This is a genomic window from Bradyrhizobium sp. JR4.3 (assembly GCF_040547695.1).
Taxonomy (GTDB): Bacteria; Pseudomonadota; Alphaproteobacteria; order Rhizobiales; family Xanthobacteraceae; genus Bradyrhizobium; species Bradyrhizobium canariense.
Genome location: NZ_JBEPQF010000044.1, coordinates 1 through 55720 on the forward strand (window position 1 = coordinate 1; position 55720 = coordinate 55720).

Below are 55720 nucleotides of genomic sequence, written 5' to 3' on the forward strand. Positions count from 1 at the left end.
CTGCTTCATAGCGCTGCTCCCTTTCGATAATCCGCTAAGGCCGATCCTAACAACCCTCGTGTCCTCAAGAAGACGTCAGCCGCGATTACGCCATGTGAAAAATTCCCAAAGTCGTTGATTTAGAATCCGGAAACTGCCCACTGAGGCAATCGAGTTTGCCGGAAATCGGGTGTGCGGGAGGGGATTGAACGAAGCCGCTACCGCGGCGCACGACAAAGATCATGAAGCTCAAGGCCGACGAGTTCATCCGCCGCTTCCTTCTTCACACGCTGCCCGAGGGCTTCCATCGCATCCGCCACTTCGGCTTCATGGCCAACAGCCATCGCGCTGCCAAACTCGCCCTTTGCCGCAAACTTCTCGATCGTGAGCGGACAGCGCCAAACGATGCTGAGCCGTCGCCTGCGGAGTCGGACGCTCTGATGTGGCCCAAGGCTCCCGCCTGTCCTGAGTGTGGTGGCGTCATGCGCATCGTCGAGCGCTTTCGACACAGCTTCAACCGCTCCAGTCCTCAAACATCCCCGTTCCGGTGCGATACATCGTGAGCCAAGTCATGCCGTGCACAACATCGCCATTCGTCATTCCGCTCCCAGCGTCTCGATCATCGCGGACGCTGTCGAATCCGTGCTGTCACACGGCGCGACAACAACCGTCCGATGCAGCAAAACGCCTGTCGCGATCTCCGACAATGCGCGCCTGATCTCAATTCTTCGCCAATACACACATCTCGCAGCTCTGCCTCACGTGCCGAGCCGGCAGACCGGGCCTTGCGATCTCCAACAATCCCCACAGCTGCAAAACCGCGCATACCTGCCCGCGCCTTCGTTCAATCCGGCTTCAATGAGGTCGCGTAACTGCGCATGCCGCGCCAGCGCGTGAGCGCGACCTCACAGAACCCTCCAGATTCCTTGCAAACTTGATCTGTGATTCACTCGCCTTTGGATGTTTTTGGCGGGGACCAGATGCGGCCACCGGAACGGCGGGAGACGGGAGAGCAGGATCTGTTTCGCTCTCGGCTCGATCAGATCATCGACCTGAAGCATCCGCTGGTGGCGCTGGGGCGCACGGTGGATTGGGAGTTCCTGGAGCGGGAGTTTGGGGCGGTCTACACCGATGATCCGGGCCGCCCACCACTGCCGACGCGATTGATGGCGGGGCTTTCGATCCTCAAGCACACCTACGACCTCTCCGACGAGGTGCTGTGCGAGCGCTGGATCGAGAACCCCTATTACCAATACTTCTGCGGCGAGGAGTTCTTCCAGCATCGGCTGGTGATCGATCGCTCGTCGCTGACGCGCTGCCGCAACCGGATGGGCGAGGCGCGGCTGCAAGCGTTGCTGCAGGAGAGCCTGTCGGTTGCCACCAGGACCAAGGCACTCAAGCCATCCGAGCTATCACGGGTAATTGTCGACACCACGGAGGCCCAAGAACGTGACGTTCCCCAATGATGCCAAGCTTCTGAACCGGGCGCGAGAAGGTGGTGCGGCTGGAACGGGGCTGCGCCAATCTTATGCGAGGGTGGGCAAGTTCGCCCTGGGCATCAGCGCTATGCCCACGCCAAGCAGTTCAAGCGTGCCAACCGGATGCTGAAGAAGCTGCGCACCTATCTCGGCCGCGTCATCCGCGACATCGGCCGCAAGATCGAGGGCAACAGCGGGCTCGAAGTGGCGCTCGCAAAGCTGCTGCCGCTGGCGCGGCGCGTGCGCTAGCAGCAGCAACGTCAACGCGGGCCGAAGGTCTATTCCCTGCACGCGCCGGAAGTCGAATGCATCGGCAAGGGCAAGGCCCATCGGCCTTACAAGTTTGGCGTGTAAGTCTCCGTTGCATCCAAGATAAGCCGCGCGAAGGGCGGCCAGTTCGTCACCCACGTGAAGGCGCTGCCCGGCAACCCCTATGACGGTCACACGCTGGCCACCGTGATTCCGGACATGGAGGCGCTGGTCGGCAGCACGATCGCGCGCATCCTCGCCGACAAGGGATACCGCGGCCACAACGCGCCGCCCGATTACAAGTTCAGGGTCTTCCTCTCCGGCCAGAAGCGAGGGGTGCCCCCTCGGCGACGCTATCCTGGACCGCCTCGTTCATAACGCTCACCGTCTGCAACTCTGAGGAGAAAGCATGCGAAAGCAGAACGCCCGCAATCAAAGTCTTCGCCAACTCAAACCCCTGAACCAATCACCATGTCGGTCAAAGCCGCTGCTCATCATCGCGCGAAACAGTTGCTCACGATCGCCTGAAATTGCCGCTCACCATCAGCGAAATGCGCAGCCTGCTCGATGAGCTCGTCGCAATCGTCAACAAAATCGACTGAGTGATTCCAAATCGTATTGCATCTCCACTTTTGAGACAAAGGACTGGGTTTGGGCGCGATTCAACGGCTGATTCAATTACTGCGGCCTCGCCGATCGACTTGTTCCTCGCCAGCTTGCGAATGGCTTGGAAAGAGGGCGCATCTCACTTGTCGGTCAGCGGGCACCATCCGGCTTCTCGCGTACCTCCTACTGGCGCAGCGCGGCTCGCAATGCGCATTCGCAAGACGATCTTCTGACGGCACGAAGGTCGCGATGCGTGCCCGAAATCTGACGCCGACGCAAAGCATGTCAGGTTTCATACAAGGACCTACTGGGCGTGTGATGTTTTTCAAATCTTTGTCATGTAGCTTAGCGCGCGTGGACAGCGTGGCAGGTGATTGCTATTCGGGTGACGCGACAAGGTCGCGCAACAGGTCACTTCGGAGACAATCATGGCGCTATGCATCGAGTCCGCGGCTCCTTCGCTCAAAGTCGAGAACTGGCTGCGTGGCGAGCGCCTCACGAACTTCGAGCCAGGGAAAGTGTACATCGTCGAATTTTGGGCAACTTGGTGCGACGCATGTGTGGAGGCGATGCCCCGTCTGATAGAGCTGCAAGCAAAATACAAAGACGAGGGGCTTGAGGTCGTCGGAGTCGCAGCTTATGAAAAAGCACCAACGGCGGATGAGGCTCGCGCCAAGTTGGACGCATGGTTGACCGAAAAGTTCTCAAATCTGAACTATCGAATCGGGTTCGACAGTACCGGCGCAATGAACAAGCTTTGGATGGATGCCAGCTCTTCTCTTGGGATTCCGAGATCGTTCGTCGTCGACCGCGACGGCCACATTGCCTTTATCGGTGATCCGATCGACATCGACCACGTCTTGCCGAAAATTATCAACGGCACTTGGCGCAGCAGCGATGACGCTAAAGCCGCTGATGCGAAACGGATTGCGGAAGACCAACGCCTAGTGCGCGTATCCTCAATCCAACGGACAATTCGATCGGCGATGGAAGCAAAGGATTGGCCGGCAGCGCTCTCAGCGGCCGAAGAGGGCATTGCCATGATGCCGGACGATCGACACTTCCGCGAGATTCAGGCGGGTCTGTTGCTTCAAATGCGCGACACGGCGACCGGGTTCCAGGTCTTGCGCCAACTGGTTCGAGATGCGATTGAGAAACGGTCAGACGCTGTGCGTGGGCTGATTGCCGTGATGAAGCAACTCTTTGATCCGGAGAACGATAAGGCCCACCTTCCGCGTGCCGAGCGCTTTGCGATCGGCAGGGAGGTGTCGGAACATATCCTCAATTCAGTGCAAGACAGCGGCGGCCCCACCCTTACTTCTTATAGAGTGGTCGCTCAGTATTACTACGAGAGTGGTGACAAGCAACGCGCAATCGAGCTGATCGAGCGGGCAATGACATGGCTAGACGATCCGGAAATCGTGCCGGAAGATACAAAACAGTATTATATGCCGCGGCTGCTCCAAACCTTGGCCACCTACAGGGGCGAGTAGGTTTGTTGCAGCGGGTCTTATTCGATTTCGCAGGAAAAGTCTCCTGGAGCTCCCAAAGTGCAGCCGCAGGAGGAGACATGAAGAGAGATGTTAGTCGGAAATGCACGATCGGGGTTATGTAAGTGCCTTCGAAGTGCTCGCGACCAGCAGAATCATTCAGGGCGATTGCAACACGCAAGTCACAAGGAAGGCCTAGCCCACAACGAGCGATGCGACGCCCTGCGGCCCGTCTTTGCTGGGTGTCTAGTTAGTCGTTCGTGAAGAACTATCCAAGCGGTTGATCAAGAATCGATTTTCCGGGTCAGATTGGCTTTGAGATTGCAAGCTTTCGGGCTTTGACTGCCCAGAAGCTTGCAACATCGGCCAAGCACCAGCGCTACGCCCACGCCAAACAGTTCAAGCGCGCCAACCGGGCCTCGAAGAAACTCAAGACCTATCTCGGCCGCATCATCCGCGACATAGACCGCAAACTGGGCGGCAACGCCGACTTGCTCGGTGGGATCGTGTTGGAGCGCAGACAATGATCGACAGCGGCGCCAGGCCGTCGGTGTCGTCGATAAATTCGAGATCACGATGGCGCTTTGCGATCTGCACGGTCCGGCGCAAGAGGCCCTTCAGCTTCATTTGCTCGGGATAGGGCTCTACCGAGTCCTTCGCGATGGTGCTGGCGAGGGTCCATCCGAAGGCGGAGCGGATGCGGGCACGCAGCTTGGCGCGACGCTCGAACTTCGCGCGGCACCCCATGGGATTGGATGCCTTCCAGGACTTCAATGTCTTGTCGGGGACGAGTTCGCCACCGAGCGTACAGCCGGGGTTGGGGATGCTGGGGGTGATGTCCAGGTGGAATTCGTTGGCATAGTTGAGCCGCCAGCAGCGGGGCATCTCCAGCAGCAGGGGGGCGTAGTGGCCGTTCGCCCGAAGACGGTCCCCAATGCGCGCCTTAAGCATCGCGGGCGAGATGGCGGTGTCGATATCCGGCACGTGCGCCACCAGATCGACGTCGTACTCGGCGATGCCAATCGGCTTGACCGTCGTGCCGATCGCCACGGAGCCCTGAAGCCGGATGGCGATTTCGGCCGGCAGCGGTCGTCGTACTGGGAGAGCCAGTCGCCGACGCCTTCATAGCGCTGCTGCGCGACCTCGCGCTGATAGGACGACGGCTCGAGATGCTGGCAGGCCTCCTCGATGAGGTCTGCCAGCTGCGATTGGCGCAGCTGCGCCCGTTCTGTTATGTAATTCATTGTTTCATCACCGGTTCGAATGGTTGCCCCCCGGTTCCCATCGAAACCGGTCGCCTCTACACCTGCATGCCGGCCAGCTGCGCGTTTCGGACTCGAGTTTTTTTGTCCGAAAGAGATTTTTGGCCGGCATAGGATGCGTGAAGCTATGGACGACATCAGCGTGCCGCCTCCCGAAGTATCGGCCTCCGCGACCGAGCACCTCACATACGATAAGGTGGCGTCGGCGCTGGACGGGCTGACACCGCTCGACCTCGCTCGTCTGGACGCCGTCGAACGCCGTTACCTTGGTGGGACCGACTTCGCCGAGGGCGACCTATTGCAGGAGGCGATGTGTTCCGCGCTCTTCGAGGAGAAGCGCTGCCCGCGGATCACCAGGTTCATAGCCTTCCTGGTCCAGTCGATGCGGAACATCGCCGGCCACCGGCGTGATCGTCTGCAGCAGCAGGTTCCGATAGAGGACGTGACGACCGGCGAGCGCAAGCCGAAGTTCGAATTGAAAGCGTCGGGACCGAGCCCGGAGGACGCGGCGATCCGGGCGGAACAGGATCGGGGGGCATCGGAGGTCTGTGCGGCACTGAACGTGCACTACGGCGCCGACGAGGAGATGAGCATGGTGCTACTCGGCTGGGACAATGACATGAGGGGCGAGACGCTGCGGGATTTTCTTGGCGTCGACCAGGCGCGCCTGGACCACGTGATCAAGAAAATCCGGCGCATCGCCCGTCGGGAGTATCCGAAGGGATGGCGGCGATGAGCAGAGATCCGACAGACCGCGAGAAATTGTCGAAGCTCGACCGGGCCATCGACGACAGCATACTGGAAGCCTCGGAAGCCGATCTGCGCGAAGACTTCAAGGAAGCGGGTGACGATTTCGAGAAGGCGGTGGCCCGCGCCGGCCGCGCTTTGGAGCAGGCGAAGGCGCGTGCCGCTCGGATGCGTTTCGAGCGGGCTCAGGATGAATCGAAGGCATACCGTGAGCAGGAGAACGTCAAGAGCTTCGACCTTGCGAAAGCGCGTCGTCGTTTCGATGGGATGCGATCCGGTGAGGTCGCTGATTCAATAATGGCCGCGCGCAAGGGTGGCAAACTTTCTGAGCGCGATGAGGAAAACCTGTTGAAGGATCTGGCGCAGCTCGAGGCGCTTGAAAACGAGGACAAGGAAGAATGGGAAGAATGACCCCGGCAGAGCGCCTGCTTGTCGGGCTCGGGATCGCGGAGCCCAAGGATATCGACCTCGATGCCATCGCATGGACGCAGGGCGCAGCGGTCCATTACAGGCCGATCGACAACTGCGAAGCCACGATCTTGGGATCGAAGAAGCGCGCCGTCATCTCAGTCAATAGCCTCAGCATGCGACAGCGTCGCCGCTTCTCCCTTGGACACGAGCTTGGGCATTGGCACTACGATCGCGGAAAGGTTCTCTTCTGCGGCAAGAACGACGTCTGCAATTTCAGGCATGACGCGCTCAGTCCGGAGCGGCGTGCCGACGACTTCGCCTCCGATCTGATTCTTCCTAATTTTATGGTTCTTCCGCGACTTCGGAAGATGAAGCGCCTCACTTTGGCGGCGTCCAGGGAGTTGGCCGATGAGTTCGACGTCAGTCTCACGGCCACGCTCGTGAAGATGATCGCGTTGAACCATTTCCCCATGGTCATTGTTTGCCACAACAGGCGGGATCGCGTCTGGTACAAAACGTCACCGATGATCGCGGAATGGTGGCGGCCCGTCAGGGCACTGGACGATCAGACGTTCGCCGCCGACATGCTGCTCCGAGGCGCCGACGAACAAAACTTCCCCCGAAAGAATCCGGCCGATGCCTGGTTCGATTTCAAGGGATGCGATCGGTACGAGGTAGAAGAGCAGTCGTTCCTTCTGCCGGACGAGGAGATCCTCACGGTGCTCACGCTGCCACGGCAGGCGATCGCGTAGATTTTGGCCTGAGTCACCACGCCGCAACAAACGATCTGAAGCGGAGGCGGGTGGATCTGGACGCGCAGCAAAACACAGCCGCTCAGGCTCGTGAGCCGGCTGTTTTCAAGGATGGACGCAGGTTACAATGGTCTCGCAGGCCAACTGGCAGAAACGCGACCGTGTCGCATGAAATGGAAGAAAACAAGATAGAGACGGCCTATCACGAAGCGGGACATGCGGTTATGGGCTGCTTGCTTGAACGTCTTCCGATTTCGGTATCGATCGTGGCGGACGTCAAGGGCGCCGTGGGCAAGACGGAATTTGAGCAGGATGCCCCTCCGGGCGGTTTTCGCCATTTCGATGGGTCCGAGCGAAAGAAGAAATATATTCGGACGCTTGTTTTGATCGAGGTCGCGGGCACGATCCCGTACGACATCGAATTTCCGGGGCGCGCTCATGATCAGGGCGATGCTCATGATGACTACACGACCATTGGGCAAAGGAACTCGTCAGGGAAGGCGTCCACTTCGAAGATGACAGGGACGGCTACTTGGCTTCCGCAAGACAAGACGCGGAGGGGGGGCTCCCACTGGGAGACTCACTCTAAGCAACGAGGTGGGCGGCCCGGATCATCGGTGTAGACCGCCCCAAACTCCGCGCGCGCCTGGACCTGGATGCGCGATGATCTGCAAGGACAAGCCAACAGTGACGGCTTCTTTGCCCTTAAATTCGCACATGTGCGGCTCAACCGAGCGGAACTAAAGCGAGCGATGGACAAGACCCTGGAGAGACGTGACAAGACGTTTCTCGATCACGACATCGTGGAAGGCATCAGGCCTTGGGCGAAAGCGGCCAGCCCTATCTAATCAATCCACAAATGTGATAGCCAATCACGGCCTTTGGCAATCGAATCTCGCGCGGTTTGGGCGACTCATGCTACCCATCATTCTCAATCACATCACTGCACAATGGGAATGAAATGGTTGCTGCCACCCGTGAATTGCCGGCCTCTGGTTACGCGCTTGAAGTGGACGGCCTGCTCAAAGCCGAATTTGCAACCAGAGACGGCGCCAGGGCAGGTGGCGAAGAACTAAAGAAGCGTTTTCCCATGCTTCAGATCAGGATCTATGACGCGCAGACGCATGCGCGCGAGAAAGTCTAGATCCTCTCACTCAAGCCTTAGCGGAGTTCTTCCACTTGCGCGCGTGCGGCTGCCGCCGCACCGGGTTCTCGAACCGAGCCGCTTTGCGTCTCGGCCGTGCGGCGTCAATCCCTCGCGCCAAGGGATGCGGAGCTCCTCGCCGGGGGCACTCGGGAAAGGGGCTCGCCTGCGGCGATCGCTATCACTGCCCCGTTCCCGGGTGCCGCTATTGAACCGGTCTCGTCGCTGCACTCGGACCCGCGTGCCCCTTCGGGTCGCTATGCTCACGCTCTCCGGGTGCCATTTTCCGTTGAGGCGATGCGCCCCTGGCGCACGCCTGGTCGGGCCTGCGGCCCCAGGTAGCTCAACGCAATTCCCATGAACATCCGATGGAAGGGCGGCACAGATTTCGCATTCTCTCAGGTAGAGGCGAGAGTCAGAGTGTCGCGCGGTTTTGCCGTGACGGGTTACAGGCTGCGAGAGAGGCTCGCGGCGCCCGTCGCGGAGACCCGCGATGTCCAGACATTATCCTCGGGCGCGCACCGGTGAGGACCGGGCAAACCTTTATGACGACATCACCAACAAGATCATCGCCGAGCTGGAGGCTGGCCGCGTGCCGTGGGTTCAGCCTTGGGGCACCATGGCGGCGAAGTCGCCTTTGGCCTTGCCGAAGAGCGCGGCGTCCGGCCGCCAATACAGCGGCATAAACATTTTAGTTCTATGGGGTGCCGCGACCGAACATGGATTTACAGGGCAGAGCTGGCTTACCTTCCGCCAAGCGCTATCACTCGGTGGTCACGTCCGCAAGGGCGAGCGCGGCACGACCGTCGTCTACGCCGACCGCTTCGTGCCCGTCGACGAAAAGCGCCGCGCACATGAGACCGGCGAGGAGGCACAAGCTGTTCCGTTCCTCAAGCGCTTCACGGTCTTCAACAGCGATCAATGCGACGGCTTGCCTCCAGAGATCGCAACTACGGCGCCGCCTCCGCCGCCAGGCCTGATCGAGCCGCGGGTCGAATACCTGATCAAGGCGACCGGGATCGACTTCCGCATCGGCGGCAACCGCGCCTTTTATGCGCCGACGGAAGACTATGTACAGGTGCCCCCACCCCAAGCCTATTTCGAACCGATCAATTGGCATCGAACGGCCCTGCATGAATTGGCACATAATGCCGCGATCCAGATTATGCCGCATGGCCTCTGTTGGAGGCTGGATATCCCGGTGTTGGCCATGCGGCTGTTCGGCATAATCAGAGCCCTTCAAGGAACGCGAGCAGTTTGTCGTCCGGCCGGAACCGACCCGGCGGCGCGGATGGTGCGGCGACGAGAGCGAGCGCCTTTTCCTTCATCCGCATATCGGCGTGGATGTAGATCTGGGTGGTCTCGACGTTCTCGTGACCAAGCCAGAGCGCGATCACCGCAGGATCGACGCCATGATGGAGCAGGTCCATCGCCGTGCTGTGGCGCAGCGTATGCGGTGTGACCCGCTTGGTGCCGATGCTCGGGCACGCGCGCGACGCCGTGAGGCAGTGCTTGCGGACCAGATGCTCAAGAGCGTCACGGCTCAGCCGTTCGCCCCGGATCGACGGGAACAGCGGCTTGCTCTGGTCTTTGTCGTTGCCGATCCACGTCGCCAGCAGCTTGGCTGTCTCGCGGCGAAGTGGGGTGGCGCGCTCCTTGCGGCCCTTGCCCATGCAACGGATGTGAGCGCCGGTTCCAAGCGCGACATCGCCCCGGGTAAGGCCGACCAGTTCGGAAGCTCGCAGGCCTGTCTGGATTGCGAGCAACAGCAGAGCATGATCGCGCCGGCCCGCCCATGTGGTGCGATCCGGAGCCGCCAGCAATGCCGCCATCTCTTCGGCATCGAGGAACGTAACTGCACGCTTCACATAGCGCTTGTTGGGCATGGCCAGGATACGCTGGCAGTGTAGTAGCCAGGTCGGATCGGTCATCGCGACGAAGCGGAAGAACGATCGGATCGCCGCGAGCCGGGTGTTGCGGCTGCGGGCGCTATTGCCCCGCGTGGTCTCGGTATGGGCGAGGAAGTCCGCGACCAGATCGGCGTCGATATCTTCGACCGTCAGGTTGACTGGCGGCTTGTTGCGGCGAGTGCTCGCGTACCTGAGCAGTAGCCGGAACGTATCGCGATAGCCAGCGACCGTATGTCGGCTCGCCTCCAGTTGCGTGCAAAGCCGCTCGGTGAAGAAGCGCTGGATCAGCGCAGGTAAGGCGATGGTGCTCATTGTGCCATCTCCCCGCCGCTCGCGGTGGCGCGGCCCATCGCTAGATCGAGCAGCTCCGGGACCGCCTCCAGATACCAATATGTTCCAGAAGGGTTGCTATGACCCAGATAGGTCGTCAGCCGGATCATCTCGCGCGCCGGGTCCTTGCCAGTCCGGTACCAGTTGATCATCGTACGCACGGCGAAGGTGTGGCGCAGGTCGTGGATGCGCGGTCCCCGGCCGTGCCGCTGGTACTGCTGCTCGGATCGCAATCCGATCTGCTGGCATGCTTGCGCAAAGTTGTAGCGGGCCCCACAGTCGGTGAGCCGAGTCGCCTTGTCAGTTATGAACATCGGCTTCGCCGGATGACCGATCAACCGGTCGCGTTTGACGCGATAGTCTAGCAGTCGCTCGACGGCGCTGGGGTCGAGCGGCAGCAGTCGCTCCTTACCGTTCTTACCTTGTCGGACGCGTAACGCACCATTATCGGCATCGAGGTCGTCTCCATCGAGCGCGAGCGCCTCGCTGACGCGCAGGCCCGTGATCGCGATGAGTGCGAACAGCGTCGAGCAGGTCAGCCCGCGCAATCCGCAAATCGACGGAAGTGCCATTGCGGCCGCGATGATCGAAGCGACTTCCGCGTCGCTGTAGATATACGGTCGGGAGCGCATCACGGTATTCGGCAACAATCCCCGGGGCGGGGCTTCATGCGCCAGATCGAAGCTACTTAGCCACTGCGCGAAGAGGCGCACGACGGTAAGCCGCGCCGCTCGCGTCCTGCCGTTGGCCTCGTCGAGCGTAGCATGCCAGCGCAGGAACAGCGCCGTGTCGATATGCGTCGCACGCTCGCGGTCGGCAAACCGCGTGAAGCGGCGGAGGATGCGCTCGCTGGTGCTCAGGTCGTAGCCGAGGCTGCGCCGCACGGCCAGATAGCGATCGAGTTGGGAGGTGAGGCTCATTGCGCGCCTCCCACTACGGGCCAGGGCATTGCTATCGATCGCAGCCCATCTATGTCGAGACGGGCATATATCATGGTCGATGTGCGTGAGCGATGCCGCAGCACGTCGCCCACCTCGTCGAGCGATGCACCCGAGTTCACCAACTGGACCGCAAGGCTATGACGCAGCAGGTGCGATCCCACATAGGGCGTCACCGGTTTCTGGCCGGTCGCCTTCAGGGCATCCTTTAGGACGGCGTTGACGATTTGGCCGTCATTGAACGGACGATGTGGCGCGCGATGGGTAACGAACATCATGCGGCAGGACGTGGGGCCGCGCTCCTCGCGCAGATAGCGGCTCAGCGCATCGCCAACCTCCGAGCTGATCGGCACGCGATCGTGGAGTTTGCCCTTGCCACGAACCAAGAGTTCGCCCGCGCGCCAGTCGACGTCGTCCAACCGGATCGCGATGACCTCGGCAGCACGCAAGCCAAGCCGGGCCATGATGAGCAGCATCGCATAGTCCCGAGCCCCGTGCCGCGGGTTGTGGCGCACGCAGGCGAGCACCGCCTCAACGCCCTCGGGCACCAGATGGCGCGGCAGTCGTGCTCCCCAGCGTTTCGCCGTTCTAGGCAGACTCAGAGCTAGATTGGTCGCTGTCGCGCCACTGCCGAACAGATATTGCAGGAAGATACGAACATGCGTCGCTACCGTCTTGTCGCGCCGCGCACTTGCCATTACGTGCTCAAGGAAGCTGATCACGTCGGCGGGCCGCAACCGCCCCGGATCAACCATCGCATCGCCAAAGCGATGATCGAGGAACCGGTTGGCGAACCGCAGCGTGTGATAGATCGTCCGCGGGCTAAGGCCGCGATGCTTGACCAAATAGGTCTCGAAGTCCGCCAGTAGGGCCGCACGCGCTTGCTGCGCCTCGCTCAACGGCACTGGATGCGTCACGCCGATATCGAGGAGATGCTGCGCGAACCGGCGGGCCAACCTATACGGCCATATCGTGCCGGTTTTCTTACGCGGCACCTTGCGTCCCAGATGCTCGGCCATATCGAGCGTCAACGCTGAAGGACCGATGCCCTGGACATCCATCGCGTGACCCACCTTTCGTAGGATCGATAGGTAGGTCTTGACCGTGCCGGCGCTGTAATTCTCCGCCGCAAAACTCGCTGCGAACGAGCCAAGATGCGGCTCGATGCAGGTCTGCAAATATTGAGACATGATCTTCGTGCTCCTTGTTGTTGGAGCGACGAAGATTATGCCGAATGGGATTGGCGGGATCATGCCGCCAACCGGGCCCAGCCGAGCAGATGCGGCATAATCTGGATCGCGGCATTATGCACGTTATGCCGATATCGGCATAAGGCGCATGCCAGCGGCCATCCATCACGTCTCAACCGTGACCTGTCAGGCAGTTACTGTACCAGAAAGTATGCCTTTGAGGAGTTGGTCGCGGAGATCTCGTCTGCGTTCAGTTGCGCCTCTCTCGGTATCGTGCCCACGGTGCGGCACGCCGACTATATCGGCTCTTGGTTGGAGGTGCTGCGAGAGGATAATCGCGCGATCGTGCGAGCTGCTTCGCAGGCCAGCAAGGTTGCGGACTATCTCCTGGGCTTCCTGCCGGAAGTGACTGTCGACATGACGACCGAGAGAGCGGAGCAGGAGGCGGCGTGAGTTTCTCACCTGTTGCCTCGAACAAGAGAGTGAGAGGGGAGCGGCGGTTTTTCGCGACGGGCAAGAGAGTGAAGCGGGCCCGCTGCCCGAATTCCTCGCCGATGACGAGGATCAGGAGAACGCGGGCGACGATGATCGGCAACAGCTCGACGGGGCCGAGTGACATGTAGAGCGGGATGGCTCCGGCCGTCCGGCAATTGCTTGGGGACCGGTGTGCTGCGCCGGTCCCCATTTATGGGGCAGGACTGAGAGGGAGAGTCGGGCCGGGAAGGTTTTGAGCCGTCGGGTCTTAAGGAGAGCGCCTGATGGTTCGACCCTTCCTGCTCTCCGAAAGCAATCCTGTCATGACCGAATCTCTCGCCGGCGGTGCTGCCGCCGCGCCGCTCTCGATGCGTGCCGCTGCAACTATCGCGTCCGCCGCCGTCAGGGCCGCGCGACAGCTCGTGATTGATCTCGAGCACGGTCGTCGCATCGATGCCGCCGTCCTGCGTAGCGCCATGGAAGCTGCGTTCGGCGCTTCCGACGCCACTGGCGTCTGGAACTGGAAGACCGCCTATGATGTCTGCGAGTCGGCAACCGTTCTGTTCCTGCGCGAGTTTGGCCCGGCCATCCGGACCAAGGCTGGGTCAACGGCCGCGATGCTGCCGATGCTCGCGAAGATCGCGCGCTGGCTGTCAGACGCTCAGCTCGAGAGCGTCATCTATGCGGGCGAGGCGCACACCGAATTTCTTGCGGGCTCCTGGACGGTGGATGCGACCTTTGATGTTGTGGCGGCCACGCGTGACGATGCAGAAAATGCCGTGCGTCTTCGCCGCGGCTGGTTTTTGGGCGACGGCACCAGTGCAGGCAAGGGACGGCGGGTCGCAGGCATCCCTGTCGACAATTGGCTCAAGCGCCGCCGCCGCGCCCTCTGGATCAGCAAATCCGACAAGCTGATCGAAGACGCACAGCGCGACTGGTCCGCGCTCGGCATGGAGCGGCTGGTCGTGACGCCGCTGTCACGTTTCCGGCGGGGCACACCGATCCGGCTTTCGGAAGGCGTCCTATTTACCACCTACGCTACGCTGCGCACCGATAAGCGCGGCGAGAAGCTTTCGCGCGTGCGGCAGATCGTCGATTGGTCGGGCTCCGACTTCGACGGAGTGATCGTCTTCGACGAGAGCCACGCGATGCAGAACGCGGCAGGCCAGAAGGGTGAGCGCGGTGACCTCAACGCGATTGCTTGCAATCGTCCGGGGGCGGCCTCCCAGCACGGGCGTGCGGGGCTCAGGCTCCAGCACGCGTTGCCGCATGCCCGCGTCGTATACGTTTCCGCAACCGGTGCCACGCCGGTCCACAATCTCGCCTACGCCCAGCGGCCGGGCCTATCGGGCGGCGACGATTTTCCGTTCGCCATCCGCGCCGAGTTCGTCGAGGCTCTCGAGGAGGGCGACGTCGCGGCCATGGAGGTGCTGGCTCGTGACCTCAAGGTGCTCGGTCTCTACGCGGCGAGGGCTCTATCTTACGAGGGCGTCGCCTACGAGCTCATTGAGCACAAGCTCACGCCCGAACAGGTTCACATCTATGACGCCTACGCCGGCGCGTTCAGCGTCATCCATAACAATCTCGACGCCGCGATGCGGGCCGCAAACATCACGGGCGAGAGCGGTACGCTGAATGGCCAGGCTAAATCGGCCGCGCGATCGGCTTTCGAGAGCGCCAAGCAGCGCTTCTTTGGCCACCTCCTGACCTCAATGAAGACGCCGTCACTGATCCGCTCGATCGAGCGCGATCTCGACGCCGGCCATGCCGCCGTCATCCAGATCGTCTCGACCGGCGAGACATTGATGGAGCGTCGGCTCGCCGAGATTTCGACGGGGGACTGGGGCGACGTCCAGGTCGACATTACTCCACGCGAGTATGTCCTCAACTATCTCGCCCATTCCTTTCCGGTCCACCTCTACGAGCCTTTCACTGACCAGGAGGGGAATCTCTGCTCCGGGCCCGTCTATCGCGAAGGCCAACCGATCAAGAGCCGGGAGGCCGTCGCTCGCCGCGACCGGCTGATCGAGAAGCGCGCCTCGCTGCCGCCTCTGCCTGAGGCTCTGGACCAGGTCGTCCAGCGCTTCGGGACCGCTATGGTCGCCGAGGTGAGCGGCCGCTCGCGTCGCATCGTTCGCAAGGGCGGGCGGCTGGTGGTCGAAAACCGAGCAGCTTCGGCCAATCTCGCTGAGACGTCCGCCTTCATGGACGAAGGCAAGCGCATCCTCGTGTTCTCCGACGCGGGCGGGACGGGGAGGAGCTACCATGCGGAACTCTCTGCCCGGAATCTCCGGCTGCGGGTCCACTATTTGCTCGAGCCCGGCTGGAAGGCGGACGCCGCGATCCCCCAGCGCCAGACCGGAGGACAGGGCCTGTTCCGGCCCGAGGACAATCTCGAAAGCCAGTACGGCCGCGATGCGTTGCGTCAGCTCTATACGTCGCTCGCGCGAGGCAAGGTCGCGGGCTGCTCGCTCGAGAGGTTCGAGGATGCGACCGGCCTGAAGCTCTCGGATGCTAATGGGCTCAGGGATGACCTGCCGCCGATCACGAGTTTCCTGAACAGGTTGCTGGCGCTCACGATCGATCTTCAGAACATCCTGTTCACCGTCTTCGAGCAGCTGCTGACGGCTCGGATCGAAGGCGCGGTCGCGTCGGGCAGCTATGACGTCGGGCTGGAACCGCGTACGATTTACATTCATCCCGGCACTGGTGCCGAAACCCGGCTTCTTACGATCACCCAGCGCCAGCGCAATCATCCTGTGAGCCTGGATGACGCTCTTGGTCGTCTTTCCGATTTTCGTGCCGTCCTGCTGATCAATGAGCGCTCGGGACGGGCCGCCGTGCAGGTTCCGGCAGCGAGCGCGATGCTCGACGATGGCGAGATCGAGCGGCGCGTCCGCTTGATCCGGCCGATGGGGCAGCACAGCGTCGCCTTGACCGCCATGGCAGAGAGCCGTTGGGTGGAAATTGATCATGAACGCTTTTCAGTCGCCTGGGCGGCAGAGCTTACCGAGGTACCCGAGTTCACGGACAGCACGATCCATGTCGTGGCGGGCCTGTTGCTCTCGATCTGGAAGCGGCTGCCGAACGAATCGACCCCGGTCTATCGGCTCCAGACCGATGCGGGCGAGCGGATCGTCGGCCGCAAGGTCTCCGCTACCTGGGTCGCGAATGTCCTTGCGGCTGGCGCGCTGGCGTTGACGCCGGAAGCTGCCTTTGCCGCGCTCATGGAGGGGCGGACCGTTCTTGAGCTTGCGGAGGGGCTCCAGCTTCGCCGTGTCCGGATGATGGGCGCACACCGCATCGAACGCTCGGGCTTCAACGTCACGATGCGCGATCGCTTGCGGGCTTACGGCCTCTTCGGCGAGATCATTTCCTGGAAGCGGCGCATGTTCGTGCCCACGGACGCGAGCGGCGTCGAGATCTTGTCGAAGGTGCTCGACGCCTATCCGGTTGCGCGCATCGGTGAGCGGGAGGCGGCTTGATGTCCCGCGATGCTTCCGAACTGGCAGGCCGCCTCGCGCGCGAAGCGGAGGCGGTGTGCCGACATTATCTCTCCAATGGCAAGCGGGCGGGGCGGTACTGGGTGGTCGGCGATGTGCACAACACCCCGGGCCGCTCACTGTTCGTGCGGCTCCAGGAATCGCCGAAGGGGCCGGCGGGCAAGTGGACGGATGCCGCAACCGGAGAACATGGCGATCTCCTCGACATCATTCGCGAAAGTCTGGCCTTGCGAGACTTTCGTGACGTCGCCAAGGAGGCAAGGCGCTTTCTCAAGCTTCCTGGTTCTGAGCAGCAACTGAGCGCAAAACCCGTTCGTTCGCCGGTGCCGACCGGATCACAAGAGGCGGCTCGTCGGCTCTTTGCGATGTCCAGCCCGATTGAAGGGACGGTGGCCGAGACGTACTTGCAGCGTCGCGGAATAGCCCGCATCCACCATGGTGGCAGCCTGCGCTTCCACCCACGCTGCTATTATCGGCCGGATGAACATTTGCCGACCGAACCCTGGCCGGCGATGATCGCCGGCGTCACGGATCTCGACGGTCGGATCACCGGCGTGCACCGGACTTGGCTCGACCCGGATGGCTTTGACCGTGTCCGTCTCGGCAAGGCTCCGATCGATACCCCACGACGCGCCATGGGCGACCTTCTCGGCAATGCCGTTCGCTTCGGCGTGGTGGATGACGTGCTCGCTGCCGGCGAGGGTATCGAAACCATGCTGTCGTTGCGCTGCCTGCTGCCGAGCATGCCTATGGCCGCTGCACTCTCGGCCAATCACCTCTCAGCCATGATGCTCCCGTCGAGCCTGCGCCGCCTGTACATCGCCCGCGATGTCGATGCAGCCGGCGATGCGGTGCAGGCGACTCTCAGCCAGCGCGCAGCAGACGCCGGCATTGAAGCGATTCCGCTATCGCCCCGGCTGGGCGACTTCAACGAAGATCTGCACATCTTTGGGCTTGAGGCGCTCCGAGCAGCGTTGCGGCTTCAGCTCGCACCAGAGGATGTCGTGAGGTTCCTGCATTTCTCGACGTTAGCCGCGGAATAGCTCCCGGGCTTCGATCGACTTTGATAGGCCGGTCATAGGCGAGGCCCGTGCGGAAGAGGACGCGACCACGGCCTTCCAGAGGGCGATCGGACGGCAAGCGGCCCGGGCCGGCAATGGCTGCGTCCGGCTATTTTCCGCCGCGCGCCAGCGATGTGCAGACACATCATACGGTTGGCCGCGCGCTTTGCATCGCGAAGCAAAATAGCCGGCCTCCGCCATCCTCCGCTGCCGCTTCGGCCCTTTCGGGTTCTGTCCCGTTCCGCCTGCCGTCAGAGGATCGCCACGAAGGCCGCGATGGTCGCGGCCGATCCGGCAAAGGATCTCTTCCCATGACCGACCATGACGAAATCGAACCGCCGCATGCCTCTTCTCCGACCGACCACGTCCTCACCGAACTACAGCTCTTCGGCTATCGTCCCTTCGACGACCAGCCCGATCCACGGCCGCTTCCGGAGGGCAAGATGATCGCGGGCGCCGTGGTCGATATGTTTGACGCCCTGGTTGCGACCTTAAACGACACGCGAATTGAGCCGGACCTTGACGATCTGCTCTGGTCGACCGTCAACCTATTCCACCGGGCCCTCGATCGCATCGAACGGCAGCTCGATCACAACGAACAAGCACAGCATAAGAGCCAACGCGAGCAGAACGGCTCGGAAGTGCGATCGGTCGAACTCGAGCGCCTGACGGCCGAGGGCATCACCCTGATCGAGCGGCGCAACTGCCTGGAGCTCTTCCGTGACCAGGCCATCGAGCGATTTGAGGTCCATACCGGCTCGTCCTGGCGCCCGCGGTCGGGTTCACTGGTCAATCACCGAACGCTCACCGCGGCAATGATCGACTCCCGCGACTTTATCGCCGCCAAGCGTCGTTCCGAGACGGAGGTCATGTTGCCGCCAGGACCGAAAATCGCACTCACCGGTGGGCTCGACTTCAACGACCACCACCTCATCTGGGATCGCCTCGACAAGGTTCATGCCAAGCACCCCGACATGGTCCTCCTCCATGGCGGCTCCCCGAAAGGCGCTGAACTGATCGCCTCCAAATGGGCGACCGGTCGCAAGGTGCCACAGATCGCCTTCAAGCCCGATTGGACGAAACACGCCAAGGCGGCGCCGTTCAAGCGCAACGATGCCTTGCTCGAGCTTCTGCCGATCGGCGTTATGCATTTCCCGGGCACGGGAATTCAGGACAATCTCGCTGACAAGGCGAAGCGGCTCGGCATCCCCGTCTGGAAGTTCGGCGGTGCATGAGCGCCGTCGTTCTCGATATCGAGACAACGAGGCGGAGTTGCACGCCGCAACTCCGCCTCGTTTCGATTTTACCTCCGAAACTGCGCTGTGGTGGTGGTGGAAGGCGCGACTGCTAGATCTATGCACATGGAGCTACCACCATGCTCGCCCTTGGGCTTGTTCTCAACACACTCGGCATCGGCTTGTTCTGCTGGGCGATCTTCGCGCTCGCTGTGTATGCGTTGCCGTTTTTCGTCGCACTCGGTGTCGGGATGTTGGCGTTTCGTGATGGCGCGGGCGTCTTCGGCGCACCGCTTATCGGAATTGCTTCTGGCACGCTGACGCTTGCCGCTGGTCAGGTCGCCGTGGCCGTGAGTCGGTCCTTGACCTTCCGCGTCGCGATCGCAACCGCATTCGCCGTCCCTGCGGCAATCGCTGGCTATCATGTGGTGTTTGCCCTGTCGCAGATCGGGGTGCCTTCGCTGACTTGGCGCGAGGCCTTCGCTTGCGGAGGTGCGGTTTGCATCGGCGGCACGGCATGGACGCGCTTGACCTTGTTTGCGGAGCTCCGCCCGTTGGAGTCGGGCGGGGTGGTGGAGAATATGCCTCGACCCAGTTCTTACAGCCGCCACGCATGAGCAATGACGCGTCGTCGCCATCTCCGGTCGAGCAAGGTCGCACAGGGCGGCACGTTGAAGGAGGGTAGTCGAGCTTGAGCGAGAGATAGTCGCGACCCTCCTCGGAGCGCTTCGACCAGGCTGCCCCGATCTGCGCGCGGCCCACATGACTGCGGTGGAACGGCACGCCACGCTTGGTCATTCCTTCCGGGACGATACCGCCCTTTGCGGCAGATTGTTTCTCTTCCTGCGCCGAACCGTACCAACCTCTTGTTCAGCACAACCGAGGTTTGCCAATCTTCTCCTTAAGCTTGCGGTTCAGCACGCGGACCACGTGGCCTCTTTGATGGCTTGATCTAGCCGAAGACCGGCTGCGCCTCGATCGTCTGAGCCGCAACGCCGTTGATGCGACTTTCTTCCCCTGGGCTTCGCCCATTCCTCGCGAGACAAGAAAGTCGCCACAACGGCGTCCTCCGCTGCGCTCCGGCCCGCGAGCGGGTGCGTCGCCGATCGTCTTCGGCTTCCAGATCGCCATCGAGGCCGCGGTGGTCGCGGGCTCGAAACACAAATAGGAGAAGTAACATGGCTAATATCGGTTCGTTCAAGAAGGTCGGTAACGAGTTTCACGGCGAGATCGTCACCCTGAGCCTTCAGACCAAGGGGGTCCGCATCGTCGCCGAAACCAACCGCTCCAGCGACAACGCGCCCAGCCACCGCATCTACGTGGGCCGCGCGGAGATCGGGGCAGCCTGGTCGAAGCGCTCCGAGGAGGGCCGCGACTATCTCTCGCTCAAGCTCGACGATCCCTCCTTCAACGCACCGATCTACGCGAACCTGTTCGATGACGAAGGCGGCGAAGGCTACACGTTGCTCTGGTCGCGGCCCCGCAAGAACGGAGAGTGAGGGTCGTCATCGCCCCGCCCGAACAGCCTCGGGCGGGGTTCACTCTTGGAGAAACGCCGATTGACCAAAGTTGCAGCTGCATCGGGTTGGTCGAGTTGATTTTCACTTGTTTAAGACACGCGCCCTTCCGTGGCGCTTGTCCACATGGGTTGAACTCACTCAACGCTATTGTTTTTGGGAACGTAGACGCGCTGACCGGCGGCCTTTAGGTAATGTCTGGGGTGTCGCCGCTCCCTTGGGTGGCTGAATAAAGAATTCAGATAAATGAACACCCAGCGTCTCGGCGAGTCTGTCGAGAAGATCAATTGTCGGATTCTCAGATTGCCGCTCAAGGCCGCTCATATATGAGCGGTCAATCCCAGCATCGTACGCCAGTTGCTCTTGCGGAATGCCGCGATCCACGCGGATCCGGCGCACATTCCAGGCCACGAGCGCACGAGCTTTCATGCGCCCAAACAGCCATTAGGCAGACCATCACAAGCTATCAAGTCGGGCGAGATGGCGGATTTCGCCTGGGAGTCACTGCGGCGTAGCCCCAACTATCGAGCTTCCTATCGTGAAAATCGATCGCAGATGACTTCCGAATTCAGAAGGAGATGGGGCGTCTGCTTTCGCTCATGACCCGCAGGGGTCCTTTTACCAACAGACAATCTTCTGGGCACCTGAGGCGTTGCCGACGGTGGTGCCGGTCGTTCAGAGCGCGGCCAGCTCAAAAACGGTCGGCGCGGGTCTACCACTTGCCGAGCTTTCGTCGGGCACCATCAGACAGGCATCTGACGGCTGGCATGCTGTGTTGCGCATTCAAGGAGCACAACATCATCTCTGGCTGAAAGAGGCGCCGCAGTTTGGTGTCTCATATGCGGCCGAACTGCCGCTCGATGCGGACTTTGAGATCCGCGCCCACGCCTCACAGCGGTTGTGGCGCGCAATCAACGGCCGTCCGCCAGGACCTCCCTTTCATCAGCTTTCGGCGCAGCGGCGCGAACGACTCGTCTTGGTGTTGCGAGCGCTCGATGGACGCATGGATGGTGCTTCATATCGCGTCATCGCCGAGGTGCTGTTCGGCCGAAAACGAATCCCTGAACGCGCCTGGAAAACCCACGAATTGCGCAGCCGCACCATTCGCCTGGTGCAGGCTGGCTTGGCGCTAATGCGCGGCGGCTATCGCGCGTTGCTACGTCCCTCATCTCGCAAGGAGTAGAGCAGGGGTGCCGGAAATCATCGCTCGATCTTCGGCATCCCCCTAAGCACTCCTACTGCGCCATCGTGACCGTCGACGCGCGGCCCGAGCCGGCCGCGCTCCAGACGACCACGGAGCCTTGCAAATGCCCGATCCGAACGCCGGCCTGCCGCCGCGATACCTGCGCACGCCCGAAGCGGCGCGCTTTCTTGGACTCTCCGGCCGAACCCTGGAAAAGCACCGCACCTATGGGACAGGCCCGACCTACCGCAAGCTCGGCGGTCGCGTTGTGTATGCGCTCGAGGACCTGAAGGCGTGGGCTGACCGCGGCGCCAAAACGTCCACCAGCGATCCCGGCACAGGCACCGTCCTGCCCGCGAAACGGCACACACCAATTCCGTATGCAGGCAAGGAGCGGCGCTGACGCATGCCGGACAGCAACTCCACTGCAAGCAGGCGGCGTCGATCAGAGCGCGGCCAACTCGATCTGTTTCGCGCCCTCCCGGGCGATCTGGCGCCACGGGACGCGCAAGACCTGATGGCCTATCCCTTCTTTTCGCTAGCAAAATCGAAGCGCCATGTTCCCATCGGCTTCCGCGCAGGCGCCGTCACCATTCGTGTCGAAGCCGTGCCGGAACATGGCATGGCGACGATCTGGGATGCGGACGTTCTGATCTGGGCTGCCTCGCAGATTGTCGAAGCCCGTGATGCCGGCCTGAAAACGTCCCGACCGATGGCAGCGACCCCTTACGAGATCCTGACCTTCGTCGGCCGCGGCACCAGCGTGCGCGACTATGACCGCCTGAAGGCTGCGCTCGACCGGCTGCAATCGACCACTGTGATGACATCGATCCGGCAGCCGAGCGAACGGCGGCGGCATCGCTTCTCCTGGATCAACGAATGGAAAGAGACAGCCGATCTGCACGGGCATGCCCGTGGAATTGAGCTGATCCTGCCCGATTGGTTCTACACGGGCGTTCTCGATGAAGCGCTCGTGCTGACGATTGACCGCGCCTATTTCGATCTGACCGGTGGATTGGAGCGCTGGCTCTATCGGCTCGTCCGCAAGCACGGCGGCCGTCAGAATGGCGGTTGGAGCTTCGATCTCGTGCACTTGCATGCGAAGTCCGGGAGCCTATCGCCGCTTAAACACTTTGCCTACGACCTGCGTCAGATCGTCCGTCGTCAGAGATTGCCGGGCTATCGGCTCATCATCACGCATCATCCGAATGGCGAAGAGCGATTGAATTTCGCACCAGTCCCAATTGGCCCGTCGAGCAAGCGACTGCGCAAGCGTGGCCTCGTCGTTCCTGCTGGGGATAAGCTGTGAATTCGCTCGTGCTATCAGGGACCAGAACCCTCGTGCCATCGGGGACGCGATGCTCGTGCTATCGAGGACCGGAATCGGAGCTAAGGTTTTGCGGCGCCAAGACTTCCTGCTCCCGTAACTTTACTAACATACTGACACTAACTTCCTGTTGTGAATCAGTACCTTGTGAACAAGTCGGCTGCGCGTGCAGCGAGGATGCCTCATGCGCTTACTCTGTCATGCGCAAAATTTTCCTGCAATGCGATTGTTGCCGGCAAAGCACCCGCTCGGACGCGATCGCCCGCAGCGCCACGCGATTGCTAGCATCGTTATTACTGCATTACGCTCGTTGCATTCCCTTGCGGCAGCTCGCTCGTCGAGGAGGACTCGCTAACGTCCGTGGTTGGCAAGACCACCACATGCCGGAATTTGGAGAATGGGCGGTCAGGCCAACCAGCGCCGTGCTTGATAGATTCAAAGGTGTGCATGAAGCCGCCGCTCAGAAAGGTCGCGATCTAGCCGACATCCCCGTCCCCTCGGGAGACGCCGCTCCGACGTGGCGGAACGCGAAGGCGCGCGTGGAAGCGGCCGGGTCGAGGAGGCCCTTAAGCCGCCGCAGCGACCCGGCCGCGCTTGCCGCTGGCGCCAAACTGGGAGGTCGAGCCACCGATCCCGATCTTGTGCAGCAGCACGGCCACTGCCGTCGCCGCGCGCTTCAGACCCTTCTTCCTGGCCAGCCGCAGGCCCCACAGCCGCAGCTTAAAATTCTTTGGAATGCGCGTGAGGATCGCAATCGCAGCCTCGTGCGGCATCGCCCGCGTCAGCTCATCGCTGCATTTGGAGATGCTGCCGATCCGGTCGGCCTGGCCCGACTGATAGCGCCGTGGCGTCAGCCCGAAATGGGCGCCGACATTGGTCGACTTCTTGAATCGCGCCGGATTATCAATGGTCGCGCGAAACGTCAGCGCCACGAGCGCGCCGACACCGGGCCCGATCATCATCCGTCGCCCGGCGCTGTCGCTGCGCGCCGCCGTCAGGACCATGCGGTACAGTTTTGCCAACTGCAGCCGCATCGCATTGCGGGCGTCCAACAGCGGCGCGACGATCGCTTCCAATTCCTTCTTCCCGGCCACGAGATCGCGCACCCGCGCGTCAAAACGGCCGACCGAGATCTCGCCGACTTTGAGGCCGAGCGGGCACAACAGGCCGCGGATCATGTTCTCCATATCCAGCATTTTGCCGCGCATCGTCTTGCGCCCGACCAGCAGCGCCCGCAACGTCTGTGCGCTCTCCGACTTGACAAGAACCGCGCGGAACCAGCCGGCCCGCATCATCTGCGTAACGCCTTCGGCGTCGTTGCGGTGGGTCTTGTTCAGTATCGCGTTCAGCGCCGCCTTGGCGTGCCGGGTCTCGATGCAGATCACGGGCAGGCCCTTGTCGGCAAGCGCCGTGAACAGCCAGGCGCTGGAGGAGAAGGCCCCGAGATCGACACGTTTCAAGTGAATGCCCCATTCGGCCAGGAGCAGCTCGATCGCATCCGGATCGGTCTCGAGCTTCGCCTCCCTGCCGACGTTGCTATCGCCATCCACCGCACAAATGTTGGTCGCCTCCAGCGACACATCAAGACCAGCATAGAATTCCATCATTCGCCTCCAACGTCCACAGCCGGAACGCACCGCGCGTTCCGTTCGCGGGTCGTTGCGGAGCATCTTCGCAGCAGCACGGCCGGCGAGGGGGCATCGGCCACTACCCCGGTTAACCTGGAATCCTTTGGATTCCTTGTAACGAATTGGAGCCACTCGGCGGCGATCCTTGGCGGCAGCAGGAGCGCTGCATCGCTTCGACAACGCCGATCATCGACGCTTCATCACGACCATTCTGCCGAAACAAAGGCTCTGATGTCGATGCGCTGGCGACGGCGCACCCGTTGGCATGTCCAAGATTCCTCTCATGACTATGGAGTTGCCAGGTGAGCGACCTCACAACTGTTGAACTCTTGTGGCTCGAGAAGCGGATCGAGAACCGAATCCGGTTCGGCAAGCCTGTATCGGAAAAGGTCATTGACCATCACAGGCGCATTCTCTCCTTTGTCCCGGGCAGCATCTTTGCGTTCGTGCGCTGGACGTCCAATGACTTCGGAACCATCCTGTCTCGCATCGACATTCTGCGCGTGATCACGCCGGGGCAGCGGTATTCGACCGTGCCTTGGGTCAGCCCCGGCGGCGAAAGCCTGCTGCGGCTAGCTGGCTGGCGAAAGGTCGAGCGCGTTCTTCAGTTGATCGACGCCGTGGAGTCACTCGGCATCGATCCTGCCGATGCAGCCCCCGAGTATTGGCATCACGTCCACAACCGGCTTTCCGTCAACGAAACGCCACGACCTTATACGCGTGCGCGCCACCAGGCGTGGCTCCGCCGGCGCAGGATGGTGTTCTGATGCGGCTGCTAAGGATCGTCCTTGCAATGTGTGGGGCCACAACGCTCGCGCTTTGGCCGGTCACCGACACCTCACTGTCGTACATCTGGAACGCTTCCGAAAGTGTGCCGATCGGCCTCTACCGTTTGCAAGGGACCGCACGTTTGCGCATCACTGAGCTCGTGGCTGTCCGGCCACCAGAGCCGCTTGCGAGCTTCCTCGACTTCAATGGCTATTTGCCGAGCGGCCTTCCGATGCTCAAGCGCGTGCTGGCCTTGCCCGGACAAACCGTCTGCAGAACGGGACTCACAATCGTCGTCGACGGGATCGAAATGGGCCAGGCACGCGAGCGCGACCGCCGTGGCAGGCCGTTGCCGGCCTGGCAGGGTTGCCGGGTCGTCGCTGAGGACGAGGTCTTTCTCATGAACTGGCAGTCGGCGGAGTCCTTTGACGGCCGATATTTCGGACCGCTCCCGACATCGGCCGTCATCGGGCAAGCGGTACCGGTGTGGACCAGGGAGGACTGACATATGCCGGATTTGCTCCACTGGCTTGCGGTTTCTCTAATCGGCCGATCGGAACATCATTGCTTCATCCCGGCCAAATTGCCGGCAATCGGCGCGCCTCGCGGCAGTCTCGCGCTGCCTCAGGGCCGGCCGGGAAGGGCTTTGTCCTTGGCGGCTGCCCGCACATTGCTATCGGGAGCCGCTGCTTGCTCTCTGGGAATTCTCATGACGTTCGCGGCGCCATCGGCCAGCAGAGCGGAGGCTGGATCGCGCGCACAAGCTGCGCGCTCCTCAAACCTGCTTCCTAGCCTTGCATACGCCGCGTTCGCGACCGAAGCCTCGCATCGGTTCGCGATCCCGGAGCGTTGGATTCGTGCTGTCATGCAGGGCGAAAGCGGCGGGAATGCGCAGGCCATATCGCCTCGGGGAGCGCTCGGGTTGATGCAAATCATGCCCGCGACCTGGGTCGAGCTGAGCGTTCGTTACGAACTCGGTATCGATCCGTTTGATCCTCACGACAACATTATGGCTGGGGCAGCGTACCTTCGCGAGATGCTCGATCGTTTCGGATCGGGAGGGTTTCTCGCGGCCTACAATGCGGGACCAAAACGGTACGAGGAGCACCTGGCCACTGGTCGACCGCTTCCGGATGAAACACGAATCTACATCGCTAGACTCGCACCATTGATCGGCATTTAGCGGCGCAACAGCAGCGGTTCGGGTGCCAGACGCTTCACCGCGTGGCAGCAAGCGCCAGTCCTTGTTGAGCGGTCCGAGAGCTTATCCCCTGACGGCAACTCGGCATCTAGCGTCCGCACAATGAAGTCGTCGAAAGCAGCGCCTAAGGCGGGTAAGACTGCACTCGTCCCTCGTGCGACGGGGCTGTTTGTGCGGCGATCAGACGAGGTGCGGTCCCGATGATCGCAATCGCATTTCCTCGCATGATGTCGAAGCTGGTCGCAACGTCGAGAGGGGTCGGCAGAGAGCCGGGAGTGAGCGACCGGGGAGGGCAGGATAAAAGCCGCAAGGTGCGGCCGGTCGGTTCTGGGCGAAACTGCATCGATTTCAATGACCCCCAAAACATTGGGAATGGGCGACGCAACTTGCGATTTGCGGCAACTCCCCGTTATCACTCGGTTTTCGACACGTTCCGGCGGGCAAGATGACCGGCAACGACGATTTCCGCATCCGCCCAGGCCGCATCCGTTCGACGCGCGCGCCCCGGACAAAGCCGTTCTTGGCGCAGGCGCTCAAGGCTGCTCAGAAGGCCGGCGGTCTCTCGCGGGGCAGCCGCGGCGGTGGCAGCAGGTTTGGGCGCGGTCGCGCAGCGAGCCTTGCAGCGACGCGGCTCCTCAACAACCGCGCACGAACCGCCATGGTCAAGGCGCGGGTCGTGCGTCGGATGCGTTCGCCGGGCGCGCTGCGCGCGCATATCGGTTATCTCCAGCGCGACGGGGTCACCCGCGATGGGACACCGGGCAGGCTCTTTGACGCGGCGGGCGATGACGCCGATGGCCGCACGTTCGCCGAGCGCTGCGAGGGCGACCGGCATCACTTCCGGTTCATCGTCTCGCCCGACGATGCGGGCGAACTCGCCAGTTTGCGCAGCTTCACGCGTGAGCTCATGGATCAGGCCTCTCGCGACCTCGGTACTGGCCTTGATTGGGTTGCGGTCGATCATTGGAACACCGAGCATCCGCACATCCATATTCTCGTGCGCGGCCGGGCCGATGATGGAGAAGACCTCGTCATCAGCCGCGACTATATCGCAACCGGCTTGCGCGCCCGCGCTGGCGATCTCGTCACGCGCGAGCTTGGCCCGCGATCGGAGCTCGAGGTCCGCCAAGTCCTCGAAGCGGAGGTGACGGCCGAACGCTGGACCAGGCTTGACCGGGCGCTGGCTCGGGAAGCTGGCGCGGCGGACGGAGTGATTGATTTGAGGCCAGGCCGGGATGCCGGGGGTGACCCGTTACGGGAGATTCGGATCGGGCGGTTGCGGACACTTGAGCGGCTCGGCTTGGCGGAGCCTGCGGGGCCTGCACGCTGGGTACTCCCCGGGGACGTGGAACCGCGTTTGCGTAACCTGGGCGAGCGCGGCGATATCATCAAGCGGCTTCACAAGAGCCTCGCGAAAGACGGCGCCGCGCGCCCACCATCATCCTGGGCGCTCGAAGCCGAACGCCACGGCGAGCCCATTGTCGGCCGTCTCCTCGCACGCGGCCACGATGACGAGCTGAAGGGCTCAGCGTTTGCCATCATCGACGGTGTCGACGGTCGCGTGCATCACCTGAAGCTGTCGGAGATCGAGGCGGCCGGCGATGGGCCGATCGGTGGGATTGTGGAGCTCCGGCGGTTCGAGGACGCGCGTGGCCGAACACGGATCGCGCTCGCGGTACGCTCCGAACTCGCCATTGACCAGCAGGTCGCAGCGGAAGGCGCGACGTGGCTCGACCGGCAGCTTGTGGCGCGCCAGTCTGCCGATTTCTCGCGCGCCGGTTTTGGTGCAGATGTGCGGCATGCGCTTGATCGGCGCATCGACGTGCTGGCAGAACAGGGGCTGGCACGCCGGGCGGGAGACAAGGTGACGCTCGGCCGCAACTTGATCGAGACACTCCGCCGCCGCGAACTCGAGGGGGTAGGCCGGCGTTTGGCCTCCGAGACGGGGCTGGCGCACTTGCCTGCGGAGGCAGGCGAATCTATTTCGGGAATCTATCGCCGGAGGTTATCGCTTGCCTCGGGCCGCTTTGCCATGATCGACAACGGCCTCGGCTTTCAGCTCGTGCCCTGGGTACCCAAGCTAGAGCACGAACTGGGTCGCCAGGTGAACGGTATTGCTGGTCCCGGAGGGGTGGACTGGAGCTTTGGTCGGAAGCGCGGACTTTCGATTTGATCCGTCGATCTCTGCGGCGATCGGTGATCTGGCGGCCAATGGCTCAGTTTAGCATCACTTTGAAGCGCTCGACGGCACCATTGCGAGCACCAAGCTCCTCCATGCGCGATCTGCCGGCGTCGGTCACGCGGAAGACCTCGACCTGCCCACCACAAGCCGGATCTCTCACCTTCCGCTTGAGCACGATCCAGCCTTTCCTCAACGCGCGCTCCTTGGCAGCAAGACGATTCAGATTTTTATCCCGAACCGGGTTACCACCTCGCCTTCGCTCGCCGCGGCCAAAAAAAAGATTGGCCATTGCATCGTTCATTCCATTTGTCTCCGTGCTGCAAGTCATGCGCTTTGGGTTGGGTGGTCGCCTTCACAAGTCCGGTTTCATCTGCGATCGTCGAAGCAAGATGCAGGCCATTTTTGGAACTCCTGCTGGAGCACAAAGCACGCACCAGGAACGTCGGCTGGAGCCGCTGCTTCTCCTCCGCCAGAGTGAGAGCCGTCGTCGCATCCAGCGAGGACACCAAGATCGACAAACGATCGTGCAGAGATGGCGATCGCGAGCTGAGGCAAGAGCGGCCTTTCACTTTGACACGCTAATTCTGCGGCGCGTTGTGCGCGCCACGCGGCCCGGGGCCACGACCAACGAGCCATCTCGGCGTTCGTCCCGGTCGAGGCCGCTGGCGCCAAATGCCCACCCCGATAGCCCTTGCCATGCAGGTAACGCAGGAAGCCCCGTATCATCGCGGCGGTCCAGGTCTGGGCATCGTGCAAACACAATGACGTTCTTGCAGACTCTAATCGCTCGATCACGCATCTTGGCTCCTGGCTTGTGTCCTCCCAGTCGCTCGCCCAGAGGGCAGCTCCGAACACGTTTCACCCCGACCCGCCGAACGCTACAGTTTTGTGCGCGGGACTGCGACATCCCTGCGCTGTGGTTGCGCTCAGCTCATGGATGCCGTCCAGATCTCCACAATGTCCGCGACAAAGATCATTTGGCATCAGGTTATCCTGGTCTGTCTGGTCGTGCTCGCCTTTCTGTGGGCGGCGACCGAATGGACGGCTTGGCGGCTCGCCTTCCAGCCGCAGCTTGGACCCGCCTGGTTCAGTCTCGGGGGTTGGCCGATCTATCAGCCGGCTGCCTTCTTCGCCTGGTGGTTCAAGTTCGATGCTTACGCGCCCATGATCTTCCTTGAGGGCGGCGCCATCGCCGCAAGCGGAGGAATTGCGGCAATCGCGCTGGCAATGATGCTCTCGGTGTTCCGGGCCCATGAGGCGAGGGACGTCACCACCTACGGCTCAGCGCGCTGGGCCGACTCGCGCGAGGTTAGGCGCGCGGGACTCTTGGGGCCTGATGGCGTCGTGCTCGGACGTTTTGAGGGGCGTTATCTACGGCATGACGGACCGGAGCATGTGCTCTGCTTTGCTCCGACGCGCTCGGGCAAGGGCGTGGGCCTCGTCATACCGACCCTTCTGACCTGGCCGGCCTCCACCATCGTTCATGACATCAAGGGCGAGAACTTCCAGTTGACTTCCGGCTGGCGCGCGCGATTTGGGCCAGTGCTCTTATTCGACCCGACCAATCCGGCCAGCGCCGCCTACAACCCACTTCTCGAGATCCGTCGTGGTGATTGCGAGGTGCGAGATGCCCAAAATATCGCCGATATCCTTGTTGACCCCGAAGGGGCACTCGAACGCCGCAACCACTGGGAAAAGACCAGCCACTCTCTCCTGGTCGGCGCAATCCTGCATGTCCTGTACGCCGAGGGCGACAAGACCCTCGCAGGCGTCGCCAATTTCCTGTCCGATCCCTCCCGCCCGATCGACGCTACGCTCAACGCAATGCTCGCAACCCCGCATCTTGGAGGTAGCGCTCATCCCGTTGTCGCCTCGGCCGCGCGCGAGCTTCTCAACAAGAGCGAGAACGAGCGCTCCGGCGTGCTCTCGACCGCGATGAGCTTCCTGGGACTCTATCGCGATCCGGTGGTTGCCAAGATCACCGCGCGAAGCGATTGGCGGATCTGCGATCTCGTCGACGGCGCCGAGCCCGTCTCACTCTATCTCGTCGTGCCTCCATCCGACATCGTTCGTACCAAACCTTTGATGCGGCTCATCCTCAACCAGATCGGGCGGCGGTTGACCGAAAGCCTTGATCCAGACCGGCGCCGGCGGAAGCTCCTTCTCATGCTCGATGAGTTTGCAGCACTCGGCCGGCTCGACTTCTTCGAGAGCCAGCTCGCCTTCATGGCAGGCTACGGCATCCGCAGCTTTCTGATCACCCAGAGCCTCAATCAGCTCGAACGCGCTTATGGGCCGAACCATGCCATCCTCGACAATTGCCACGTCCGGATCGCCTTCTCGACCAATGATGAGCGTACCGCCAAGCGCGTATCCGACGCGCTCGGAACCGCGACCGAATTGCGCGCCATGAAGAACTATGCCGGGCACCGATTGAGCCCGTGGCTTGGACACCTCATGGTCAGCCGTCAGGAGACCTCGCGGCCGCTGCTGACGCCAGGCGAGGTCATGCAACTCTCGCCTAAAGACGCGATCGTGATGATTTCCGGGGTGCACCCGGTGCGCGCCACCAAAGTCCGCTACTATGAGGATCCGCAGTTCCAGCGACGTGTGTTGAAGCCGCCGCGCTTCGAACCGCGTACCTTGCCCGCAGGACCGGATGACTGGTCGGCCGGCGCTCCAATTCCGCCATCCGTCGAGCTACTGACCAGACGCAAGCGCAGGAGCGACCAGGCGAACGGTGGTTTGCGTCGCGAGCCGGAATTGCCGGAACATGAGGAGATCGAGATCAAGGCGCCGCTCGGCGAACATGAGTTCGACGCCGATCTCGATGAAGGCGATGCCGATGCCGTCCAGGCACAAGCTCTGAGCCGCTCCATGCAGGGCGTCGCGCGGACCGTGACCCTCGACACGGACGATGGGATGGATCTGTGAGCGGGGCAGCGTGAAAAAGATTCAGCTCAGTATCTATCTCGATCCGGAAACCTTCAAAACCCTTGAGACCTTCGCACAACGCCGGGGGCAGCCCAAGTCCCTGGTCGCCGAGGCCGCGATCTCCGCCTTTCTTTCTCCGGATGATTCCGATCGGCGCGAGGCGACGATCGCCAAGCGTCTGGACCGCATCGCGCGCGTGCTCGAACGCCTGGAGCGCAATGATGGCATCACGCTTGAGACCATCGCGCTCTTCATCCGCTTCTGGCTGACCTCAACGCCCGCGCTCCCCGAGCATTCGACGCCCGCCGCGCGCGCCAAGGGCGCGGAACGTTACGATCGCTTTGTTGAGGCGCTCGGACGGCGGCTCGCAAGCGGATCCACGGTCCTGAAAGAGGTGAGCATCGACATGCACGCCTCTGAGACGCCCGAGTAATCAGTACGCGCGCCTCAAATGCGCGCTGGCAGCTTGTGGCAGTATGCGGCGCTGGGTCAGATAAGCCGACCCGCAAATCGGCAGCACGCCATGAAGCCCGCAAACGATGGGCGCGCCACTCAAAGCTCCGGGGCCCCCCAACAGGCCGTTAGCTGCCCGCGAATGACACAGACTGACAGATCCAGCTCTTCTTGAGACCGCCTTGTCTTTCTTTGGCTACGCCAGACTACGACACAGATGTCGGTGCGGTTGAAGCGACGTTCCGATTGGCCCTTGTGTCAAGTCCATCATCGCTGGGGGCGATTCAGCCGTTTCGATTCCGAAATCGACGCCGCGCGTACCGGGGTGCGCGGGCAGGTCGCGGTCGCCAATCGGGGAGTGACAGAAATGCAAGTCGATGGAGAGCCTGGAGGCCAGCCCAGCTCGATCGTGAATCAATCCGACAGCGATGCGCAGCCGAGCCCGAACGAAGGAGAGCGAACCAAGAAGGTCACCGTTCAGCTCTCCGAGAGCATGTTTCAGCGGCTTGAAGTTGCGACCGAACGCCCGGGACTCGGCAAGAGCATGGTCGTCGAGGCGGCGCTTGAACGATTCCTGAATCCTGCACCACCCATCGAGGGGCTCGTTGATGAGGCTCTGGTCCGGATAATTGGCCAGATGGCCAGGCTCGAGCGCGAGATCGCGATCATCGGCGAGACGGTAGCCCTGCATGCGCGCTATCACCTCACCGTGACGCCGCCCATGCTGCCATCCGGGCAGCGGGAGGCGTGCCTGCTCGGGCAGCAGCGTTTCAAGGTATTGGCGGAACAGGTCGAACGGCGGGTACGGCTCGGTCAGCCATTGATCCAGGAGACGATCGATCAGCTGGGCAGGCGCAGTCGACCTGCCGGTGAAGCTCATGGCGGCGCGTCACAAGGCGCGGCAGAAGAACAGCCGAGAAAGGAAGGTCTGTCCGCAGTCGCAGCGGATGGGAGCTCCGAGCCGAGCGCTGCCGCCGAGGAGGGCGGCAGCAATCCAAACTTTCGAAACCTTCCGAACTCCTTTTGTTGAGGCGATTAAGCAGCCCGGCAGAAACGCGCCGAAGCGAACGAGCGCGAAAACATCGGCCGCAAAGCGCGCTGAGTCTTGTCCCTTCTGGCGGCTCATCGCGTGCGTGTTTCTTCCCTTCGCGGCCGGGTACTACCTTTCCTACCTGTTCCGGACCATCAATACGCTCATTGCTGGGCGCCTCGCCTCTGATCTCGGGCTTGGCGCTGCCGATGTCGGACTGCTCACGTCAATCTATTTCCTGGTGGTTATGGCGGCCCAGATTCCGGTCGGCATGTTGCTTGATCGCTTTGGGCCGCGCCGCGTCCAGAGCGTGCTCTTGGCTGTTGCTGCAGGGGGGGCCGCGCTCTTTGGGCTATCGACGGGATTCCTGTCGCTTCTTTTTGCTCGCGCGATTGTCGGACTGGGGAGTGCAGCAGCCCTGATGTCCGGGCTGAAAATCATTGTCCTCTGGTTTCCAAGAGAACGCATGGCGCTCATCAATGGCTACATGATTATGCTGGGCTCATTGGGCGCCGTCACTGCAACAGCACCTGCGGAGGCGCTCCTGGACTGGATCGGATGGCGGGGTCTATTCGGCGTGCTGGCCGCCGCAAGCGCGCTTGCTGCCATCTTGATCTATCTCGTGGTTCCCGAACGAACCACCGGGCCACAGCGCTCCAGGACGCCCGCCACTCTGAAAACCGTCTATTCGGATGCGCGGTTCTGGAGAATGGCGCCCTTATCGGCGACCTGCGTCGGGTCCGCTTGGGCACTGCAATCCTTATGGGCGGCGCCCTGGCTTTCCGACGTGGAGCGGCTGGATCGAATGACACTCGTCAACGAACTATTCGTGATGGCGGTCGCCCTGAGTCTCGGCGCTGTGGTCTTGGGCGTCCTTGCCAACTGGGTGCGCCGCCGGGCTAAGAAGATCGAGGCCCTGTTTGGTTTGGTCGCGGCGATGTTGATTGTGGCGGAGCTTGTGCTGGTCCTGCATCCGCCCTGGCCATCACTCTTGCCGTGGTGCGTAGTGTCGGTGGCCGGATCAGCGACTGCTCTGGCCTACGCCATGATAGCGGATTATTTCCCGGCCGAACTGGTTGCGCGCGCCAATGGCGGTCTGAATGTCCTGCAGTTTGGCTGGGCTTTCGTCGTGCAGTACGGGACGGGCCTGATTCTGGAGCAATGGCCTCTGGAGGCGGGGCACTATCCTTTAACGGCCTATCAGACCGCGTTCGGTGTGAACGTTTTGCTACAGGTGGCAGCGCTGGTCTGGTTCGCCGCCGTCCCGTGGCTCGAGCGCCGGAAACGGACGGTTGGCACTTCGGTCACACGTCAACCGGCGGGAGGCTGGAATTCGGTTGAGGCCGTTATTCGACCAGCCGAGCTCGCCATCCTGGAAGCGGACGATCATGCGGAGTGGTGAAGCCGGCCTGTCGCTGGGCAGATGTCCCGGGTGATGATGTTCGGTGCGTCAAAAGCGATCGTCCCTAATCTTTCTTCTTCTACGCCAGACTACGATTGACATGGTCTCATTGTTGCTTTCGCGCTGGTTCTGCTTTTTCTAGTTGTCCTCATGTGAGGTGGCTAGACGCTAGCTGCCTCACTCAATTGGGGGGCAGTCGTGGCGATCCATTCATTTGATTCGGAAGCCGAGTTGCGCGGAGCGCGCATGCTCCGCACCGCGCTGGGGCCTGCCATCGCGGGCTTTCTGGAAGATCCGTCGATCGTTGAGGTGATGCTGAACCCTGATGGCCGGCTATGGATCGATCGGCTGTCGAGCGGCCTTACCGATACCGGCGAGAGTCTGTCGGCTGCCGACGGCGAGCGAATTGTCCGGCTCGTCGCGCACTATGTGGGCGCTGAGGTTCATGCCGGCTCGCCCCGAATCTCGGCTGAGCTGCCAGAGACCGGGGAACGCTTCGAAGGCCTGCTGCCGCCGGTGGTTGCCGCGCCCGCCTTCGCGATCCGCAAACCGGCGGTCGCTGTCTTCGGCCTGGACGACTATGTCGCTGCCGGCATCATGGACTCGGCGCAGGCGAACGCGCTTCGTGATGCGGTTGCCGCGCGAAAGAACATCCTGGTCGCCGGCGGCACCTCAACCGGCAAGACGACGCTGACGAACGCGCTTCTGGCGGAGGTGGCCAAAGGTTCGGATCGCGTCGTTCTCATTGAAGATACGCGGGAGCTTCAGTGCACGGCGCCGAACCTCGTGGCGCTGCGGACCAAGGATGGTGTCGTCTCGCTGTCCGAACTTGTGCGCTCGTCACTTCGCCTGCGCCCTGATCGTATCCCGGTCGGCGAGGTGCGCGGGGCCGAGGCGCTCGACCTGCTCAAGGCCTGGGGGACGGGACATCCGGGCGGAATCGGCACGATCCACGCCGGCACCGCGCTTGGCGCGCTCCGCCGGCTCGAGCAGCTCATCCAGGAGGCCGTCGTCACGGTCCCGCGCGCGCTGATTGCCGAGACCATCAACGTCATCGCCGTGCTCTCTGGCCGTGGTGCCGAACGGCGTTTGAGCGAACTCGCTTCTGTCACCGGGCTTGGACCATCAGGCGACTACAGCCTGTCGAAAATCGGAGATCAATCATGAACGCACCATCCTCTCTCGGGCGAAGTCTCACATCGGTTGCGGCATTCGCTTGTCTGTACCTGGCCAGCGTGCCGGCCTGGGCCGCCGGCTCGAACATGCCCTGGGAGCAGCCGCTCAATCAGATCCTGCAATCGGTCGAAGGACCCGTGGCCAAGATCATCGCGGTCATCATCATCATCGTGACAGGCCTCTCGCTCGCATTCGGCGACACGTCGGGCGGCTTCCGGCGGCTGATCCAGATCGTGTTCGGTCTGTCGATCGCATTTGCCGCCTCGAGCTTCTTCCTGTCGTTCTTCTCGTTCGGCGGCGGGGTGGTGATCTGATGGATGAGGCAGTCCCGGGCTTTGTCGCCCCTGTCCACCGTGCGCTGACCGAGCCGATCTTGATGGGCGGAGCACCGCGATCGGTTGCCATTGTCAACGGCACATTGGCCGCAGCACTCGGCCTCGGTCTGCGCTTGTGGCTGGCCGGCCTTCTGCTGGCCTTCATCGGCCACATGGCCGCGGTCTGGGCCGCAAAACGCGATCCGGAATTCGTCGAAGTCGTGCGCCGGCACGTTCGTGTTCCCGGTCATCTCAGCGCTTGAGAGTAGTCCCATGATGAATCTTGCCGAATACCGCCATTCAAACACGCGCCTTGCTGATTTCCTGCCCTGGGCTGCTCTGGTCGACGACGGAATTGTATTGAACAAGGACGGCTCGCTTCAGCGGACGGCGCGGTTCAGGGGGCCGGATCTCGACAGTTCCGTGCCGGCTGAGCTTGTTGCGGTCGCAAGCCGCCTGAACAATGCGCTCCGGCGTCTCGGATCGGGCTGGGCGGTTTTCGTCGAGGCGCAACGGCATTCGGCAGGGCGCTATCCGCCCGACACATTCCCGGATGTCGCATCCGCCTTGGTGGATGCGGAGCGCAAAGCGCAATTCGAGGAGGCCGGCAGCCATTATGAATCGAGCTACTACCTAACCTTCCTTTATCTGCCGCCTGCAGAGAGTGCAGCTGTGGCAGAGCGTCTCCTGTACGAGGGCAGCCGTCGCAGCGCGGGAGCGGATGCGCGCGAGGTGCTGAGTGGCTTCGTCGACAGAACCAACCGCGTGCTGCAGCTCGTCGAGGGCTTTATGCCGGAATGCGGCTGGCTCGATGACGAGGCAACGCTCACCTACCTGCACTCGACGGTGTCGACCAAGCGGCATCGTGTTCGGGTGCCGGAAATCCCGATGTATCTCGATGCGCTGCTTGCCGATCAGCCGCTGACAGGCGGGCTTGAGCCGATGCTGGGTGACGCGCATGTGCGTGTCCTGACGGTTGTCGGGTTTCCGAGCGCGACGACGCCCGGGATCCTCGATGATCTCAACCGCCTCGCATTCCCGTACCGCTGGTCGACGCGGGCGATCATGCTCGACAAGACGGATGCTCTAAAGCTCCTGACCAGGATCAGGCGGCAATGGTTTGCCAAGCGCAAGTCGATTGCCGCGATCCTGAAGGAGGTGATGACGAACGAGGCGTCCACGCTTCTGGACACCGATGCCCACAACAAGGCTTTGGATGCAGATCACGCGCTCCAGGAGCTCGGCTCGGATCAAATTGGAGAGGCCTTTGTGACGGCAACCGTCACGGTCTGGGACCGGGATCCGCTCGCGGCGGACGAAAAGCTACGCCTCGTTGAAAAGGTGATCCAGGGCCGGGACTTTACCTCCATGACCGAGACAGTGAATGCCGTTGAGGCCTGGCTCGGCAGCCTGCCGGGACAGGTCTATGCAAACGTGCGCCAGCCGCCGGTGTCGACGCTAAATCTCGCCCACATGATCCCGCTCTCTGCGGTCTGGGCGGGAGAGGTGAGGGACCATCATTTCAAGGCGCCTCCATTGTTCTTCGGCAAGACGGAAGGATCGACCCCTTTTCGCTTCTCGCTCCATGTCGGCGATGTCGGACACACTCTGATCGTTGGACCGACCGGCGCCGGGAAATCGGTGCTGCTCGCGCTGATGGCGCTGCAGTTCCGGCGATATCCGCAAGCGCAGATCTTTGCCTTTGATTTCGGTGGGTCGATCCGCGCGGCGGCGATCGCCATGGGTGGCGACTGGCATGATCTCGGTGGCGCGATCGGCGGTGAATCATCAGAGTTCGTCGCCCTTCAGCCGCTTGCGCATATCGAGGATATCGGTGAGCGGGGCTGGGCAGCCGATCGGATTGCATCGATCCTTACGCGCGAGCGCATCGAGGTCACGCCCGAGACAAAGGATCATGTCTGGTCGGCCTTGACCTCGCTCGCCTCGGCGCCAGTTCGGGAGCGGACGCTGACTGGCTTGTCCATTCTTCTGCAATCCAATGCCTTGAAGCGCGCGCTGCAACCCTATTGCCTCGGCGGTCCGTTTGAGCGGCTGCTGGATGCGGAAGGCGAGCGGCTGGGACAGGGCTCCGTCCAGGTGTTTGAGACCGACGGGTTGATCGGGACCGGTGTCGCGCCGGCGGTTCTCTCCTATTTGTTCCACCGGATTGAGGATCGCTTCGACGGCCGTCCGACTCTGCTCATCATCGATGAGGGCTGGCTTGCGCTCGACGATGCCGATTTTGCCGGCAAGCTCCGCGAATGGCTGAAGACGCTGCGCAAGAAGAACGCCTCCGTCGTGTTTGCAACCCAGTCGCTGGCCGATATCGACGGCTCCGCAATTGCGCCCGCCATCATCGAGAGCTGTCCGACCCGGATCCTTCTTCCCAATGACCGCGCGATCGAGCCGCAAATCTTAGGCGTCTACCGGCGCTTTGGACTGAATGACCGGCAGATCGAGATCCTCGCTCGCGCGACGCCCAAGCGCGACTACTACTGCCAGTCGCGCCGGGGCAACCGCCTGTTCGAGCTTGGACTTGGCGAGATCGCGCTCGCCTTTGTGGCCGCGTCGTCCAAGACCGATCAGGCCCTCATCGAGCGGGTGCTAGCCGAGCACGGACGAGACGAGTTCGTCACCGGCTGGCTTCGGGCGCGCGACCTCGGCTGGGCCTGCAATCTCATTCCGCAGCTCGCAAAGGAAGGAGGCTTGTCATGAAACGTCTCCGTCCGCTTCTGGCAGCAAGTATCATCGCAATTAGCCTGACCCAAGGGCCCCGCGAAGGGAAGGCACAGTGGATCGTGTTCGATCCCAACAACTACGTGCAAAATGTGCTGACGGCCGCGCGCGAGCTACAGCAGATCAACAACCAGATCACCTCGCTGCAAAACGAAGCGCAGATGTTGATCAATCAGGCAAAGAACCTGGCGAGCCTGCCGTATTCCTCCCTGCAGCAGCTCGAGCAATCGATTCAGCGCACGCACCAGCTGCTCAGTCAAGCGCAGCGCATTGCCTACGACGTCCAGCAGATCGATCGCGCGTTCTCAACAACTTATGCGCCGGCATCCGCGAGTATGTCCAATGGGCTCCTCGTCGCCAACGCCCAGACACGTTGGCAGAACGCAGTCGCCGGCCTGCAAGACGCCATGCGAGTGCAGGCAACCGTCGTCGGTAACCTCGATACCAACCGCACCCAGATGTCGGCGTTGGTCACGGCGAGCCAGGGCGCGTCAGGTGCTCTGCAGGCAAATCAGGCCGGCAACCAGCTCCTTGCGCTTCAAGCGCAGCAGCTTGCTGATCTCACCGCGACCGTGACCGCGCAGGGGCGCGCACAAACGCTCGAAGCCGCGCAAAGAGCAAGTGCCCAGGATCAGGGGAGGGAGCAGCTGCGGCGCTTTCTGACCCAAGGTCAGGGCTATCAACCGACAACCGTGCAGATGTTCCACTGATGATGAAGAACAGATTCGAACGGCTGCCGATGGCGGTGGCAGTTAGCCTCACGGTCCTGGTCGTCGCCGCCTGCGCCGTTCGCCTGCGCGGCGACGATAGCGGGACCCAATCTTCCGCCTCGCCCGCCGCGAAGCCCGATCCGACGGCGGCAAAGCTCGAGCAATGCCGCACCGTCACCTACGAGCAGAGAGAGGCTCTGCTCGAATGCGAGAGGATCTGGGCGGAACGGCGCAGCCAGTTCTTGGGGAAAAGCGGATCGGTAGACGGTGATAGCGGGGTAGGCGCCGCGCCATTTTCCTCCGCGCCGCCGCGCAAGGACGAAAGCCGCCTCCCGTCCCTCTCACCCTCCATTCCAAGCCAAAGCGAGTGAACGATGGGCGGCACCTCTGTCATCGACCAGTTCCTGGAAACCTTCACCCGCTATATCGATTCCGGATTCGGCCTGGTCGGGGGCGAAGTCGGCTATCTGGCGACCACGTTAGCTGCAATCGACCTCACGCTCGCGGGGCTGTTCTGGTCCTGGGGGACTGATGAAGATATTGTTGCCCGGCTCGTCAAGAAAACCTTGTTTGTCGGTGTCTTTGCCTATCTGATCGGCAGCTGGAGCAGCCTCGCCCGCATCGTCTTCGAGAGCTTTGCTGGTCTTGGCCTCAAAGCCTCGGGCACGAGTCTGTCATCGGCCGATTTTTTGCGGCCAGGCCGCATCGCGCAGGTGGGGCTCGATGCCGGCCGCCCGATCCTGGACTCGATCTCGGGGCTGATGGGCTATGTCAGCTTTTTTGAGAATTTCGTCCAGATCGCGGTCCTGCTGTTCGCCTGGATCGTGGTGCTGCTGGCCTTCTTTATTCTCGCGATCCAGCTCTTCGTCACGCTGATTGAGTTCAAGCTGACGACGCTTGCAGGTTTTGTCCTGATCCCGTTCGGTCTGTTCGGCAAGACCGCCTTTGCGGCCGAACGGGTGCTGGGCAACGTCATCTCCTCCGGCGTCAAGGTTTTGGTCCTCGCCGTCATCGTCGGCATTGGATCGACCTTATTCTCGCAGTTCACGGCAGGTTTCGGCGGCAACCAGCCGACCATCGAGAACGCGATGGCGCTGGTGCTCGGCGCTCTCGCCTTGTTGGGCCTCGGCATTTTCGGACCCGGGATTGCCAACGGCATCGTCTCCGGAGGTCCCCAGCTCGGCGCAGGCAGCGCAGTTGGGACGGGACTTGCCGCCGGTGGAGTCGTCGCGGCTGGCGCTGGCCTTGCGGCCGGCGCTGCCGGTCTCGCCGGCGGCGCGATTGGAGGCTCGCTACGAGGTGGAAGTGCGATTGCAAGCGGCACCATGAGCGTGTTTCGGGCGGGGAGTCAGTCCGGCTCCGAGGCGAGCGCGTCCAAGGCTGCTAGTCCCTTGCGCTCGGTCGCAGCTGGGCTTGGTGGAGCGGCGAGCGACGCGGGTAAGGGAGAAGGGGACGCCTCGAGACCTCCCGACAGTGCGCCTGCTTGGGTTCGGCGCATGAAGAGAGCGCAGACGATCAGCCATGGCGCATCAGCGGCAACCCACGCGATCCGTTCGGGTGATGCCGGCGGGGGCGGCGGATCTGTCGACCTCTCTCAACATGACCGCTGACTCTTCCGATCGACCAACTCCGTTTTCTCACGTCACTTAAGGTCCAGCAATGTTCAAACGATCGGCCGTTCACTATGGCCGCACGCCAGAAGCCGTCACCCCCTATCAACGCGCAGCTCAAATCTGGGATGATCGCATTGGGTCTGCGCGCGTGCAGGCCAAGAACTGGCGCCTGATGGCCTTTGGCTGCCTCTTCTTATCCGCTGGTTTCGCCGGCACCCTGGTCTGGCAATCGGCGCATGGGACGATCACGCCCTGGGTGGTCCAGGTCGATCAATTGGGGGAAGCAAAAGCCGTCGCTCCGGCAAACGCCAGCTATCAACCGACCGATCCGCAAGTAGCCTTTCACCTGGCGCGCTTCATCGAGCATGTGCGAGGGCTGCCGATGGACGCCATCGTCCTTCGCGAAAATTGGCTCCGCGCCTACGACTTTACAACCGATCGCGGTGCGGCCGCACTGAATGATTACGCCCGCAACAACGATCCATTCGCCAAGCTCGGCAAGACGCAAATTGCGATTGAGGTCTCGAGCGTCATTCGTGCGTCCCCTGAGAGTTTTCGCCTCGCCTGGGTCGAACGCCGCTACGACAACGGTCAGCTTGCCGCAACCGAGCGGTGGAGCGCGATCCTCACGATCATCGTGGAAATGCCTCGCGATCTCGATCGCCTCCGCAAGAATCCGCTTGGTATCTATGTCAACGCCATCAACTGGTCGAAGGAGCTGGGTTAGCAATGCCGTCAGGTTTCGTTATTGCGTCACCGAAGGTCCGCCCGAGCCTGGCTTTGGCTCTTGTTATTTGTGTGTCCACCCTTGGCGGTTGCACCACGTTCAAACCGCCGCAAATCAGTTATGATAGCGATGTCCCGCCGGCTCCAGATCTGCCGGCGCTTGCCGACGATCGGCCGCGGCCGCTGCATGTCCCACCGGCCTGGAAGGCGGCGCGCGGCGGCAAGAACGCGGAAGCCAAAGAGCCCGTCGAGCGGATTGAGACCGCGAATGACGCGGCACGCGTGCAGCCGCGCAAAGCCGGCTACTTCAATGCGGTGCAGGTGTTTTCGTACAGTCCGGGCGCTCTCTATCAAATCTATGCCGCGCCGGGGCAGATCACCGACATCGCCTTGGAGCCCGGTGAGCAACTGATCGGGTCGGGACCAGTTGCCGCGGGTGATACCGTGCGCTGGGTGGTCGGCGACACTGAAAGCGGCAGCGGCGACACGCGACGCGTCCACATCATGGTCAAGCCGACACGTCCGGCGATCGAGACCAATCTCGTCGTCAATACCGATCGGCGCACTTACCTCATCGAACTCCGCTCCCGCGAAAAGCCCTACATGCCACAGGTCGCGTGGTTCTATCCGGAGGATCGGACTGCGCGTGGTCGAGCTCTGCCGCCGACACCCGTCATCCCGGACCAGGCGCAGCGCCGTTACCGCTACGCCATCGAGGGAGACAGCCCACCCTGGCGTCCTGTCAATGCCTATGACGATGGGCGCAAGGTCTACATCGAGTTTTCGCCCGGCGTCGGCCAGGGCGAGATGCCGCCGCTGTTCGTGATCGGGCCTGACGGCAAGACCGAGCTCGTCAACTATCGCGCTTACGGCAATGTGCTGATCGTCGACCGGCTGTTCGCGGCCGCGGAACTGAGGCTGGGCGAGGAGCACCAGCAGAAGGTCAGGATCGTCCGAACCGACGGGAGGCCGCTATGACAGAGACTGGCCGGCCGAATGACACGCCCAAGGACGCTCCTCGGGTTAAGCCGCCGGAAGATATCGCCGAAACCCTTCGGCTCCGACCGGATCGGCCGCAAGTTACGCGCCTATCGCGCAAGGTGCTTGCGGGTGGCAGCGCCCTTTTGCTGGTGCTCATCTCTGGTGCGGTCTTCTGGGCGTTGCAGGAGAAGCGATCGCGCACGCCGGCCGCCGAGGAGCTTTACGCGACCGACCACCACAATGTCGCCGATCAGCTTGCAACCTTGCCGAAGGATTATGCTGAGATCCCAAAGGAGGTGCCGCGCCTTGGACCACCTTTACCCGGCGATCTTGGCCGGCCGATCGTTGCAGCACAGGGCTCATCGACGTCCAGCCCGCTCGGTGTTGACGCCGAACAGCAGCGCGTCAATCAGGAGAGCGAGGCGGCACGCACCAGCAAGGTGTTTGCCAGCACGAACGTCCGCGCACAGGCTCCTGTCACATCGACAAGTGAAGCCCCATCAAATGCAGCGCCATCATCCGACGAAGCATTTGCCCAGAATGGCCAGGATCGAAAACTTGCGTTCGTCAGTGCTTCCGTTGACCGTCGAACCACCAGTCCCGATCGCCTGGCAAGACCGGTCTCTCCCTTTGTGGTCCAGGCGGGAACGCTCATTCCGGCTGCTCTCATCACGGGGATTCGGTCCGACCTGCCTGGGCAGATCACGGCCCAAGTCACAGAAGCCGTATATGATTCCCCTACCGGGCGAGCTCGCCTTGTCCCGCAAGGAGCCCGGTTGATCGGGACGTATGATAGCCAAGTCGCATTTGGCCAATCGCGCGTGCTCCTGGTGTGGACGCGCCTCATCATGCCAAATGGGCGGTCGATCGTGCTGGAGCGGCAGCCGGGCGCAGATGCCGCGGGCTACTCTGGGCTTGAGGATGAGGTCGACAACCATTGGAAGGAGCTGTTGGGGGCGGCTGCGCTTTCGACGCTGCTCGCCGTCGGCACCGAGGTGAATTCCGGATCGGATACGGGTGGCACCAACAGCGACCTCATCGCTGCGCTCCGCCGCGGGGCGGCGGACTCGATGAACCAGACGGGCCAGCAGGTGGTCCGCCGCAATCTCAACATCCAGCCGACCTTGACGATTCGTCCGGGATTTCCGGTGCGGGTGATCGTCAATCGCGACCTGGTGCTCGAACCGTATAGAGGGTGAGTTACGATGCCTAAGCTTAAACTTGGAGCGCTCGAAGACGATAAGCCGATCAAGATTACGCATGAACTCCCAGCGAGCGTGCACAGGGATCTCGTAGCGTACGCAGAAATCCTTGCACAAGAGAGCGGACAGCCGATCGGGGAGCCGGCCAAGCTTATCGCTCCCATGCTGGCGCGGTTCATGGCAGCGGACAGAAGTTTTCGGAAGGCTCGACGGGCCCGTCAACGTCCGCGCGGAGATGAGGGATAGCGCTCAGAAAGCAAATTCAAGAAGGCAGCCAACGCAGGGTTTTCATTGTCGTCTCGCCAGTATGCCGAAAAGTCGAATCGGCTTGGACCGGCTCCATCGCGCAATTCGCGGTAGACGAGGCCTGCATAGTTGATGCCCATGTCGGATTCCAGCACCAGGCTGATTCCTGTGTTCATCCTGATCAGGCTCTTGATGATACCGCGGCTGACGTCGTGGCGCTCGAGTTTAGGACGGTCGTCAGGCGACACGAGCTTTGAAATGAGAAGATCTTCAAACTCTTTTCCCGGATCGTAATGGCTCAGCAGGACCGTCTCGCCGCGCAGGTCAGTCCAATAGACTGTGTCGCGCGCGGTGAGGGGATGATCATGGGGTAAGGCGACCAGAACACGTTCGCTCCACAGCGGCATCACTCGGTTGTCGAGTAACGGCAGGTTCCCTGTGACCATCAGGATATCGAGAACGCCGTTGCGAAGTGCAGTCGCGAGGCGTGTTCGTGATTTCTCGATTGTCACAAGCTCGATTTGCGGGAATCGCTGCTTGAAATCCAGCAAGGACGTCTGCAGGTTGCCAATGGAAAGTGAGGTGCAGAGCCCAACACTCAACCGGCCAGCCTCGCTGTTCCGTACAGCCCTCGCGGTCGCGATGAGAGCATCGAACTCCTCCAGAATTGTCCTTGCCAGGCGAAGAACACTGCGGCCTGCCTGCGTGGGGCGCACACCACCGCTGAAGCGCTCAAAAACCGCAATTCCCAGGTGATATTCGATCTCGCTGATTCTGCGGCTGAGACTCGATTGTTGGGTTCTCAGCAATTCCGCCGCTTGACGGAGGCTGCCACAATCGGCCGCAGCCACGATCGACTGCAGGTGTTTCAGTTCGATTGCCTTGCTGGCTTGAAGGGAGGGTGTTGATCGACGTGGTTTGTGCATCGTAAGTCTTAAGCAGATGGGCTTTCCGCTCCAATGCGCAGCGATGCCCCGGATTGTCCTTGCTTTCAGATCCTAGGCGGCCGCTTGGATGACTGGAGCCCAGAGCACCGGACCTGAGATGTGTCCCGCTTTGCGGATGCGCTCCAAGGCATCAGTCGACACCTCCAGATAGCCCGCCATGGCCAGAGTCTTTCCGAGAGGTCGTGCTTTGCCGATCGGGCGGAGTGGCCACCCGGCGCGCCGAAGAATGCGCTCCATGCGCGCGTCAGTGACCGTGACAATCTCGGTCAAACGAATCGAAAGGCCGAACTCAACCATGCCCGCGAAAAGCTCGTAGGTGGCGGCAGCAAGTCCACCGCTCGCCTTCGACGCATCCGGAGGAACATCAAGAGCAAAGCGACTGCTCTCCCAGATGTAATCGCTCCGCGGCGCCGGCTGCTCGTCCAGAAGAATTGGGAAGGTGTCCCTGAGCATGGTTGGCCCGGTCGATGGGAGAAGTCGAACGCAGCCCTGAACCCGTCCATCCGCTGAGCGATGCAGCAAGTGGACTGGCCGAAGTACGTCAAACTCGTCGACTTCCATATCGCCGCTGACCTGAACATCCCATTCGAGACGCTGTTTGAAGATGCGATAGCGCAACCGGTGCATCTCGGCGAGTTCATTGATGAATTCACCGTAGTAGTCTGGTGTGATGAGCAGCATCATTGCTGTTTCCCCTGCCTTGGATCGGCAATCAAAGCAGGAGCTGACGCAAACGCATCCTGTGCAGTTGCACAGGGTGACTATAACTAGCCGGCCAATTATCTTCGAGATTTTGATTCAATCAGCCGCACGACTGCTTGGTGAATCGTTCGGACACCCAGCTTCGCTCGGGCATTATCCCGATGATATCCAACGGTTCGTGGAGATATGCCGAGAATATTGCCGATCTCCCAAGCAGATTTGCCGCGAGAAGACCATTCGAGACATTCGAGCTCACGAGGAGACAACAACACGCCATCGACGACGCGATCGGACCCCAACATGCGGCCTGCGTGCGCATGGAAGAACATCGCGATTATCCGCAGAACCTGGGCGTGCTCGTCTATCGAGCGCTCGAAAGCAATTCGCCGCTCGTCGGTCGCAAAGGTCACGGCGGCTATCCCACCTTTGTTATCGTGGATTGGGATCGTGAAGCCACACCGAATGCCGAACCTCGCGGCTTCTTCAAATAGTTCACGCTCGGACTCTGACCGAATTCGCGGTCCGAACCCAAGTCCCCATCGAAAGGGTTGAGTATGGCGGATCGCCTGACGAACCACAGGATCGAAGCCTTCATAGCGGCGTCGCAGATAGTGTGCCGTCCAGGATGGCGGATATGTCGAGATTAGTTTGGGGGCGCCGTTCGGTTCGTGGGGTAAAGCAAGATATGCAAAGCAAGACAGGTTCAGCGCGGCGGCCACATCCGCCATGCTCCGTTGAGCAGCCTCTCGGTCAGTGCTTTCGCTCAGCCGATCGACGAATGCTTGAAAAGCGCGATACATGTCGAACGACCTCGCGACTTCCCTATGTTGGACACCTGCACTGGAGACCTGCTGACGGAGATTTCGCCGCCAATATGGCGAAAGCAGGAACGAGAGGCGTTTCGTAAGGTCCGGTCCATTCTCCGCAAGATTCGTCTCGCTTCCGATAGATGCCGGAGTTCTGATGCATTGATACTTCCATTGGCACGCCCCTGATGATTCGTCGGCGTGAGCTCCGCGACAATTCGTGTCCTGCTTGTCTGCGCACACCCGTCCGAAATCCTGCGTCATGGACCTGATAATCGCTGATTTTCTGCGCCGTTTGTCGATCTACGTCGCAGGTTTGCTCCGCTCTTCCGATTAGAAAAGCCACTAAGCTAGGAGAAAGAAAATGAAGGTCGGTGTTCCCAAGGAAATCAAGACACACGAATATCGCGTGGGCCTGACGCCTGGGGCTGTCCGCGAATATGTGGCCGCCGGACACAAGGTGATCGTCGAGGCCGATGCTGGCGCTGGCATTGGAGCCACAGATGACAATTATCGCAAGGCTGGCGCAACGATTGTGGGCTCCGCACGCGACGTATTCGCGTCGAGCGAGATGATCGTAAAGGTGAAGGAGCCCCAGCCTTCGGAATGGACCCAGCTGCGAGAGAACCAGATCCTCTTCACGTACCTTCACCTAGCGCCAGATCCGGAGCAGGCAAAAGGACTCATGAAGTCTGGGTGTACGGCAATCGCCTATGAAACCGTAACTGATGCGAACGGTGGGCTTCCGCTGCTTGCGCCGATGAGCGAGGTCGCGGGCAGGCTTGCGATCGAAGCAGCCGGCGCAGCCCTGAAGCGGTATGCCGGCGGGCGTGGGCTGTTGATCGGTGGCGTGCCAGGCGTCCAGCCGGCCCGTATCGTGGTGATTGGAGGTGGCGTTGTCGGTACGCATGCAGCGCGGATGGCGGCCGGCCTCGGTGCGGAGGTCACTATCCTCGACCGTTCGATACCGCGGCTGCGCGAGCTGGATGAACTATTCGAAGGCCGCGTTCGTACCAGGTTCTCGACCATGGACGCCGTTGAGGAGGAGGTATTTGCGGCGGATGTGGTTATCGGCGCGGTGCTCATTCCCGGGGCGAGCGCGCCGAAACTTGTCAGCCGCGGCATGTTAAGCTCAATGCGCAAAGGCTCCGTGATCGTAGACGTAGCTATCGATCAGGGCGGATGCTTCGAGACGTCACATGCGACGACGCACGCTGATCCAACTTACGAGGTCGGCGGCGTCATTCATTACTGCGTCGCAAATATGCCCGGAGCTGTACCACTCACCTCGAGTCAGGCGCTGAACAACGCTACGCTGCCGTTTGGCTTAGCTCTAGCAAATAAGGGATTTGCAGCCGTGCTTGAAAATCCCCACCTGCACGCAGGGCTGAATGTCTATCGGGGCCGACTTACTTACAAGGCTGTGGCCGAGAGTCTCGGGCTACCGTTCTCGCCGATCGAGCAGGCTGCGGCCTGATCCCAGGGGTCCTCTAGGGGACATTTCCTCCCTGACTTGGGGGGCCACTCCTTCGGAGTGGCCCCCTTTTTTTCAGCCCGCTCAGTACGGCTTGAATCGCTTTGGATCCCTGAGATCAAGCTGGGAGCATTCTCGGCCGGAAAGGACCTCGAGCAGGTTGCGGCCGAAACTGCCCAGATGATGACGACACAAGGTCTCGGGCGGGCGACTAGCTACGCGCGATGAATCGACGTCGATATCATCGATCGTGTCCTCGAAATCGCAGAATTTCTCCGCGTACGGCTAATTTTTTGCGGTTTCTGGGCGTCGACACGAGGTTTCGTGGATCGCGGGGGCTCTACGCTCCCCTTGGCAATGACTTTCCGTTTGCGCTCGTCGCCCATGGTGTCGACCACAAGGAAATCTGGCCGCTGACTGCTGAAAAGCTCGATCGCGCATTCGCGAAGCTCAATGAAATCAAGCCGCACATTACCAAGTGGTGGAGCGCCGGCGGAGAATCGCCCCAACTTCTTACGAACGGCGAATACGCGATGACCAGCGCATATGATGGTCGCGCGTTCTCAGCGATTCGCCAAGGCGCGCCGATCAAGTTCGCTTGGAACGGTGCATACTTGAACCACACTTTCGTGACGGTTCTCAAAAGGAGCCCCAACACCGCGAACGCGCAAAAATTCGTCGCCTTCCTGAATCGGGCCGACATGCTGCCGCCTTCACGCAGGCGACCGGCTACTCCAGCCCGAATGTGAATCAGCTCAAGTACCTGCCAGTTGCCATGCTGCCTCAGGTCAGCAGAAATCCGGAGAACGCTTCGAAGGTCGTGCGTGAGGATTCTGGCTGGCTAGCCGCCAAGCGCCCTGATGGAGAGACGAATGCAGTCCACATCCAGGAGCGCTGGCTGGCATGGCGGGCAAAATAAGTTGTTGAGCACTGAGGTCGCGAGCGACGGCGGCCGAAGCGGTAATCGCGCAAGCAAGTCTGTATCGGTCCGTCGGACCCACGCGAATATTGCCGATTTGCTCAGAGATTCGCATCACGTTCATCTTACGTCTGGTAGCGCCTCGGCGTGCCGACGCATCTTCGTTATTGGCCGTGATGTACGACCTCTAGAACAGAGGCGCGATCGGCGGTTTCAAAGGTTGCAGCGCGCGGCAACCGCGGGACATTGATCAGTCACCTCCCGCAGGGACGAGGCGCAGATGTCGATTGGCGAGGCCGACAGTCTGCTGCGAATGACTTATTCGTAGCAGTTTCGCTTCAATCAGAAGCTTCAGCTCTCCTGGTTCTTAATGACTGAGTGCTACGATATCCCGTCGCGCTTGAATCGCCGTGCAAGACCTCGGTAAGGGAGCGGTCGAGCACGTCGTCAGTCCGGCGCATCGATCCGAACGGGCGCTCCAGCATGCGGCGGACGCGCACGGGCTCAGGGCCAATGTGGAGCGCCGTCGCCTGCCGGTCTAGCGCGCGCTCCGATTGTGTCGAGCGGTTTCGCTGGCGTAAGTAATCCAGCCATGTCGGGCAGTGATAACGCTCGGTCCATAGTTCGGGATCGGCGATGTCGCGCGCAATAGACCAGCCATAAGCGCCGTTGCGCTGGCGAAATAATTGTACATCGTGCATCACCTTGTGAAACGCCCGCGCATTCTCTTGCGCAACGCGATATTCGATCTCGACCACCAGGGGGCCGCTGCGATTGGTCAGCGGGAGGCGCACTTCGGGATCGGCCAGCACCCCGGCGTCCGCGCCCCGCGTGCTGATCCGCGGCATGGGCATCCACAACCCAAGCAGCGGTAAGAGCAGCATTAGCGCGGCGGAGATGAGTAGCGCTATCTCAACGCCAGCGGCATCGGTGAGCCGGCCCCAGGCCCAGCTGCCGATGGCAGCGCCTCCAGAGAACGCGGCTTGCCACGCCGCAAGCGACCGGCCCGCGACCCAGCGCGGTGCGGAGAGCTGCATGCCAATGTTGAACAGCGTCCACACTATCGTCCACACGGCGCCTGTTAAGACCAGCGCGGCGGCTGTGAGGACCGGCTCTCGGCTGAGCGCGACCGCCGCGATCGCGCCGCCCATGGACAGATTGCAGGCGCGCACCGCGGCTTCACCGCTCATGTGCTTGCGCACCTTACTGATGTTCAGTGCCCCGATCACTGAGCCCAGTCCGAGAGAGCCGAGCATGATTCCGTAAGTTTGCGCACCACCATTTAGCAGGTCGCGGGCGACGAGCGGCAGCAATGCCGTGATCGAGCAGCCTATTACGCCGGTTGCCATGGTGCGGGTCAGCACAATCTTGATGGAAGGCGAATTGGTGATGTACCGAACACCCGAGATGATGGCGCGGCGCAGCTGTTCGGGCGGTAGTCGCGACGGGGCGGCGACACGCTTCCAGAGGAACAGCGCCACCATTAGCGGTAGATACAGAAGCGCGTTGAGCGCAAACGCCGCGAATGCGCCTGCCGTCGCAACTACAATGCCGCCGATCGCAGGCCCGAAGCTGCGCGCGATGTTGTAGCTGATGCCGTTTAGCGCAACCGCCGCCGGCAGCTCCTCGGCGGGCACCTGCTCGTTGACAGAGGATGCCCAGGCCGGACCCATCAATGCCATGCCGCTGCCGACGACAAAGCAAAACACCAGCAACAGAATCGGCGTGGTAAGTCCGATCCAGTCCAGCACCGCCAGCACGGTCGCGCCGCAAAGCGCAATCGAAAGCGCAACGAGCGCAACGATACGGCGGTCATACATGTCAGCAATGGCACCTGCCGGCATCGCGATCAACATCACCGGTAGCATCAAAGCCGTCTGCACCAGCGCAACCTTGTCAGCCGAGGAGGTCATCTCCGTCATTGCCCAGGCCGCACCGACGCCCTGGATCAGGATACCCAGATTGGAAAACAAGCTCGCCAACCAGATGCGCCGGAAAAAGGGATAACGCAGCGGCGCGGTGATCCCCCCGACGCTGAGCGTCTCGGTCTTCGCCTGATCGGTCATCTTGGCTCCTGCCTCGCTTCCGATGGTGAGACTCTGGACCAGGCGAGCGATGCGTCGGAGAGCTTGGCCGCTACGGAGTGGGCAGGCACGTCTGGTAGGCCGACCACTTTCCGGAGTTCGACCGCGAAAGACCTATTTGGTCCGCTAATGCTCTGAGGGGGACCTACGATGCGGCAGTGTCCACCGCGCGCGCGAAAAATCGTCTCTCGTCTTTTGAGCCTCGACCGTCCCGCGCCTTGACTTGTCGACTTCATCGACATCGCGCTGTTCTCTGGATAGGCATCGAGCGTCATCAGGATTCTTAGCGCTTAAGCCGCACGCGGCTACAAAGCCCACGATCAACGACGACCGTGTGGTCGCCGACGGCAACTTCACGAAGAGAGCTCCGAATTGAGTCCAGTGTGATACTCGTGAATCTTAAATCTGCTTCGAACCACCAGCCTGAGATCTCTTCATCAGTCCCACGTGTTCACAAACCACAAAATAAACGAAGCATGGTGCGGATTTATTGCATTCTATGCGAGTGAACGATGAAAAAGCGCGCAAACACATGTTGCTGCGAGGTGACACATCCGCATCAATCCTCCGACGGAGTCTCAATTGGAATGGCAAAGCCGACCTTTACCCGGTCCATTACCACCATCGTCTTGAAGCCCTTGATATCCGGGTTCTCATAAAAGAATCGCCTGGTGAACTGCTCGTAATCATCCATGGTGCGCGCAGTGAGATAGAGGACAAAGTCAGCGTCGCCGGTGACGTAAAAACCATTGACGACTTCAGCTGACGATTTGATGGCCTTCTTGAACCTATCAATAATGTCTGCACGCTCGCGCTCCAGGCTCACGAGCACAAGCATCTGGATAGGTCTTCCTACCGCCTTCGCCGAAACGATCGAGACATCCGCCTCGATAATGCCGTCCGATCGCAGCCTCTTCAGTCGTCGTTGGCACGCCGTAGCAGAAAGCCCGGCCAGTTCGCCAATCACGTCAGAAGTCAGGCGGTTATTCTTTTGCACGATCTCAAGTATGCGGGCGTCTGTTCGGTCGTATTGCATCATTGGGCTCCGGGTGAATTTCGCCGCAAAACACCTGCGCAGCGCAGGAAACCGTCCGGCCGACGGTAAAATGCGACGCAAATATGTTTGCGACACTAGTATCCTGAATGACAAGTAGATTTCAACAAAAGGCTGCCGGGACTTTCAAATGGTCTTACAAACTGTTCGGCAACACAGAAGTCCGCATTTGACCGGGCTTGCTGCGAGGCATCTGCATGCCCTGCGTCGCCGCGACTTTGTCGCGGGAGACGCGCTGATCGACGGCCGCTGGATTGCGGCCACGCAAAGGGACCCTGTCGTTGATCCGGCTACTGGGGAAGAGATCGCGGATGTTGCTCGTTGCGGTGCCGCGGACATGGAGGGGGCGATCGCGGCAGCGCAGCGTTCCTTTACTGCGTGGCGAGAGCTATTGCCGGCGAATCGCGGGGCGATCCTTAGGTGTTGGGCGTCACTAATGCGTGACCATTCGGATGAGCTCGCCATCCTGGTCACGGGCGAGCAAGGCAAGCCGCTTGCGGAAGCGCGGCACGAGATTGCTTACGGCGCTGGGTTTCTCGAATGGTTTGCTGCAGAGGCTGAGCGGACATATGGAGAGACAATCCCAAGCCACAAGCCTGGATGCTTGCTTCAGGTGCGAATGCAGCCAATCGGTGTGGCGGCAGCGATTACGCCATGGAATTTTCCTGTCGCGATGATTACGCGAAAGGCGGGGGCGGCTCTAGCTGCCGGTTGTCCAATCATTGTGAAGCCTGCTCCCGAAACTCCGCTCTCTGCCCTCGCTGTGGCGAGGCTGGCTGAGGAAGCCGGAGTCCCGCGCGGCGTGCTTCAGGTGATTGTTGGAAACCCCATCGAACTTTCAGCGCCTCTGCTGCGCGATACGAGAATAAGGGCTCTTTCGTTTACCGGGTCTACTCAGGTCGGTCGTCTGCTCCTAGAGGGGGCGGCCGCGACAGTAAAGAAGGTGTCGCTTGAGCTGGGAGGGCATGCGCCCTTTCTCATCTTTGATGACGTCGACATCGCCAAGGCTGTCACGGGAGTCATGGCCGCAAAATTTGCGACGTCGGGACAAGATTGCTTGGCGGCTAACCGGATCTACGTTCAAAAGGGCATCTATGGTGCGTTCACCGACGCGCTTGCTGCGGAGATAGCCCAACTTAAGACCGGTCACGGGCTGAAGCCTACAACAGATATTGGACCAATGACGAAGTTCTCGGTGGCCGAGAAGTGCAGGCTTCAAATCCACGACGCAGCCGCAAAGGGGGCGCGCGTCTTCTCTGCAGAGAAAGACGAAGGTCTCGGTCCGAGCTTCATTGCTCCAACGCTGCTGAGCGACGTCACTGACGACATGCTGATTGCCCGTGAAGAGACGTTTGGCCCGGTAGCTGCTGTGCTTCCATTCGACTCTGAAGAAGAGGTGCTGGCCCGCGCAAATGCCAGCGAAATGGGATTGGCGGCGTACGTCTATACGGACAGCTTGCGCCGGGCGATGCGACTTTCTGAGAACATTGAGTACGGCATGGTCGGCATCAATACCGCTTCGTTCACCGGGCCACCTATTCCGTTCGGAGGGTGGAAGCAATCCGGTCTCGGTCGGGAAGGTTCGCGACACGGCATCGAGGAATACATGGAACTGAAGTATGTCTGCTTCGGCGATCTGGCGGGTTAGGAGAATCCAATATGACTGACATTAAGACCATCGCCGCGCTCGATCGCGCCAGTGTTTTGCATCCTTTCACCCAACTCAAGGATTTCGCCACTGGCAAGATGGGTGACCCAACGATCGTTACTGGAGGCAAGGGCATCCGAATCGAAGATGCGCAGGGGCAAACCTACATCGACGGCTTTGCTGGCCTCTACTGCGTAAATATTGGATACGGTCGGACCGAAGTAGCCGAGGCGATCGCGCGGCAAGCGTATAAGTTGGCGTATTACCACACATATGCGGCTCATACGACCGAAGAGCTGGCGATCCTGTCCGATCGCCTCATCCAAATGGCGCCGGGTAACCCCAGCAAGGTATTCTTTGGGCTCTCCGGATCGGACGCAAACGAAACTCAGGCTAAACTCGTTTGGTACTATAACAATCTACGGGGGCAGCCCAAGAAGAAGAAGATTATCTCGCGCGAGCGAGGTTACCATGGTTGCTCGGTCATTTCCGGTTCGATGACAGGAATGTCGTTCTACCATGATCACATGGACCTTCCCTTTCCGGGCATCTTGCACACGGGCGCACCGCACCATTATTGGGGCGCCGAGCTAGGCGAGACGGAAGAGTCCTTTTCTCACCGGCGTGCAGCCGAGCTTGAAGCGCTGATCGTACGAGAGGGACCAGAAACAATTGGTGCCTTCATTGCTGAGCCGGTGCTGGGCACGGGGGGTATTATACCGCCTCCTGCCGGTTACTGGCGTGAAATTCAGACGGTGCTCAGAAGGTATGACATCCTACTGATCGCGGATGAGGTGATTTGTGGATTCGGTCGAACCGGTGCCTACTTCGGCAGCACTCTCTACGGCATGGAGCCAGATCTGGTGACGGTCGCAAAGGGGCTGACATCCGGCTATATGCCGCTCTCGGGAGCAATCGTAGGCGAGAAGGTGTACGCCGTAATGGAAGAAGCCGCCGATCGAATTGGGGCGTTCTCCCATGGATACACGTATTCCGGACATCCGATCGCGGCTGCTGCTGCCAACGCGGTTCTTGATATCGTGGAGAATGAGCGACTAAGCGATCGCGCGAGGACGGTCGGATCGCACTTCCAAAAGCGGCTTAAGGAACGGTTTGCCCAGCTGGAAATCGTTGGAGAAGTCCGAGGCGTCGGCCTGCTCGGCGCCGTTGAGTTCGTTGCAGATCGGCAAACCAAGCGACGATTTGATCCGGAGCTCAAGGTGGGCGCCCGCATCTCGAAGGCCGCTCGGGATTTGGGGCTCATCGCACGAGCAATGCCGCACGGAGACATTCTTGGTTTTGCGCCACCGCTCGTGGTGTCCGAAGCTGAAATAGATGAGATTGTCGATCTGGCGTATCGGGCGACCAAGCAGGTGATGGATGAACTCGCTAATGTGAAGTGAGTGCAGAGGTGCGGTGAGTAATATCCCGGAAGTCCATCTCGGGCATCCTCGCGGGAGCTGGGATCCTGACGCAGAGGATGCTCACCGAACAACTTCACGCCGATTTCGGCCGGTGTGAAGATCGGGTTGCGCTGGGACCTCTACGTCACCCGGGGGCTGCGCCCGGGGACGACGACAGGCGCGGCCTTTATATTGCTGCACAGCGAGCGAAGCGAAAGGATAATCCCGAAGCTAGCGTCACGGGATCGTAAGGTGCGAAGTCGATCCCAGATTCCACATGGTGCCGCTGGTTCGAGCGCGCCGGGCGCGTAGGGAGGTTGGAACCGCCCCGGGATTGCCGGAGGCTCCAACTCTTGAGAGGATGGAGCCCTGACGAGCAAGACGACAAACAAATGTTCACCCGAGGTCCGGACCCGAGCGGTTCGGATGGTTCTGGATCACGCCGGCGAGCACCCTTCGCGCTGGGCGGCGGTGAACTCCATTGCGACCAAGATCGGCTAGGCGGATTCAATCGGTCGTCGCAACACCAATTATTTTCACTCATGACAGCAGTTCGTCAAGCGCCTCCGCTGGCGTTTTCCAGCCTAGTGTCTTT

The 55720-nt window shown here is 61.4% G+C and carries 51 protein-coding genes and 6 pseudogenes; 43 read left to right on the forward strand and 14 right to left on the reverse strand.

Features of this window, described 5'->3' with window-relative positions:
- Positions 1-215 precede the first annotated feature (215 nt).
- The 3 genes and pseudogenes from ABIB91_RS41830 to ABIB91_RS37020 all read left to right on the forward strand — a co-directional run.
- Positions 216-542, forward strand: a pseudogene (locus ABIB91_RS41830) (transposase); the annotation flags it as partial.
- A 417-nt stretch (positions 543-959) separates the two neighbouring features.
- A pseudogene (locus tag ABIB91_RS37015) lies at positions 960-2045 on the forward strand (IS5 family transposase); the annotation flags it as partial.
- A 695-nt stretch (positions 2046-2740) separates the two neighbouring features.
- Positions 2741-3805 (forward strand): redoxin family protein, encoded by a 1065-nt coding sequence (locus ABIB91_RS37020; RefSeq protein ID WP_354171886.1) that lies wholly within the window; start codon positions 2741-2743, stop codon positions 3803-3805.
- A gap of 447 nt (positions 3806-4252) precedes the next feature.
- Here ABIB91_RS37020 and ABIB91_RS37025 read toward each other — a convergent pair whose 3' ends face one another.
- Positions 4253-4912 (reverse strand): nucleotidyltransferase domain-containing protein, encoded by a 660-nt coding sequence (locus ABIB91_RS37025; protein WP_502917071.1) that lies wholly within the window; start codon positions 4910-4912, stop codon positions 4253-4255.
- A gap of 279 nt (positions 4913-5191) precedes the next feature.
- On the opposite strand from ABIB91_RS37025, the gene ABIB91_RS37030 reads away from it, so the two are divergent.
- The 7 genes and pseudogenes from ABIB91_RS37030 to ABIB91_RS37060 form a co-directional block, all read left to right on the forward strand.
- Positions 5192-5800, forward strand: a complete 609-nt coding sequence (locus tag ABIB91_RS37030) for a hypothetical protein (protein WP_354171882.1) — start codon at positions 5192-5194, stop codon at positions 5798-5800.
- Complete coding sequence (locus ABIB91_RS37035) at positions 5797-6222, forward strand: hypothetical protein (protein WP_275200381.1); 426 nt, start codon at positions 5797-5799, stop codon at positions 6220-6222. Before ABIB91_RS37030 ends, ABIB91_RS37035 begins: the two co-directional genes overlap by 4 nt.
- Positions 6219-6974 (forward strand): ImmA/IrrE family metallo-endopeptidase, encoded by a 756-nt coding sequence (locus ABIB91_RS37040; protein ID WP_354128267.1) that lies wholly within the window; start codon positions 6219-6221, stop codon positions 6972-6974. Before ABIB91_RS37035 ends, ABIB91_RS37040 begins: the two co-directional genes overlap by 4 nt.
- Before the next feature lie 50 nt (positions 6975-7024).
- Positions 7025-7597 (forward strand): hypothetical protein, encoded by a 573-nt coding sequence (locus ABIB91_RS37045; RefSeq protein ID WP_354171877.1) that lies wholly within the window; start codon positions 7025-7027, stop codon positions 7595-7597.
- Between the two features lie 33 nt (positions 7598-7630).
- The gene (locus ABIB91_RS37050) at positions 7631-7822 is read left to right on the forward strand and encodes a hypothetical protein (RefSeq protein WP_354128269.1); all 192 of its coding nucleotides are present in this window, start codon (positions 7631-7633) and stop codon (positions 7820-7822) included.
- 113 nt (positions 7823-7935) lie between these two features.
- On the forward strand, positions 7936-8118 hold the full coding sequence (locus tag ABIB91_RS37055; protein WP_354171874.1) for a hypothetical protein: 183 nt from the start codon (positions 7936-7938) through the stop codon (positions 8116-8118).
- 493 nt (positions 8119-8611) lie between these two features.
- A pseudogene (locus tag ABIB91_RS37060) lies at positions 8612-9265 on the forward strand (ArdC family protein); the annotation flags it as partial.
- Between the two features lie 82 nt (positions 9266-9347).
- On the opposite strand, the gene ABIB91_RS37065 reads toward ABIB91_RS37060, so the two are convergent.
- From ABIB91_RS37065 to ABIB91_RS37075, 3 genes are read right to left on the reverse strand one after another with little or no spacing between them, the layout of a single operon-like run.
- Positions 9348-10340 carry a tyrosine-type recombinase/integrase gene (locus ABIB91_RS37065; protein ID WP_247297730.1) on the reverse strand — a complete coding sequence of 331 codons (993 nt, stop codon included), beginning with the start codon at positions 10338-10340 and terminating at the stop codon, positions 9348-9350.
- Positions 10337-11278: a tyrosine-type recombinase/integrase gene (locus ABIB91_RS37070; protein WP_247297731.1), complete on the reverse strand. Its 942-nt coding sequence runs from the start codon at positions 11276-11278 to the stop codon at positions 10337-10339. The genes ABIB91_RS37065 and ABIB91_RS37070 overlap by 4 nt, the downstream gene beginning before the upstream one ends.
- Positions 11275-12486, reverse strand: a complete 1212-nt coding sequence (locus ABIB91_RS37075; RefSeq protein WP_247377095.1) for a tyrosine-type recombinase/integrase — start codon at positions 12484-12486, stop codon at positions 11275-11277. Before ABIB91_RS37075 ends, ABIB91_RS37070 begins: the two co-directional genes overlap by 4 nt.
- A gap of 144 nt (positions 12487-12630) precedes the next feature.
- On the opposite strand from ABIB91_RS37075, the pseudogene ABIB91_RS37080 reads away from it, so the two are divergent.
- The 5 genes and pseudogenes from ABIB91_RS37080 to ABIB91_RS37100 form a co-directional block, all read left to right on the forward strand.
- Positions 12631-12939 (forward strand): annotated as a pseudogene (locus tag ABIB91_RS37080) (zincin-like metallopeptidase domain-containing protein); the annotation flags it as partial.
- A gap of 344 nt (positions 12940-13283) precedes the next feature.
- Positions 13284-16445, forward strand: coding sequence for a strawberry notch-like NTP hydrolase domain-containing protein (locus ABIB91_RS37085; protein ID WP_354171892.1), 3162 nt, complete (start codon positions 13284-13286; stop codon positions 16443-16445).
- Complete coding sequence (locus ABIB91_RS37090) at positions 16445-17506, forward strand: DUF7146 domain-containing protein (RefSeq protein ID WP_354171871.1); 1062 nt, start codon at positions 16445-16447, stop codon at positions 17504-17506. The genes ABIB91_RS37085 and ABIB91_RS37090 overlap by 1 nt, the downstream gene beginning before the upstream one ends.
- Positions 17507-17835: 329 nt before the next feature.
- Complete coding sequence (locus tag ABIB91_RS37095; RefSeq protein ID WP_354171869.1) at positions 17836-18759, forward strand: DUF2493 domain-containing protein; 924 nt, start codon at positions 17836-17838, stop codon at positions 18757-18759.
- A gap of 140 nt (positions 18760-18899) precedes the next feature.
- A complete protein-coding gene (locus ABIB91_RS37100; protein WP_354128275.1) occupies positions 18900-19376 on the forward strand; it encodes a hypothetical protein in 477 nt (158 codons plus the stop codon).
- Here the strand turns inward: ABIB91_RS37100 and ABIB91_RS41835 are convergent.
- A pseudogene (locus tag ABIB91_RS41835) lies at positions 19358-19539 on the reverse strand (DUF736 family protein); the annotation flags it as partial. The gene ABIB91_RS37100 and the pseudogene ABIB91_RS41835 sit on opposite strands and share 19 nt — an antisense overlap.
- Positions 19540-19937: 398 nt before the next feature.
- Here ABIB91_RS41835 and ABIB91_RS37110 point away from each other — a divergent pair.
- The gene (locus tag ABIB91_RS37110) at positions 19938-20258 is read left to right on the forward strand and encodes a DUF736 domain-containing protein (protein WP_247278035.1); all 321 of its coding nucleotides are present in this window, start codon (positions 19938-19940) and stop codon (positions 20256-20258) included.
- A 165-nt stretch (positions 20259-20423) separates the two neighbouring features.
- On the opposite strand, the gene ABIB91_RS37115 is transcribed toward ABIB91_RS37110, so the two are convergent.
- Positions 20424-20705: a helix-turn-helix domain-containing protein gene (locus ABIB91_RS37115; protein WP_280095898.1), complete on the reverse strand. Its 282-nt coding sequence runs from the start codon at positions 20703-20705 to the stop codon at positions 20424-20426.
- A gap of 51 nt (positions 20706-20756) precedes the next feature.
- Between ABIB91_RS37115 and ABIB91_RS37120 the strand changes: the two genes are divergently transcribed.
- From ABIB91_RS37120 to ABIB91_RS37135, 4 genes are all read left to right on the forward strand, one after another.
- Entirely contained in the window at positions 20757-20879 is a 123-nt protein-coding gene (locus ABIB91_RS37120; RefSeq protein WP_246649538.1) for a transcriptional regulator domain-containing protein, read from the forward strand.
- 58 nt (positions 20880-20937) lie between these two features.
- Positions 20938-21459 (forward strand): DUF2285 domain-containing protein, encoded by a 522-nt coding sequence (locus ABIB91_RS37125; RefSeq protein ID WP_502917072.1) that lies wholly within the window; start codon positions 20938-20940, stop codon positions 21457-21459.
- A 124-nt stretch (positions 21460-21583) separates the two neighbouring features.
- Positions 21584-21862, forward strand: coding sequence for a helix-turn-helix transcriptional regulator (locus ABIB91_RS37130; RefSeq protein WP_280095895.1), 279 nt, complete (start codon positions 21584-21586; stop codon positions 21860-21862).
- A 3-nt stretch (positions 21863-21865) separates the two neighbouring features.
- A complete protein-coding gene (locus ABIB91_RS37135) occupies positions 21866-22768 on the forward strand; it encodes a replication initiator protein A (protein WP_354171863.1) in 903 nt (300 codons plus the stop codon).
- Positions 22769-23352: 584 nt separating this feature from the next.
- Here ABIB91_RS37135 and ABIB91_RS37140 read toward each other — a convergent pair.
- Positions 23353-24390, reverse strand: coding sequence for an IS110 family RNA-guided transposase (locus ABIB91_RS37140; RefSeq protein WP_354171861.1), 1038 nt, complete (start codon positions 24388-24390; stop codon positions 23353-23355).
- Between the two features lie 326 nt (positions 24391-24716).
- On the opposite strand from ABIB91_RS37140, the gene ABIB91_RS37145 reads away from it, so the two are divergent.
- The 4 genes from ABIB91_RS37145 (at position 24717) to ABIB91_RS37160 (ending at position 28556) form a co-directional block, all read left to right on the forward strand.
- Positions 24717-25181, forward strand: a complete 465-nt coding sequence (locus ABIB91_RS37145) for a DUF2840 domain-containing protein (RefSeq protein WP_354128281.1) — start codon at positions 24717-24719, stop codon at positions 25179-25181.
- Complete coding sequence (locus tag ABIB91_RS37150; protein ID WP_354128394.1) at positions 25181-25687, forward strand: S26 family signal peptidase; 507 nt, start codon at positions 25181-25183, stop codon at positions 25685-25687. Before ABIB91_RS37145 ends, ABIB91_RS37150 begins: the two co-directional genes overlap by 1 nt.
- Positions 25688-25891: 204 nt before the next feature.
- Positions 25892-26365 (forward strand): lytic transglycosylase domain-containing protein, encoded by a 474-nt coding sequence (locus ABIB91_RS41840; RefSeq protein WP_502917069.1) that lies wholly within the window; start codon positions 25892-25894, stop codon positions 26363-26365.
- 463 nt (positions 26366-26828) lie between these two features.
- Positions 26829-28556 (forward strand): relaxase/mobilization nuclease domain-containing protein, encoded by a 1728-nt coding sequence (locus ABIB91_RS37160; RefSeq protein WP_354171859.1) that lies wholly within the window; start codon positions 26829-26831, stop codon positions 28554-28556.
- A 43-nt stretch (positions 28557-28599) separates the two neighbouring features.
- On the opposite strand, the gene ABIB91_RS37165 is transcribed toward ABIB91_RS37160, so the two are convergent.
- Entirely contained in the window at positions 28600-28866 is a 267-nt protein-coding gene (locus tag ABIB91_RS37165) for a hypothetical protein (protein WP_354171857.1), read from the reverse strand.
- A gap of 656 nt (positions 28867-29522) precedes the next feature.
- Between ABIB91_RS37165 and ABIB91_RS37170 the strand changes: the two genes are divergently transcribed.
- Both ABIB91_RS37170 and ABIB91_RS37175 read left to right on the forward strand, forming a co-directional pair.
- On the forward strand, positions 29523-31499 hold the full coding sequence (locus ABIB91_RS37170) for a conjugal transfer protein TraG (protein WP_354171855.1): 1977 nt from the start codon (positions 29523-29525) through the stop codon (positions 31497-31499).
- A gap of 10 nt (positions 31500-31509) precedes the next feature.
- A complete protein-coding gene (locus ABIB91_RS37175) occupies positions 31510-31932 on the forward strand; it encodes a CopG family transcriptional regulator (protein ID WP_280095887.1) in 423 nt (140 codons plus the stop codon).
- Between the two features lie 216 nt (positions 31933-32148).
- Here the strand turns inward: ABIB91_RS37175 and ABIB91_RS37180 are convergent, their stop codons facing one another.
- Positions 32149-32832 (reverse strand): hypothetical protein, encoded by a 684-nt coding sequence (locus tag ABIB91_RS37180; RefSeq protein ID WP_354171853.1) that lies wholly within the window; start codon positions 32830-32832, stop codon positions 32149-32151.
- Between ABIB91_RS37180 and ABIB91_RS37185 the strand changes: the two genes are divergently transcribed.
- From ABIB91_RS37185 to ABIB91_RS37240, 12 genes are all read left to right on the forward strand, one after another.
- A complete protein-coding gene (locus ABIB91_RS37185; protein ID WP_354171851.1) occupies positions 32831-34384 on the forward strand; it encodes an MFS transporter in 1554 nt (517 codons plus the stop codon). The two genes, ABIB91_RS37180 and ABIB91_RS37185, sit on opposite strands and share 2 nt — an antisense overlap.
- Before the next feature lie 246 nt (positions 34385-34630).
- Positions 34631-35551: a P-type conjugative transfer ATPase TrbB gene (gene trbB / locus ABIB91_RS37190; RefSeq protein ID WP_354128288.1), complete on the forward strand. Its 921-nt coding sequence runs from the start codon at positions 34631-34633 to the stop codon at positions 35549-35551.
- Positions 35548-35874: a TrbC/VirB2 family type IV secretion system protein gene (locus ABIB91_RS37195; RefSeq protein ID WP_354128289.1), complete on the forward strand. Its 327-nt coding sequence runs from the start codon at positions 35548-35550 to the stop codon at positions 35872-35874. The genes trbB and ABIB91_RS37195 overlap by 4 nt, the downstream gene beginning before the upstream one ends.
- Positions 35874-36137, forward strand: coding sequence for a VirB3 family type IV secretion system protein (locus tag ABIB91_RS37200; protein WP_354128290.1), 264 nt, complete (start codon positions 35874-35876; stop codon positions 36135-36137). Before ABIB91_RS37195 ends, ABIB91_RS37200 begins: the two co-directional genes overlap by 1 nt.
- A 10-nt stretch (positions 36138-36147) precedes the next feature.
- A complete protein-coding gene (gene trbE, locus ABIB91_RS37205; protein WP_354171848.1) occupies positions 36148-38589 on the forward strand; it encodes a conjugal transfer protein TrbE in 2442 nt (813 codons plus the stop codon).
- Positions 38586-39320 carry a P-type conjugative transfer protein TrbJ gene (gene trbJ, locus ABIB91_RS37210; RefSeq protein ID WP_354171846.1) on the forward strand — a complete coding sequence of 245 codons (735 nt, stop codon included), beginning with the start codon at positions 38586-38588 and terminating at the stop codon, positions 39318-39320. The genes trbE and trbJ overlap by 4 nt, the downstream gene beginning before the upstream one ends.
- On the forward strand, positions 39320-39691 hold the full coding sequence (trbK-alt, locus tag ABIB91_RS37215) for a putative entry exclusion protein TrbK-alt (RefSeq protein ID WP_354236440.1): 372 nt from the start codon (positions 39320-39322) through the stop codon (positions 39689-39691). The genes trbJ and trbK-alt overlap by 1 nt, the downstream gene beginning before the upstream one ends.
- 3 nt (positions 39692-39694) lie before the next feature.
- The gene (gene trbL, locus ABIB91_RS37220; protein WP_354171839.1) at positions 39695-40930 is read left to right on the forward strand and encodes a P-type conjugative transfer protein TrbL; all 1236 of its coding nucleotides are present in this window, start codon (positions 39695-39697) and stop codon (positions 40928-40930) included.
- 49 nt (positions 40931-40979) lie between these two features.
- The gene (gene trbF, locus ABIB91_RS37225) at positions 40980-41660 is read left to right on the forward strand and encodes a conjugal transfer protein TrbF (RefSeq protein ID WP_354171837.1); all 681 of its coding nucleotides are present in this window, start codon (positions 40980-40982) and stop codon (positions 41658-41660) included.
- Positions 41661-41662: 2 nt separating this feature from the next.
- Entirely contained in the window at positions 41663-42637 is a 975-nt protein-coding gene (gene trbG, locus ABIB91_RS37230) for a P-type conjugative transfer protein TrbG (RefSeq protein WP_354171835.1), read from the forward strand.
- Positions 42634-43839: a TraB/TrbI/VirB10 family type IV secretion system protein gene (locus ABIB91_RS37235; protein ID WP_354171833.1), complete on the forward strand. Its 1206-nt coding sequence runs from the start codon at positions 42634-42636 to the stop codon at positions 43837-43839. Before trbG ends, ABIB91_RS37235 begins: the two co-directional genes overlap by 4 nt.
- 6 nt (positions 43840-43845) lie before the next feature.
- Positions 43846-44088 carry a DUF2274 domain-containing protein gene (locus tag ABIB91_RS37240; protein WP_354171831.1) on the forward strand — a complete coding sequence of 81 codons (243 nt, stop codon included), beginning with the start codon at positions 43846-43848 and terminating at the stop codon, positions 44086-44088.
- Here ABIB91_RS37240 and ABIB91_RS37245 read toward each other — a convergent pair.
- The 3 genes from ABIB91_RS37245 to ABIB91_RS37255 form a co-directional block, all read right to left on the reverse strand.
- On the reverse strand, positions 44061-45014 hold the full coding sequence (locus tag ABIB91_RS37245; protein ID WP_354171829.1) for a LysR family transcriptional regulator: 954 nt from the start codon (positions 45012-45014) through the stop codon (positions 44061-44063). The genes ABIB91_RS37240 and ABIB91_RS37245 overlap by 28 nt on opposite strands.
- A gap of 72 nt (positions 45015-45086) precedes the next feature.
- Positions 45087-45719 carry an acyl-homoserine-lactone synthase gene (locus ABIB91_RS37250; protein ID WP_354171827.1) on the reverse strand — a complete coding sequence of 211 codons (633 nt, stop codon included), beginning with the start codon at positions 45717-45719 and terminating at the stop codon, positions 45087-45089.
- A gap of 95 nt (positions 45720-45814) precedes the next feature.
- A complete protein-coding gene (locus tag ABIB91_RS37255) occupies positions 45815-46537 on the reverse strand; it encodes a helix-turn-helix transcriptional regulator (RefSeq protein WP_502917070.1) in 723 nt (240 codons plus the stop codon).
- A 370-nt stretch (positions 46538-46907) separates the two neighbouring features.
- Between ABIB91_RS37255 and ald the strand changes: the two genes are divergently transcribed.
- Positions 46908-48020, forward strand: a complete 1113-nt coding sequence (ald, locus tag ABIB91_RS37260) for an alanine dehydrogenase (RefSeq protein WP_354171825.1) — start codon at positions 46908-46910, stop codon at positions 48018-48020.
- Positions 48021-48310: 290 nt separating this feature from the next.
- Positions 48311-48766: an extracellular solute-binding protein gene (locus tag ABIB91_RS37265; protein WP_354171823.1), complete on the forward strand. Its 456-nt coding sequence runs from the start codon at positions 48311-48313 to the stop codon at positions 48764-48766.
- A 508-nt stretch (positions 48767-49274) separates the two neighbouring features.
- On the opposite strand, the gene ABIB91_RS37270 is transcribed toward ABIB91_RS37265, so the two are convergent.
- A complete protein-coding gene (locus tag ABIB91_RS37270; RefSeq protein WP_354171821.1) occupies positions 49275-51002 on the reverse strand; it encodes an MFS transporter in 1728 nt (575 codons plus the stop codon).
- Positions 51003-51579: 577 nt separating this feature from the next.
- Positions 51580-52056, reverse strand: a complete 477-nt coding sequence (locus ABIB91_RS37275) for an Lrp/AsnC family transcriptional regulator (RefSeq protein WP_354171888.1) — start codon at positions 52054-52056, stop codon at positions 51580-51582.
- A gap of 187 nt (positions 52057-52243) precedes the next feature.
- Here ABIB91_RS37275 and ABIB91_RS37280 point away from each other — a divergent pair, with 187 nt between their 5' ends.
- The 3 genes and pseudogenes from ABIB91_RS37280 to ABIB91_RS37290 form a co-directional block, all read left to right on the forward strand.
- The gene (locus tag ABIB91_RS37280) at positions 52244-53722 is read left to right on the forward strand and encodes an NAD-dependent succinate-semialdehyde dehydrogenase (protein ID WP_354171819.1); all 1479 of its coding nucleotides are present in this window, start codon (positions 52244-52246) and stop codon (positions 53720-53722) included.
- Positions 53723-53733: 11 nt separating this feature from the next.
- Positions 53734-55125 carry an aminotransferase gene (locus ABIB91_RS37285; RefSeq protein WP_354171817.1) on the forward strand — a complete coding sequence of 464 codons (1392 nt, stop codon included), beginning with the start codon at positions 53734-53736 and terminating at the stop codon, positions 55123-55125.
- Positions 55126-55494: 369 nt separating this feature from the next.
- Positions 55495-55623, forward strand: a pseudogene (locus tag ABIB91_RS37290) (IS3 family transposase); the annotation flags it as partial.
- Positions 55624-55720 lie beyond the last annotated feature (97 nt).

Coding starts and splice junctions, on each gene's coding strand:
- ABIB91_RS37200 (WP_354128290.1), top strand. CDS start 35,874: ATGGATGAGGCAGTCCCGGGCTTTGTCGCCCCTGTCCACCGTGCGCTG.
- ABIB91_RS37195 (WP_354128289.1), top strand. CDS start 35,548: ATGAACGCACCATCCTCTCTCGGGCGAAGTCTCACATCGGTTGCGGCA.
- ABIB91_RS37110 (WP_247278035.1), top strand. CDS start 19,938: ATGGCTAATATCGGTTCGTTCAAGAAGGTCGGTAACGAGTTTCACGGC.
- ABIB91_RS37095 (WP_354171869.1), top strand. CDS start 17,836: ATGACCGACCATGACGAAATCGAACCGCCGCATGCCTCTTCTCCGACC.
- ABIB91_RS37135 (WP_354171863.1), top strand. CDS start 21,866: ATGCCGGACAGCAACTCCACTGCAAGCAGGCGGCGTCGATCAGAGCGC.
- ABIB91_RS37130 (WP_280095895.1), top strand. CDS start 21,584: ATGCCCGATCCGAACGCCGGCCTGCCGCCGCGATACCTGCGCACGCCC.
- ABIB91_RS37160 (WP_354171859.1), top strand. CDS start 26,829: ATGACCGGCAACGACGATTTCCGCATCCGCCCAGGCCGCATCCGTTCG.
- ABIB91_RS37070 (WP_247297731.1), bottom strand. CDS start 11,278: ATGAGCCTCACCTCCCAACTCGATCGCTATCTGGCCGTGCGGCGCAGC.
- ABIB91_RS37065 (WP_247297730.1), bottom strand. CDS start 10,340: ATGAGCACCATCGCCTTACCTGCGCTGATCCAGCGCTTCTTCACCGAG.
- ABIB91_RS37285 (WP_354171817.1), top strand. CDS start 53,734: ATGACTGACATTAAGACCATCGCCGCGCTCGATCGCGCCAGTGTTTTG.
- ABIB91_RS37050 (WP_354128269.1), top strand. CDS start 7,631: ATGCGCGATGATCTGCAAGGACAAGCCAACAGTGACGGCTTCTTTGCC.
- ABIB91_RS37245 (WP_354171829.1), bottom strand. CDS start 45,014: ATGCACAAACCACGTCGATCAACACCCTCCCTTCAAGCCAGCAAGGCA.
- ABIB91_RS37170 (WP_354171855.1), top strand. CDS start 29,523: ATGTCCGCGACAAAGATCATTTGGCATCAGGTTATCCTGGTCTGTCTG.
- ABIB91_RS37020 (WP_354171886.1), top strand. CDS start 2,741: ATGGCGCTATGCATCGAGTCCGCGGCTCCTTCGCTCAAAGTCGAGAAC.
- ABIB91_RS37235 (WP_354171833.1), top strand. CDS start 42,634: ATGACAGAGACTGGCCGGCCGAATGACACGCCCAAGGACGCTCCTCGG.
- ABIB91_RS37150 (WP_354128394.1), top strand. CDS start 25,181: ATGCGGCTGCTAAGGATCGTCCTTGCAATGTGTGGGGCCACAACGCTC.
- ABIB91_RS37040 (WP_354128267.1), top strand. CDS start 6,219: ATGACCCCGGCAGAGCGCCTGCTTGTCGGGCTCGGGATCGCGGAGCCC.
- ABIB91_RS37140 (WP_354171861.1), bottom strand. CDS start 24,390: ATGGAATTCTATGCTGGTCTTGATGTGTCGCTGGAGGCGACCAACATT.
- ABIB91_RS37030 (WP_354171882.1), top strand. CDS start 5,192: ATGGACGACATCAGCGTGCCGCCTCCCGAAGTATCGGCCTCCGCGACC.
- trbJ (WP_354171846.1), top strand. CDS start 38,586: ATGAAACGTCTCCGTCCGCTTCTGGCAGCAAGTATCATCGCAATTAGC.
- ald (WP_354171825.1), top strand. CDS start 46,908: ATGAAGGTCGGTGTTCCCAAGGAAATCAAGACACACGAATATCGCGTG.
- ABIB91_RS37250 (WP_354171827.1), bottom strand. CDS start 45,719: ATGATGCTGCTCATCACACCAGACTACTACGGTGAATTCATCAATGAA.
- ABIB91_RS37185 (WP_354171851.1), top strand. CDS start 32,831: ATGGCGGCGCGTCACAAGGCGCGGCAGAAGAACAGCCGAGAAAGGAAG.
- ABIB91_RS37055 (WP_354171874.1), top strand. CDS start 7,936: ATGGTTGCTGCCACCCGTGAATTGCCGGCCTCTGGTTACGCGCTTGAA.
- ABIB91_RS37180 (WP_354171853.1), bottom strand. CDS start 32,832: ATGAGCTTCACCGGCAGGTCGACTGCGCCTGCCCAGCTGATCGATCGT.
- ABIB91_RS37115 (WP_280095898.1), bottom strand. CDS start 20,705: ATGAAAGCTCGTGCGCTCGTGGCCTGGAATGTGCGCCGGATCCGCGTG.
- ABIB91_RS37090 (WP_354171871.1), top strand. CDS start 16,445: ATGTCCCGCGATGCTTCCGAACTGGCAGGCCGCCTCGCGCGCGAAGCG.
- ABIB91_RS37255 (WP_502917070.1), bottom strand. CDS start 46,537: ATGTATCGCGCTTTTCAAGCATTCGTCGATCGGCTGAGCGAAAGCACT.
- ABIB91_RS37120 (WP_246649538.1), top strand. CDS start 20,757: ATGGCGGATTTCGCCTGGGAGTCACTGCGGCGTAGCCCCAACTATCGA.
- ABIB91_RS37165 (WP_354171857.1), bottom strand. CDS start 28,866: ATGAACGATGCAATGGCCAATCTTTTTTTTGGCCGCGGCGAGCGAAGG.
- ABIB91_RS41840 (WP_502917069.1), top strand. CDS start 25,892: ATGACGTTCGCGGCGCCATCGGCCAGCAGAGCGGAGGCTGGATCGCGC.
- ABIB91_RS37100 (WP_354128275.1), top strand. CDS start 18,900: ATGCTCGCCCTTGGGCTTGTTCTCAACACACTCGGCATCGGCTTGTTC.
- trbF (WP_354171837.1), top strand. CDS start 40,980: ATGTTCAAACGATCGGCCGTTCACTATGGCCGCACGCCAGAAGCCGTC.
- ABIB91_RS37240 (WP_354171831.1), top strand. CDS start 43,846: ATGCCTAAGCTTAAACTTGGAGCGCTCGAAGACGATAAGCCGATCAAG.
- trbL (WP_354171839.1), top strand. CDS start 39,695: ATGGGCGGCACCTCTGTCATCGACCAGTTCCTGGAAACCTTCACCCGC.
- trbE (WP_354171848.1), top strand. CDS start 36,148: ATGATGAATCTTGCCGAATACCGCCATTCAAACACGCGCCTTGCTGAT.
- ABIB91_RS37270 (WP_354171821.1), bottom strand. CDS start 51,002: ATGACCGATCAGGCGAAGACCGAGACGCTCAGCGTCGGGGGGATCACC.
- ABIB91_RS37085 (WP_354171892.1), top strand. CDS start 13,284: ATGACCGAATCTCTCGCCGGCGGTGCTGCCGCCGCGCCGCTCTCGATG.
- trbB (WP_354128288.1), top strand. CDS start 34,631: ATGCTCCGCACCGCGCTGGGGCCTGCCATCGCGGGCTTTCTGGAAGAT.
- ABIB91_RS37075 (WP_247377095.1), bottom strand. CDS start 12,486: ATGTCTCAATATTTGCAGACCTGCATCGAGCCGCATCTTGGCTCGTTC.
- ABIB91_RS37275 (WP_354171888.1), bottom strand. CDS start 52,056: ATGCAATACGACCGAACAGACGCCCGCATACTTGAGATCGTGCAAAAG.
- ABIB91_RS37035 (WP_275200381.1), top strand. CDS start 5,797: ATGAGCAGAGATCCGACAGACCGCGAGAAATTGTCGAAGCTCGACCGG.
- trbK-alt (WP_354236440.1), top strand. CDS start 39,320: ATGATGAAGAACAGATTCGAACGGCTGCCGATGGCGGTGGCAGTTAGC.
- trbG (WP_354171835.1), top strand. CDS start 41,663: ATGCCGTCAGGTTTCGTTATTGCGTCACCGAAGGTCCGCCCGAGCCTG.